Source organism: Pseudoalteromonas sp. NC201 (genome assembly GCF_002850255.1).
GTDB lineage: Bacteria > Pseudomonadota > Gammaproteobacteria > Enterobacterales > Alteromonadaceae > Pseudoalteromonas.
Genome location: NZ_CP022523.1, coordinates 346029 through 403699 on the forward strand (window position 1 = coordinate 346029; position 57671 = coordinate 403699).

Here is a 57671-nt window from a genome sequence, read left to right on the forward strand (position 1 = left end):
GCAAGCGTTGCGGAAAACAACAGTTTAGATAATCTATATTCAGCAGCGACAGAAATCATTAAAATTATTGCGCAAACGATTGCCAAAGAGCGCCAATCCGCACAAGGTTTTTTGGTTTCACTGAATCAAACACTGGAAGAGCTACATCGCTCTATTGTTGAAACAACGGCGCGTTCAAAATCAACATCTAAAGAACTACAGTCGTTAAACAATAAAATAGAACTAAAAATTCAAAACTTAAATCAGCAAACCCAAAACGCCAGCTCAATAACTGAGCTTAAAGCCTTGGTCGACAACGAGTTGAAACTACTGAGTGCTGATTTGATAGAGCGTGAAAAGCTCGAAAAAAATGAGCGTGAGGCGCTGCTTGACTCATTTGATGCAATTAATAATCGTATCAACACCTTAGAGTCCAAAGTTTCAAATTATAAAAAGCGACTCAGCGAACAAAAGTTCAAAAGCCTATTGGATAGCTTAACTAAGTTACCAAATAGAGCAGCTTTCGATGAGCGTCTAACCCATGAAATGCACCTATTTGAGATAAACGACTCAGATGTGACGCTGGTTGTTATCGACGTTGATCACTTTAAATCTATCAACGACCGTTATGGTCATAGTGCGGGCGACAAAACATTGCAAGTGATCGCACGAGCCCTTAAAAAGTCTATTAGGAAAAGCGATTTTATCGCACGCTACGGCGGTGAGGAATTTGTTTTGCTAATGCCAGGTATGCCGCTGACTCATGCGCAAAAACCGCTTGAAAAAGTAAGGCAAGTCATTAAATCTATACCATTCAAATTTAAAGAAAAAGAAGTCGAAATTACGATTTCTCTCGGTGCTACTCAGTTTGTCAAAGGGGACACTGCGTTGAGTGCTTTTGACCGAGCTGATGCAGCGCTTTATGAAGCGAAGAATAGCGGGCGAGATAGATTGTGTTTTAAGTAAATAGAGTTAACTTGGGTAAAGGCTGAGTTGCGAGACATTATACTCGTCCCCGCTTTGTTCAGTTATACCAATTCGCTGCGCATTACAAACAAGGAGTAAGCCTATGCAAGTAGAGCTAAACCCAACTGGGGTTCTTAACTTATTATCAAGATTGGAAGTCGATTTACTTCAGCAGTCAACCACAAGTGAGAGATATAGGCTTTTTAGAAATTGTGCATTGGCGGTATTGAATGTAGGTAGTCATACCGATTCCAGCTCTGAAATCTACGATAAATACGAAGATTTTGATATTCAGCTACTCGCACGCGAGCGAGGAATAAAAATTGCGTTAAGCAATCCCCCCGAGTCTGCTTTTGTCGATGGTCAAATAATTACCGGTATCCATGAGCACATATTTTCCGTGATCCGCGACATACTTTTTATTTGTCAAAAATATTACGGTGAAAATAAATCGCCGGTAGAAATTACCCATATGGTTTTTGACATGCTGCGTAACGCTGATGCGCTTGAAGTGAATAAAGACCCTAACATGATTGTCTGTTGGGGCGGCCATTCAATTAATGAAGTTGAATACAAATACACCAAGGAAGTGGGTTATCAACTCGGTCTTCGCGGCCTAAACATTTGTACTGGTTGTGGACCGGGTGCAATGAAAGGCCCGATGAAGGGGGCAACAATTGGCCATGCTAAGCAACGGATCTCGAATAACCGTTATTTAGGCCTTACCGAACCCAGTATTATAGCCGCTGAACCGCCTAACCCAATTGTTAATGAATTAGTGATTTTGCCTGATATTGAAAAGCGTCTTGAAGCTTTTATCCGTATTGCGCATGGCATCATTATTTTCCCAGGTGGTGCTGGAACAGCTGAAGAGCTGCTTTATTTACTGGGTATTTTGTTACATCCAGAAAATGAAAAGCAATGCTTACCTGTGATCTTAACTGGCCCTAAAGAGTCAGCGGCATATTTTGAAGAACTCAGTGCTTTCATTGAAAAAACACTTGGGAAAGAAGCTCTGTCTAAGTTTGAAATTATCGTAGACAATCCAGAGCTGGTAGCCAAAAAGCTCAAACAGTCGATGGCAACGGTGCGCGAGTATCGTAAGTCTGAAGGTGATGCCTATTACTTTAATTGGACATTAAAGATTGAAAATGATTTTCAGCACCCATTTGCACCAACGCATGAAAATATGTCGAGCTTAGACTTACACCTAGAGCAACCAAAACAATTACTGGCTGCTAACTTAAGACGTGCTTTTTCTGGTATTGTTGCCGGTAACGTGAAGGATGAAGGTATTACAGCAATTAAACAGCATGGTCCGTATGAATTAAGTGGTGATAAATCACTGATGGCCGATATGGATAAGCTGTTGGGTGCATTTGTAGCTCAGGGGCGAATGAAGCTACCTGGGAGCAAATATATACCGTGTTATAAAATTAAAGCTTAGAGTGAATGAATAATTTGTTGTTAATAGATGCGCTTAACCTTATCAGGCGCATCTATGCTGTTAATGAACCAAAAGGTACTAAAGAACAAGAGGCCCATATAAAGGCCTCTTGTCTTCGTGTAGAACAAGCGACTCGTAGCTTGTTACGCAAAACGGGGGCGACACACGCCGTTGCGGTCTTTGATGGTGATAAAAGTTGGCGTTATCACTTTTACCCAAAATATAAAATAAGCCGTCAACCTATGCCCGAATTTCTAAATCAGAACCTCGACAAGTTTTCACAAGCGTTCGCAAGTGTTGGTGTTAAATCATTTAATCCCGAACATGATGAAGCTGACGATGTGATAGCGACGCTTGCCTGTAAAGCCGCAGCTGTCAATGTTAACTGCACGATAGTATCGACTGATAAAGGCTTCTTACCCCTGATAAATGATGCTATCTCTGTGTACGACTACTTTAAAAAGTCGATAATTTCGCTCGAAGATATCAAAAGTCGATTTTCTGTCACCCAAAGCAAGCTCGAAATGTTTTGGGCGTTAAGTGGCGACAAGACGAACGATATTCCCGGTGTTGTTGGGGTTGGTATCAAGACGGCGCAAGAGCTACTCGCAAAGCATGACGATTTTGAAAGTATGCTAAAAGATGAGACAGTAAAGCCTGCTGCAAAAGCAAAATTAGAGGCTGGAGCAAGCGACTATGTTACCAGCCTTGCGCTAGTGACTCTAAGAAGAGATATTGAAATTGGCTTTAGTTTGAAGGATATACGAGTGGTTTGAAGGAACTTTTGATTGGCAATGTATTACATCGTCGCTAAGCGCTAGGCGAAAGTAGATGACTTTGATATATTGCATACAAGCGTATCTCAGTTTTTGCAGATACAAGGTTCGTTTTACCCATTCTTTATTGAGCAGTTAGATGATTAGGAAAATATTACAGTATATATTTCTTGGCCTTGCGGTTTACGTTACTGTGGTGTTTCTCGTGATCAATTATTATAAAGATGACCCGCAAGCGATGATTTGGCAGGACCGAGAAGCGTTTAACAATCGTTTCATTCGTAATCTCAGTCTTGAAAAGCCGACTGAGTTAGACACAGTATTGGATACCTTGGGCAGCCCAGATCTAACTTATGTAAAGAAAAAACAAGACAATACGATTGTACAAATTGTGTTTTATCGCACTCAGCTTGTAAAACCAGATGGTATTACTACGGAAGATGAATGCACCGGATTATTGTTTGAAAATGGCATATTAAAGCTTTGGGGACCAGGTGCTCGGGTCACATTTGATAAAGTGTGATGTCAATTAGATTAATCTTCCAACCAATTTGAAGGGTAAAATACCATATTAGCTTCGTTAACAACGCCTCATTTAGAACAACTAAATAGCAATGTTTTTGCCTTGCTAAGAAAGCTATTTTACCGTTTTAAAATAGACCGTTTACTTAATAAAATTGGTAAAGATAGATGGATGCAAGGATAGTTACTAGTAAAACGCTGTTCGCGATAGCCCAAGGTACACACAAAGTATTACGTCTTTATTATCACAAAGAGAAGTGGTCCTCTATTTACCCTACCCTAGTTAAACTTGCACAGCTTTACATGGACTGTTATGAGTCCTCGCCAAGTAGCATGCATGGGCAGCTTGGGCTGTATTCACAAAACTTGGGTTACAACACTAATCTGGTCATGAATCAAAATGTGTTGGTTTGTATGGCTTGTCATCACTTAAAGTTTTCTCGTGCAGTAACCGAAGAGCTATTGCTTGCAAGCTTTGCGGACTATTTATGCGTAGCGAGAGAAAGCGATCAACTCGCAGCAGGTAAAAAGTTAGACGCACAGCAAGATAAGCTTTGGAAAGTTCGCCATCAATTGGCTGTACAAATACTGAGTGATGGGCAAACACCTAACTTGCAATGTTTGCGAATTTTATCTCGCCTTTCAAACTATGACAGCAAGCTAGTGGCTCCTACCCCTCAGCGCTTCAATGACCATGCTTCTTTGATTGTTGCAATTGCTCACCGAGTAGCAAGCTTAATAACGCCAACACACAAGCAAAATTGCGTGGCTTTAGACAGAGCGATTAAGCTTCTTTATTGCAAACTCAGTTATGCTTTTGCATTAAAAGTGCTGAGTGCAATTGCAGGGGCATTTGTTAATCATCCTGCGGGGTTGCTGTGCGAGATTAAAGGCGAAGAGGGCTTTTTGGTGATACAAAGCAACAGTGAAAAAATAATTGCTGTTGTTGAACATGGGCAAACCAAAAAGCTGGCGAAGGCCAACCGTAAATTCCAGTTTCACTGTGGTTTGACTGCAACCACAGATGCAAAGTTACTTTACAATATTTGGGACCGAGCTGCTGAACCAGCAGTACTTCCTTTTGGTTCTGAACATTTACATCTACTAGAAACAGTAAAAGCCTTATCTCACAGTCAATTTCAAAGTATTCGTGCACTTGAAAAGCTGATTTGCGAGTTCGATTCAGTGTCAAGTGCATTGCAGATCGCAGCAAAGCAGTATAACCGTGAAAATCTAAAAGCCGCATCGGTTAGGCACTCTCTCGCCATGGTAGGACTTGATGCTGCTGGATTACTGGCGCAGCGAGTGTTGCTTGAGCAGATCATAGCCAATCATAAGCTTCCTTTCACAGAAGATATCGTGCACAAATATGGCGTAATTAGTCAAATTATCGCCTTATATGTTGGTGAAAGTTATGGTGAGCAATTTGAGCGTTTATTGTCGCCATTTGCAGCGGTTATTGTATTTTTAGTGACTAAACAAGGGGTAGAGATCCAACATGCCACTGCACTCCACTCTCGTGAGTATTCGGAAGAACTAGTATCAATTGCCAACCTATTTGGGATCCGAGCGATAGCAAAAGATAAATACCTAGACTTTAATCTGCAGTACTTTGAAAAAAGTATTCTTCATAAGGCAATGCTAGATAGCGAAACGTTAAAAAAGTCTCAGACCAATGCGCAGTGTAAACTGTTCATTTTTATTAAACTTATTGCACTTAAAGTGATATCACCCACCTTCGTGTTAACTGCATGGCAAAAACAATTAGTCGATGACGTATTAGCTGAAAGTCGTTTTGTTACCGCACAAAAGTTTGATGTAGCGCTACTAGAGGCCGGATTTTACTCATCTATTGCCTGATATTTATTCTATAAATACTATCAATAACAAGCATAAATCATATGTATGTCATTTTTTCATTCCATACTGGAATAAGACCAAATTAATTGCTATAAAACGCGGCTTAAACAAGCGAACGTACACCTTTGTTAATTTCTACTAAACTTAGTCTGCAATTCTTCTTGGGTGTATTCCAACTTTTGATAAAGGAAAAAACATGGCACAGCAAACCATCACAGTTATCCGTGGCGACGGCATTGGCCCTAGCATCATCGATTCAGCAATCGAGATCTTAAAAGCCGTAGGTTGCGACTATGAATACGAGTACGTAGACGCAGGTTTGGCTGCTTTAGAAAAAACAGGTGAATTACTTCCAGCAGCAACGCTAGAAGCAATTGAGCGTAACAAAATCACGCTAAAGGGCCCACTAACTACACCTGTTGGCGAAGGTTTCACTTCAATCAACGTGACATTGCGTAAGCATTTTGGCCTTTACGCAAACGTTCGTCCAGTTAAGTCATTTGAAGGTACTAAAGCACGTTACGATGATATTGATATCATTACCGTACGTGAAAACACGCAAGGTATGTACTCAGGTCTTGGTCAAGTTGTTTCTGAAGATGGTAATGAAGCGGAAGCAATGTCAAAGATCACTCGCGAAGGTGCTGAAAAGATCGTAACTTTCGCATATGAGTTAGCACAGCGTGAAGGTCGTAAGAAAGTAACTGCGGTTCACAAAGCGAACATCCTAAAATCAACTTCAGGTCTATTCCTTAAAGTTGCTCGTGAAGTTGGTGAGCGTTACCCTGAAATTGAATCAGCAGAAATGATCGTTGATGCGACTTGTATGAAACTAGTAATGACACCTGAAGAGTTTGATGTGATCGTCACAACAAACCTATTCGGTGACATCCTTTCTGATCTTTGTGCAGGTCTTGTCGGTGGTCTTGGTATGGCACCAGGTGCAAACATTGGTACTGATGCTGCAATCTTTGAAGCAGTTCACGGTAGCGCACCTGATATCGCAGGCAAAAACCTTGCAAACCCAACTTCTGTTATTTTAGCTTCAATTCAAATGCTTGAGTATTTAGGCGAAGCTGATAAAGCGGAAAAAATCCGCAGTGCAGTAGCTGACGTTATCAAGAGCGGTGACCGTACTACGCGCGATCTTGGTGGTAGCCACGGCACTACCGATTTCACACAGGCGGTAATTGAGCGTCTTTAATTCTTAACGCTCAATTTAATCCTTGGGTGGTGCGTTAGCACCACCTTCTTCTTAATCCCACTAGCATTCCACCGATTAACGCAAACCATCCGATACTGCCGCCAGACGATCCGCTATCACCAGAGTCCGTCGGCGTTGTTGTTGGGGTCGTCACTGTGATCTCAACAGTGCCTTTCGCGCTTTGATCTGCACCATCCGATAGCGTTAACACGACATTATATGTACCCGCTTGAGCGTAACTATGCGTTGTAGTCAAACCAGAACCTTGCGTACCATCACCGAAATCCCAACTAGCTTGATAGTTACCATCACCACCAGCAGCAGTTGCGACAAAGCTTGCCTGTAAGTTAGATGTGGTCGCTGTGGCTTCAATGCTTAGTGGTACTACGACAGTCACTGAGGTTGATTTAGTTACCGCCTCACCTTCGGCATCTTTCACATTAAGCGTTACCGTGTACGTGCCGCTTAGCTCATAGATATGTTCAACTGAGTTAGATGATGCTGTTGCTCCATCACCAAAGTTCCAGTCAAGTTCATAAGGCGCTTTGCCACCAATGATTTCAGCATTGAAGACAAAGCCTTGCCCTACTGAGGTCGCTTTGATATCACCGACTGTAAGCGGGATTGGCTCGACGTTGCCTACGCTGACATTTGAACTCAACGCTGAACTGCTCCCGTCAGCTTTGGTTCGTGTGAACATTACCGTATAGTTGCCAATATCTTGATAGCTATGAGCAGGTGAAAGCGCGTTACTTGTTTGACCATCGCCAAAGTTCCACAAAAAGCTATCTGATTCGTTTAATGCTAAGCCTTTGACATTAAACTTAACGGTGTTTTGCGATTGTACTTGAGTGATTTTAGGGTCGCTGAGGTAAATTATACCGACTTGCGCACTACTTGCATCTTCCTCTATGGTATTCAATCTAAGTTGAACACCAAAACCCGGCAAACTAACACCTGACTCCTTTTGGATTGGGAAGGTGTAATCCTGAGTATCATCAAACGTACTGATTGGCGTGAGATGTTGATCGCCAAGACCTGCTTTCTGCGTATCCAAACGAAGCGTCGCATCTTTGACCTGAATAATACTCGTTGCGGGTGTGGTGTCGTCGGCTTTGAAAATAGGGTTTTGATCTTGGTCGATGACTAACATATCTCCAGAGCCGGGGTGTAGCGAAGTCGAGTTATTACTCTCTTCATTGTTGCTGTACCACATCAGCACACCAGAATTATAACCAGACAAAGACAAACCAGCATCTAACCCTCTAAATGAGCGTAAATGGGCGTAGTAAGCGTTACCTGATTTAGCTCTATAGCCAGAAATCTTACGAAATCCACTGTAGACTAAGTCGTTAGTTGGCTCTGCGGTATTTGTATAAATTTGCGAACCATCCGCTGTCACCTTAATGTTGTCTAGTAATACACCTTTAAGCGTTTCAAAATCGTCAGTTTGATAAACGAATGTCACGGTGACAGTTTGTCCTCGGTACGCTGAGATATCAAAATCTAGCGTAATTGGGTTAGCCCCAAAAGAAGATGACTCGCCATCCATGTAGTGAGTGACATTGGCATAATTTGGATGGTTTGATTTTGTTGTATTTCCTGCTATTGGCTGCCCATTTACCGCCACTTGGAAAATATCGTAGTTAAGCTCGATACTATAATTTGCAAGCATGGATAATGAAATTTGGCTTGCGTTAGGTAAGCTTAAGGTAAAACTTGCTTGGTTATTGAGTTTGTCGTCTTGTCCGGAGTAATAGTGGTAATTCCCATCCAGAGGCGTAATGAATTCCTCTAGTTGTGCAGGCAAATTGATCTTTATTTGATTCGTAGTACCATTGTTTACGCCAATATCCGTGAGCGTTACCGTTTGTTCTGTACTCAAATCATCAAATGTGTACTCTGTTTGGTTTAACCAATTTCCTGCATAATTTTGTTGTAAAAACTCAAGGCTTTTAGGGGAGAACTGGGTGGGCTGCGAGCCACTTAATTGGCCTAAGTAACTGCCTGAAGACATGACTGACCACAGCGCAACGGGTTCGCCTATGTCATTGGAATTTAAATCATATTCGTCGGGTAACCCAAGGTCATGACCAAACTCATGAACAACCACACCGATTGCAGCATCAATAGGATTAATGGTGTAATTATAAATCTTGTAGTTGGTATCTGGAATTGCCTTAGGTTGGTTGTTTTCATCAAATACGAAGAAGCGATGTGACCAAATTGCGTCAGTATCTAATACGCCGCCACCTGCTTCTTGACCAATACTTGAATGAAATAACATGACATGGTCAATAATGCCGTCAGGTTCAAGGCGGTTGCCATCACCATCTATGTCGTTCAAATCTGTTTTATCGTACTCAGATAAGTCGATATTAAATTGGGTCACAGCTTTGCTTACTGCTTCGAACACCAACTCTTCCGGTCTTAAGTCTCGGGTATCGCCTTCTTGTTCGCCATAGTAGGCTGCATTTTGAGCGGCTCTTACCCAACCAAATGCATTGCCAGATACCTTGAAGCTGCCGCCTGAGGCCGCTTGATAAAACTGGGTAGCGGATTGCAACGATTCATTGTTAGGGCCGTTATAGCCGCTATCTGAGTACAGTAGTGATTGGTAGTGAGACGCGGGATAGCTCGAGTAGTACATATCTGTATCACCCGGGTTTAGTCGGTTCTGGTCGTTAGGTAAGTCGGGAAAATCGACCAGAATAGCAAGGATTTTAGCTTCATTAAGTGTTTGCGCCGTGCCCACCGCAAATTGTTTACCTAACTTAGTATTGCCAAGGTGCACATTTTTAATTGCATAAGGTGTTTTTATTTGGCTGGCAATAGGCTTTGTTTTGGTGAATTGCTCAAGCGCAATTTTCCGCTCGTATTCACTCAGCGTGCGGCCGAGCTTTTTCTCCTGCCAATAGATAACTTGATCTTTATAGAGCACCTGCGCTGACGCTGCATTTGATAGCAGTGTGGCCGATACCAATACGCTTAGTTTAAAAATATTCATCTAAGATTCCCTAGTACAATTGAGCTTTAAGTTTAGCATTTTTATCGTTTTGTTCCCGTATAAGTTCTACTAAATAAAAAATCCAATTGGTGGTGAATTTTAAATTGAAATGTAATATTTCAACAATTGAAAGGTGGAAAGGTGGAATTTATATCTAATACTGTGTAGGCTAACTTTGACATCAACTTAAAGGCAAAATAATGACAAATTTCTTTCAACTAATCGTTCTCGTGGTGGTACTGGTCTCTTCATAGAGTTCAGCGGGGAGCTATTACTTGAAAGAAATACTCAAACCCCGCAACCAGCGGGGTTTTTTTTTGATTTTATAAATATAACAGGCACGCACAGTCAACGAGGAATGAGGTAATGGCAGAGCAATACAACGGCTCCGAGCTAGTAGTAAAAGCATTGAGCGCATTAAAAGTAAAATACATATTTGGCTATCCCGGCGGATCGGTTCTTGATCTATATGATGCGTTGTTTCAGCAATCAGATATTGAGCATATCTTGGTTAGACATGAGCAAGCAGCAACCCACATGGCAGACGGTTATGCCAGAGCAACAGGAGACGTCGGTGTTGTCCTTGCGACCAGTGGCCCAGGCGCCACTAACTGCGTTACAGGGATCGCGACTGCTTATATGGACTCAATCCCCATGGTTGTACTGTCAGGGCAAGTACCTTCAAACCTAATCGGCGATGATGCGTTTCAAGAGACGGATATTGTTGGTTGTTCTCGCCCTATCGTTAAACACAGTTTTAACTGCCGCGACGCGACAAAAATCCCAGAAGTATTAGCTAAGGCATTTTATCTAGCAAACTCTGGTAGACCGGGACCGGTTGTGGTTGAGCTGCCAAAAGATATTTTGAATCCTGCGCTTAAATTCGATTATCAGATGCCTGAACAAATTGATATGCGTACTTACAACCCGAGTGTAAAGGGGCATTCCAAGCAGATCCGCAAAGCAGTTGAAGCCATTATTGAAGCGAAGCGTTTGGTTATCTATTCTGGCGGCGGCATTATTCTTTCGAATACCTCGGAAAAACTGACTGAGTTGGTTGAGAAACTAAACGCGCCTATCACCAATACCTTAATGGGTCTTGGCGGGATCAGTGGCACACATCCTAACTTTATTGGCATGTTAGGTATGCACGGTAGTCTTGAAGCGAATAAGGCGATGGCGAATGCCGATGTTATCTTAGCGTTAGGTGCGCGTTTTGATGACCGTGTAACCAATAACGTTAAGAAGTTTTGTCCGGATGCCAAAATTGTTCACGTTGATGTGGATCCAACTTCAATTTCTAAGACCATTCAAGCGCATATCCCAGTTGTGGGCTGCTTAGATACGGTAATGGAGCAATTGCTACGCGGTATCGAAAAAAGCGAGAAGCGCATTGACCGAGCCGCACAAGAAGATTGGTGGCAAGCAATTACCACATGGCGTGCTCAGAAATGCTTGTCGTTTACTGCGGGTGTAGAAAAAATCAAACCACAAACGGTTATCGAAAAGCTATACCAAATGACCAGTGGTGACGCGTATGTTTGCTCAGACGTAGGACAACACCAGATGTTTGCAGCGCAGTACTATCCGTTCAAATCACCTCGTCAATGGATTAATTCAGGCGGCCTTGGCACCATGGGATTTGGTTTACCCGCTGCGATGGGCGTAAAAATGGCATTTTCGCAAAGTGAAGTATTGTGCGTAACTGGGGATGGCTCTATCCAAATGAATATTCAGGAACTTTCAACCTGTTTGCAATACGGCCTTGCTGTCAAGGTCATCTCGTTAAACAACCGCTCGCTTGGTATGGTACGCCAATGGCAAGACATGATGTATGAGGGGCGTCACGCAAGCTCTTATATGGAATCACTACCTGATTTTGTTGCGCTTGCCGAGAGTTATGGTCATATCGGTATTCGGGTTGATAAGCCTGAGCAACTTGATGCGGCGCTGGAAAAAGCAATGTCGATTAAAGACCGACTTGTATTTTTAGATATTTTGGTCGATGAGTCTGAACATGTGTATCCAATGCAAATTAAGCAAGGTGCGATAGACGAGATGTGGTTGAAAAAAGGAGTAAAAGTATAATGAGAAGAATACTATCGATTTTATTAGAGAATGAACCTGGCTCTCTTTCTCGTATTGTGGGTTTATTTTCTCAACGTGCGTACAACATTGACAGCTTAACAGTGGGTACAACCGCAGACAAAACGCTATCTCGTATTACCATCACGACCCAAGGCGATGACCGCATTGTTGAACAAATCACCAAGCAAGTTAATAAGTTGGTGGATGTGCTTAAGGTTATTGATCTAACCGATATGCAGCACATTGAAAGAGAGCTGCTACTGGTAAAAGTCTATGCCAGAGACGAAGTAACACGAGCAGCTATCAATCGTGTTGCCGAGGTGTTCCAAGCCAGCATTATAGATATGGGCAAACAAAGCTATATATTACAGATGGTAAGCTCAGCCGACCGTCTTGAGTCTTTCTTGGATCTATTACGTCACGAAAGCGACATTATTGAACTTGTGCGCTCTGGCGCGGTAGGTATTGGCCGTGGTGACAAAGCGCTGAAAGGTTAAAACTACTTATCTTTTAGCTGTCACTGTTATCTTTTTGCGCGGGTGTGCACGTTGTATTACGTACAACCCGCTGCAGTTATTTTGCATGGCAGCTTCGATTTACTCTCATTAGGTTACTGGCTATAATCTCGGTTTTATCAAGTTAGATTATGCACATGGAACTCGAACGCTTCTGGCAGCTTGTCACCGCCCCCGATCATTCAAACGATAATGACTATTTAAAAACGCGTTTATCACCGCTAAGTTCAGAAGAAATTGCTCAGTTCGATGCATTATACACCAAAGAACTAAGAGCACTGTGGCATTGGGATAACTGGAAAGTGGCCTACGTGATTGCAGGCTGTAATAGCGAATATGACTTCTTAGATTTTTGTAATTGGATCATCAGTCGCGGCCCTGAAGCGGTAAGCGTACTCACTGCGGAACCAGACGAATTAGCTAATAAGTTTGCTATTCCGAATAAAGATGACCTGCCCTACCCGTTTATTGACGAATTAGATTTAGTTGCAGGGTTGCTTTTTGAAGAAAAAAATCAAGACGAACTCCCGTATCACAGTGTTGTGAACTTTCCGCCACAAGGTAAAAAGTTTAAAAATAAACCAAAACAGTTAAAGGCTGAATTACCTCAACTTTTTGGCCAATATTGGCTTGGATAAGGTTTAGTTTATTGTTTTATATGGTGGGTTTTGGTTGTTCTAGAATTAGATGCTGAAACTCATTATTACCATCGCAAAATGTCACTGCTCCAGACGCTTATCAATCCTTCTCGCCAACAAAAAAACTTAAGAACACAACCTCTTGTTAAGTCGTAAGCAGTGGAATACTATGTTTATTCCCTATATCGAAAACAAAAAGAATAATGATGAAAGCCCCCTCTATTTTAAAATACTTCCCTAGTTTGGCGTTAGTGATAGCTTGTCAAAGTATGGCTGTGCAGCAAAAGTTATTGGCCGATGATGGTAAAGCAGAAGATCAGTTTGGTTATAGCGTAGCGATAGACGGCACAACTGCATTAGTTGGTGCCCACAAAGTTGATACTAATACGAGTCAGGATATTGGTGCAGCTTACCTATACACGCTAGGTGCGTTTGGCTGGCAGCAACAAGCAAAGCTCATCGCGCAGCCTGCCAATGCTGGCGACACGCTTGGCGGCAACGTTGCGCTCAAGAATAATATTGCCATGCTTGGTGCGATAAATCGGGACGATAAAGGAGAAAATGCCGGTGCGGTGTTTGCTTTTGAGCGCACAGAAAATAGCTGGTTACAAAAACAAATTTTAACCGCCAACGATGCAAAAGCGGGTGATGCCTTTGGACAAAGCATTGCCCTCACCGAGCAATTTTTAGTGATCGGCGCACCACATAGCGATGCGCCACACAAAGACTCAGGTTCAGCGTATGTATACGTGAGAGAAAACAATAGCTGGCATTTTCAGTCAAAGTTGACGGCAAGGGATGGGGCTGATGGGGACTTATTCGGAATTAGCGTAGCAATAGATGGCGATACCATTTTAGTCGGCGCAGATTTGAATGATGAAAAAGCAGAAAAAGCTGGTGCAGTTTATGTTTATCAATTCGATGGTAAAAAGTGGAATTCGCAAGCAAAACTGATGGCAAATGATGGTGGGAACACCGATATTTTTGGTGTTCGCGTGGCTATTTTTGGAGATACAGCCCTTATTTCTGCCAGAAGAGATGATATCGACGGTATAGGTAAAGATGCCGGCTCTGCTTATCTGTTTGAGAGAACAAATGATAAATGGACACAAACTCAAAAATTAGTGGCTCCGGATGCCAAAGCGGATGATAGATTTGCACGCGGTGTTGCGTTAAGTAAGAACATGGCGTTTATCACCGCCATGCACCATGATGAAAAAGGTAATAACGCGGGGGCACTTTATCTATACAAAAAACAACAAGGCCAATGGCAATATGCGTCTAAGGTATTTGCCAATGATGCCGCGCCAGAAGATAGGTTTGGTTGGAATATTGCGGCTTCTAATAACACTGCCATCATCGCAGCTCCTCACCGCGATGACAAAGGAGAAGGCTCAGGTGCCGCCTATATTCTGGATTTGGTGGAATAATAGCGATTGGTAATGTCTGAGCTTGGTTCGTTAAGCTCAGACTTTGGCTGTCAGAGTGAGATTGATAGGCCCTTATTTAACAGTTGACTTGGTGCCATTTTGAATCGTTCAAGCAACAAGAAAGGCTTTAAAGAAGACATTCGGTATCGGTTAAATAAACGACGCCCGTTTTTTACGCGTTGTTTGACCGATAGAGAACTTATTTCATGTGTTTATTATATATTTGACCTTATCAGCGCTAACTTTCGTTTGCGACACGTATTAGCTAAAAACGTCAAAGTACACGTTCTAGCTATCTGAAGTTCATATTACTTCGTCTTGCTAGTACTGCCCTTTTATACGAACCATTTCATTCGCATACACTGACTCGCCATTATATTCAGTGAGAAATTCATCAGACACTTCGAATCCGTATGCCTTGTATAACTCCTTTGCAGGCTCATTTGTCTTGGCGACAAAAAGGTTCGCCTTGCCGCATATTTGTGACAAAAGGAATTCAAGCATTTTTCTTCCGATTCCGTTTCCTCTAGCACTAGGGCAAACAAATAGTGCCCTAATCTCTGACCCAAATATTGCTCCAAACCCAAGAATATTCCCATCATCAAAAACGTATATCTTTGATTCCTTTAGTGCAGATAGTCTCTTTTCATCATCTTCTAGAGGTAAGAGCTTAAATGTCTTCTGCTCAAAACGAAGCTCATCCAGCTTAGATTTTGAATAGATCTCCAAAACTCTTGGATAATCGTTCTCGCTGAACTCTCGAATATTCATAGGGTGCTAGCTCTTATCAATTTTAAATATATCCATTGTACGTTGTAGCGTATCGCTGTTTAGTTTCATATCTTTAAACAATTCATTTAACGCTTTCGATGTATCTAATTCATGGTTTGCAGCGTCAAGTACAGCAGCGGTATTTTGTGATATATCGGCGGCCACTTCAGACTGTTCGCAAGCTGCTGTGGCAACCGAAGTCGTGAGTTTTTCAACATGCGAACTGTGTTCGTTTACTCTGAGCGATACTTTACGCGTTTCTTCTACTTCGTTCATGGTATTTTGTGTGAGCAGTGTGTTTTCTCTGATTGATTTCACAACGCTTTGGCTTATCTCTGACAGGCTAAGTAACAGCGTGGAAATTTGCTCTGAAGATTGTTTACTGTTGTTTGCAAGTCCTCGCACTTCGTCGGCTACAACAGCAAAGCCGCGGCCATGCTCGCCTGCACGGGCTGCTTCAATTGCGGCATTGAGTGCTAGCAGGTTAGTTTGTTCGGCAACACTGCGAATTGAATCCAAGATAGTGTTTATTTCAGATACCTGTTTTTCCATACTCGCGGCCATCTCGTCGACGGCGTTCATACTCGTCGAGAGGGTTTTCATAGTGTCTAAGTTCTTTTGGTTGTCTGCAAGTAACTGTTGTGATTCGATGTTAAGTTGGTCGCTGGCATCCAGTGTATCTTGCGCGAGTTTTGCGATTTCTTGGCTGGTTGCGGCCATTTCTTCTATTGCAACCGCAATAGAAGATGCCATGCCTTGGGTTTTTTGTGCATCCTCATTGACGTTAGAGGCTGCTAAATGCATTTTTTCGCCTAGTTTCGTACCTACCTGAACGGACTTAGCTAAGCCAACCATTAGGTCTTTAAACGCATAAATCGTATTGTAAATTGATTCGGAGATTTGCCCAAGCTCATCGCGCGTGTTTAAGCGCATATCTAAAGTTAAGTCGCCCTCTTCAGCTACGCGTTTTAATATACTCGTTAATTGTGAAAGCTCCGAGCGTAACGAGCGAATCAGATGAAAGTTGACGAGCGCGATAAAGCTGAGGACGACGACAAAAAGCACAAACATTAAGATACTTTCAAATGCGATATCTGATTTGTGCTTTTGGCTATCTTTAATTGTCATTTCCCACACTGAATCGAGTTTGGTCTTGAACTTACCTATTAGACTTGTCGCCGCAGAAAACCACTCGGCACTTGAAGGTAAGCGACTAAAGTCAACTTGCCCTTGGCTTTCAAGAGTATCAAGAATTTGATTGAATGCTTTTGCCTCGCTTGAAGATAAAATAGTTTGTACGTTGCTTTGGCCTGTACCTTCGAGTGCGGTTTCTATTTGATGTAATGACATCTCTAGCTGTTGGCGATAGTACTTGATATCGTCTTTGAGGGTGTCTGACATTGCTTTTTTCGCAAGCACACCATTCACTTTGCCACGGATCTGTCCAAGGCGCTCTTTACTTTGGGCAATAAGGAAAGCAATAGAAAGTTCAGAAGACAAGGTTCTATCTGATACGTAGGCTTGAATTTTTGCTGCTGTGTTTAATGAAACTTGATTAAGTTTGCTGTAGTAAGCAAAGGCATTACTGCCATTTTTCCTGTCGACCTCACCTCTTACGCGGTTCTTATTGGCTTCCACTTCAAAAATATAAGGTAACCATTTTTGCACATTTTTATCTTTAAGAAACAGTGAAGAGTGAATACTCTTAAGCGTTGATATTGTTTGGTCGGCAATTTCACGTTGCGCGTCGACCTTTCGTTTGTTATCACTACTTGGATTACCAAGGAACCCAGCCGTTAAGCCGCGCTCTACCGCATGATGATGCGCTACTTTCTCAATGGCGTCGAGCAAAACGACATAGTTGATATTTTGATCGGCCGCATTGTACTGTCTCCAGTTATTCAAAACGTTTTTGCCAACTAAAAATAGTAAAAATGCAAGCAGTGAGAAAGAACTTATCATCGTGAGCTGCATAATCGAGAATCTTTTCAAAATACCCATTCGTCTCTCCGTAGCGCGAGCGTAGATTATTGTTTAATCAAGGTAACTATAGTCCAACAAAATTAAGGTGAGATATTTTGTAACGAACATCGTGACGGATTTAACGTTTCGAGGCTGGAAGGATAGGTGAATGTTACTTGAAGTAATTTTTCTGAAAGCAAATGGTAATGAAGTGTTGCTACCTTCTTGTTGCTGATAATGGTATTGGCGTCAAAATTAAATAGAGGAATGTATGAAAGGATTTATCAAACTAATGTTAGTGAGCCTTGCGCTTATCTCTTTGAAGTCATATGCGGTTGTATTTACGTGTAAAGGTATCTTGTACGACCTTTATTCAAATGGTAATAATAGCTACGAAGTTAGGTTTAAGCGTGAGTCCGGAGTTGACCTTGAGCCTGTTATCATTTATCCAGAACAGCACTACCTTCTGGCTCCGGTTTTAGATGCCATCCGCGAAGGTGAAAAATACCGCACTGTATATCGCTTAGTCATTGAAAATAGAGATAGTGCTGATACTCGATGCCACGATGGTGAGAGTGAAAACGCCTTAATCGGTCTTACAAAAGTCATTGATTAAAAAAACAAAAGGCGCCGACGGCGCCTTTAGAAACTAACCTGTAATGATCCTTAACATTCTACGAAGTGGCTCTGCCGCCCCCCATAAAAGTTGATCACCAACAGTAAATGCACTGATATACTTTTCACCCATAGTGAGCTTTCTTATCCTGCCTATCGGAATATTCAGTGTGCCGGTAACATTAACCGGAGTTAGCTCTTTTGCGGTAATATCACGCTCATTAGGAATGACGCGCACCCATTCATTATGTGCAGCGAGAATCGCTTCTATTTCTTCGACACTTCGATTTTCACGTAACTTGATGGTGAGCGCTTGTGAATGACAGCGCATCGCGCCAATTCGTACACACAATCCGTCAATAGGAATGGGCTGCTTTGACGAGCCAAGGATTTTGTTTGCTTCTACTTGTGCTTTCCACTCTTCTTTACTTTGCCCAGACGGCATTGGAACGTCAATCCATGGAATTAAGCTGCCGGCTAACGGCACACCAAATTGATCTTGTGGTAAAGATTCATCTTTGATTTTTTCTGCCACTAGCTTATCGATTTCTAAGATGGCTGAACTTGGGTCGTTGAGTTGTGCTTTAACCGAGCTGTGGATCTCACCCATTTGAGTGATGAGTTCACGCATATTTCTTGCGCCTGCACCTGATGCCGCTTGATAGGTCATTGGGCTCACCCACTCTATTAAGTCTTGCTCGAATAAACCACCAAGCGCTAGTAGCATAAGAGAAACCGTGCAGTTACCACCAACAAAGGTTTTTACACCTTGCTCAAGACCTTGTTGGATGACATCTTTGTTGACCGGATCAAGCACAATAATACTGTCTTTTTCCATTCTCAGTGCTGAAGCTGCATCTATCCAATAGCCTTCCCAGCCCTGTTCACGCAATGAAGGATATACAGATTTGGTGTAATCTCCGCCTTGGCAAGAGATGATAATATCCATTTCGCTAAGCGATAGAATTTCGCTTGCATCTTTTAGCGGCTTTGGCTCTCCACCGCCTTTCACAACGGGGCCAAGTTGGCCCGCTTGCGAGGTAGTAAAGAAGTGTGCATCAATGACCTCAAAGTCATTTTCTTGTTGCATACGCTCCATCAGCACGGAGCCAACCATTCCACGCCAGCCGACGAGTCCTACTTTTTTCATGTTATGTGCCTTAATTCTTGATTATACGGATCATTGCGTGAGTCGTATGTCTAGATGGCTACCATAGCAAAAGAATACGCAGTGGACTAGCTAGAAATCAGGATTTTAAAAAATAAAAAACCCCGCATGGCGGGGTTTGGATACAACATGTAAAGGTTGTCCTAATTTAACGCATTTGCGTCAACAAGAACTCGGTACGAAACGAGCTATGGTTTTGTTTTTAAAGCTCTTAAATAATGTTACTAGTTAAATATGACAAGTATATTAACAAGCTAGTAACTTACTGAAGTATTTAGATATATTTTTATATATAGACCAACTATACACAAAGTTACAGAACTTAGTCTATGAAATAACGAATAACAAATAAAAAAATTTAGAAAGATTGATAAAGATCAAAAAAGCCAAGGCGGGCCTTGGCTTTGGTTTAAGCTTAGTTGTTCCTTAGAACTCGTAGCTGTAGCTCAGGCTAACTGAGGTGCCAACATCTTTTTGTCTTACTACCACGTCAGATTGAGTTACTTCTTGATCTTCATTTAGCAAGTTCTTGACTTTAAATTTAACTTTAGAGTTAAAGTCTGGATACCAAGTATATACTAGGTCAAGCGAATGAAATGGTTGCTCATAAGCATCATCTCTACCACCAATCCCAGAAGCCAAAATACGCTCTCCAAAGACGTTATACACTAATGAACCACTGTGTTGACCATCAGCCGAATCATAGTTTAATTGCATATTAACTACGTACTCTGAGTGACCCGTCATACGCTTTGTTGGATTGGTTAAGTTACCTGCACGAGCAGGATCTATCGATACTTCAGAATCACTTAAGGTGATGTTACCTGACGTAAAGAAGCCGCTCGCAAGACTCGATAAGTCATATAACCACTCGGCTTCGATACCGTATACTTCGCCTTCCTCACCATTTACGAAGGTTGCTGTATAGTCTTCATCACCAACCCGTAAGATGGTTTCTATTGGTGCCGTGATGTCTTTATAGAATGCCGCAACTGAGAAGTTGTCGCCATTATCCATATAGTACTCAAAGCGCGCGTCATAGTTTTTCAGGTCGCTACTCTTTAGGCCAGCTACACCGAAGGTGCGGATATCGGTTAGTGGATCATAGTAGGCAACCGGTACTAACTCACGTAAGTCAGGGCGTACTGTGGTTTCACCATAACCAAAACGTACTTGATAGTTACCGTCTGAAAGATACGTTAGCGATAGTGCGTTAAAGAAGTTATCTTCGTTAACTGTACCGGCTAAAATACGCTCTTCATCGTAAATCGTTTCCATCGTTATGCGGTCGAAGATCAGACTCGATGTTGCAAGTGACACTTGTTTAAAGTCTTCGTAACGAATACCACCACTAATACGCCAGGTATTGTCGAAGAAGATATCAAATTCACCATAGCCCGCATCAATCTTTTGAGCTGCGATATAATCGTCCGCCGCTGGTGCCTGAGGTTCGTTGAAGGTCAACAAGAAAGTGTTGTTGTTCAAAAACTCATCGTCAAGATAACCCGATAATCCATAGATCTCAGACTCATCAAAGTTTACTGGGATGGATATACCACTTTTGTTGTTTACAACGAAGTTACTGGTATTGTAAACACGCGCTCTGTCCATAAAGTCATAACCACCTTTGAGGGTAATTTCTATGCCCTCGAAGGTTAACGGTAAGGTGACATTGCCGCTGTAAGACTTTACGTTGTCTTCCATGTCGGTAAAGGCGTACGTTATACGGTTATCATCACCGGTAACGATGGAGTTTTTATAAGAACCGTCTTCGTTATAGTTATCAATAAACTTAAAGTCGATTTCTGTTGGAATATCGGTTTGCGCTTTTGACTCTGTATACTGCCAGTCAAAGCCTACCCCCCAGTAATCGAGGAACGTGTGTTGACCAATCACTTGGTCGATATCCAACGTGCGTTCTTCGTAATCAAACTGATGTGAACGCTGTGCCGCGCCCGTTCCCGCAATTGTTCTAACGGTACTGCCGTTAGGGCTTTGTAACACAGAAAACTCTGATTCGGTTTCGTTATCTTCTAGATAAATCTTAGAATAAGTAATGCTATGCTGATCTAAGCGGTAACCGATATTGAATACACCATTTAGGCGTTCAGTTTCAGTCGTTACTTTAGATTCTTTAAGTGTCACATAACAGGAATTGGCTGTGTCTTCTGCGGTTTCTAGTTTTGAAGTACAGTTTTCAGCTAATGTGTCGTCAATAACACCTGTTGTGCGGTCGCTATAATTCCAATCGTTGTCATAGGAACCCGCAAGCATAAAGCCTACCGTGCCGCCTAACCAATCTTCTTGGAAACTATTGCCAATGTTGGCTTTTACATCAAAGTTTGGATCTAGGGACTCTTCTTTGACTTGAATATCGCGAGGAAGTGATGACACAAAACCTTTGATCACGTCAATTGCTTGATCCGCACGTGTTAGCCTGTCTTTATCTTTGAAACCGTTTTTGTCTACAACTTCGCCGATGTCAAAGTTACCACGATATCTTACAACAGCATCTTGTAGTACTTGAGGTATACCTTCCGTGGTACCGCTGTAGGTAAAGCCTTTATCAGAATTAAAGTTTTGGCCAATACCTACCTCAATACCTGCGGTGAACTCCGATGGTACAGACTTAGTACGGATATCGATGTTACCACCACCGAATGCAGCAGGCATTGATGGAGAATAAGCTTTTTGTACCGCTAGACTTTCAATAATGCTTGCTGGAAAAATATCGAGTGGAATAACGTTTCTAGTTAAGTCCGGGCTCGGTACTGCGGCACCATTCAGGCGAGCACTTGAGTAACGCTCACCTAGGCCACGAACATAGATAAACTTGCCGTCAACTAACGTGAGACCGGTAACACGACGTAGCGCGGATGCTGCATCACTATCACCTGTTCTAGATAGCTGCTCTGCGCCTAAGATATCCGCAACGAAGGCTTGGTTTTTACGTTCTTCAATTACCGCCGCAGCACTACCTTGCAAACGAGTACCTACCGCAACAACTTCTTCGATTGCCTGTTCTTCTTCTGCAACGCTTGGTAGAGAAGTTGCGACTGTGAGTGCCGTACTGATGGCTAAAGCAACTTTTTTAAATTTCATTTGAGTATCCATATGCAATCCTGCCAAAAATCATAAAAAAGGCGCAATGACTGCGCCTTAATTGTAATAACTAAGGTCATTACGGATAATTAGTCAGCGTTTGAAGCCTCAATTGCTTTCTTAACCCACTGATACCATTCAGAAGATGTATCTTTATCAGATACCGCACCAATGTAATCAACGGTCGTGAAGAAGTTGTCATTTAGGCTGCTTAGGTCGTTTGCTTCAACAGTGATAGCGGTAGAGCTTGAATTTGTTGAGAAGCCGTCAGCTGCAATTACGTCAGCTGCACCGTTTAGAATTTGGTTAGAGCCTGCGTTAACAAACCAGTCTTCTTTACCTTCACCTGCAGGTAATGGGTCAGAACCATTTTTAAAGTTTGCAGCACAAGCAAGTACAGAGCTTACATAGTTAAGCGTATCAGCTTCAGCGTTTGCAGCAGCCTTATCATCTTTAAATTCTAAACATTCAGTGCCATTCGCAGCTGATGATTTAACTACTAATGCGTTGTAATACATACCACGGATTGCATCGTCAAACTTCATACCTTGTGATTCGTCATCATCACGAATTGAGTTACCATCAGTCGTTAACACAGTTACGTTTGCAAAATTAAGCGTAGATGCTGGTGCTTGGCTGTAATCAGGGCCTGCTGCTTTTTCACCATCGGTTTCAAAACCATTGTTACCCATGAAGCCTTCTGTGCCCGCAGGAATTAGTACCGCGTCGCCGTTGTCATCAGCATAAGTAACGTCACGCTTAGTTTGAATTGTACCGTGCTTAACAAGGATAAACTGGCCTTTACCTTGCCATCCTGCATCAACGTCAACAGCATCATCTTGAGTATCCGTTACTACGATATTTTTGATGTTTGCAGCACCACCGAAGAATTCGATACCATCGTCAAAACCTTGGTGAATGTGAAGGAATTCGAAGCTTGAACCAGAACCCACAGCATTCAGTGTTAGTGAATTTAAGTCGTCCCCAGGGCCGCCATCACGAGGACCAGAACCTGCATACCAAATGTGCGCATATTTGATTTGACCGCTGCTATCTGCGTTGTTTTTACCGCCATAGTAGCTTGTTACACCTTCAGAATCTGCATTACATAGGTCGCCATCACGCTCTGCATCGGTACATTCGTTTGTGATACCAAAACCGTTAACCATGATACCACCCCAGTCAGCAAACTGTGGACCGATACCTGCTAGGTTAAATGCGTCAAATTCTGCTGCTGAAGTGAAACGAATTGGCTCGGCTGCAGTACCAACTGCGTTGATCTTCGCGCCACGCGCGATACGAACCACTGACTCACCAGAAGTGAATGCCATTACAGCACCTGGCTCTACAGTTAGTGTTGGACCGTTCGCCTCGATTGTACAACCTGTTGATGTGTTACAATCTTGACCGATTAAAAGTGCACCTTTGAATACGTGAGCGCCGCCATTCTCAAGCTTTTTGAATGTAACATCACCTTGTACTTCTAGCGATTTAGAAGCAAAGTCAGTGCCGTATACACAGTGTGGTGCTTGGAACGTACCTTGAACTTCAGTGCTTCCTACAGCGCGAGTTGTACAAGGGTTAGTTGTGCCAGTATCGCCACCTGTATCACCGCCTGAATCGCCATTGTTTGTTGTATTGTTTGAATTGTTAGTGCTGTTATCGTTTACAGTAGGTGTAACTTCGATGTCACCACCACAACCAGTAAGTGCCATAGCAGCGACGATTGCAGAGACTCTGAAGAGGTTTTTTAGTTCCATTGCTAACTCCAATAGTAGACTTTTAAAAAATTATTTTTTTACTGTGTTTAAATGATGTGACTAAATTAATGGGGTTTTATTACACGAAGATTACACAAAATGATTGTAATTAAATCTTCATAATAAAAATTGGAACTTATTAAAAATAAAAAAAACCGCCCGAAGGCGGCTTTGGTGTTGCGATTATAAAATATTATAATAAAGCTTGTTTTAATGTTTCAGCATGAACTTTTTCCCGCTTCACATATTTAATCCATTGCTTAGCGAGGTTTGCTGATTTTTTGTGCTTTTCAGCTTGTTCGAAGGCCAATATAGAAGCATCAAAGTTTTGCAGGTTAAACTGTGCCATTCCAAGTGCGACATAGGCGTTAGACTCAAACGTTAAATCGCCTTTATTGAGAGCAAGTCGGGCGTGATCTGCGGCTTCATCATATTGTTCAAGATTTAAGTAGATCTCTGCAAGTCTCTGATCTAAATTGCCATGTTCAACTTTTTTAGTTGCTGCTAGGAAGAAAGGTAGTGACTTTTTATCTTCTCTTGCTTGAACGAATGCTTCTGCGATAAAAGTTAGGTTTTTGGCGCTGTCTTCAACGACACCTGCTTTTATTCCGTTATCGAGTGCTTCCGCTGCTTTAAAAGGCAAGGCGTTCATTAAATAGACTTGAGCAAGTTGCATATAATCAGATTTCGATTTTATAAAGCCCCTTTGCTTTGCAGTTTCAAATGTTGCAAGCTGTTTTTTCTCGGCACCTATTTCACCGTACATGCCGCCAAGCTGGATCCAGTATTGTGGTTTGTCATAGAGGGTAACCATTTTCTCTAAAACATCTGCTACTTTTTTTGGCTGATTTAATGAGTAATATATCGCTCGCTGAAGAACTAACCAGTTTTCTTTTGGTAGTTCACCGTCGGATTCAACTAAATCAATCGCAGTATTTATATTGCTTATCGCATCATTATATTTTTTTAGTTGATATTGTGCTTGCGCTTTTAAAATATAAAAGTTGCTTTTTGGGGCCTGGGTATTAGCTTCTTTCCACTGATCAAGGAATGATAATGTACTTTCAAAATCATTGTTTGCCATGGCCAATTGAGCCAAGCTAAATGTCGTAGAAAGACGCAGGGACTCAGGAATAGATTCTTCCGCAATAACTGCTTTGAAAGATTCGATGGCCTTGTCGAGCTTGTTTTCGTTGTAATAAATAAAGCCATAGAAGTTATACATCATTGCCACTTCGTAGCTATTCATACTCGAAACGCGTTCTTTCACCGAATCTAATGCGGCGAGGCCTTCTGCAACTTGCCCGTCGTCTGCAAGTTTTTGCGCGCGGGCCAGTTGACTATACACTTTTTCGCGTAGCGCGGGCACACGCTTGGTTTTAGTTTCTGAGTCAGCATAAGCCGTTGCCAAATTAACATTTGGTATGACTGAAATGAGACTCGGCGCTATTAAACCTGTGCTAAATAACGCACTTACTAACGTAATTTTTTTAAACATTTTCATAATCGCAATCCTTAATGGCAGTTAGCCATTAATTTGAAATGAAATCTTATTTTGAACACCCGCAACTTCAACCGGTTCACCGTTTACTACGCGAGGTTTGTATTTAAATTTCAATGCCGCATCAAGCGCTGCTTGGTCAAAGATTGATTCCGGTTCGGCGCTTACTACAACAGGGTTTCTCACAGTGCCTTGTTTAGTTACAATGAACTCAACAATCACATACCCCTCAATTCCGCGTGATAAAGCACGTCTTGGATATACCGGCGCAACTTTAACGATTGGCAGATATTCACCATCACTGGACTCAAGTGCTAAACCACTCGCCAAATCTACGTCAGCGTCCACATTGGCACTAAAATCAAAGTTGCCGCCTGTTGCGTCAAGATTGTTGTTCTGGGTTTGTGGTGCATCCATTGGTGGAGGCGGCTCTTTAGGTGTTGGTGGCTTTTGTGGCTTACGCTCTTTTTTCTCCACCGTCTCTTCTTTTTTAAGACGGACGAAATCTAGTACTTGTCCTTTTACAGGATCTGTCATTGCTCCTTCCCCTCCTTGGATAAGCGCTTGCATACCCAAGAAAAGGAAAAAGGTAACTATGCCTGCAATTACTAAAGCAATTAAGTAACGCATGGTATGTTCCTATGACTCCTGTGCTGCAATCGAAACATCAAATGCGCCAGCTGCGCGTGATGCATCCATTACTTTAATTAGCGTGTCAGTAGTTGCCTTTTTATCAGCCTGAATAACCACACTACCCTGCGGATTCTCCGCTTTAAGACGCTCAATATTTGCTTGAACTGCACGGATGTCTACTTGGCGTTTGTTAATCCAAATTTCACCAGTATCTGAAATTGCAACCAGGATATTGGCTCTTTGCTTTTTAACTGCAGTGGCCGCTTCTGGGCGGTTAACATCAATACCCGCTTCTTTAACGAAAGAGGCCGTTACAATAAAGAAGATAAGCATGATAAATACAACGTCCAGCATTGGCGTCATGTTGATTTCTTCTGCTTCTTCTTCTTGGAATACTTTTGCAAGTGGTGCTCTCATAATTCTTTCCTCACACGACCGCTTAATGGTCTAGTAGCATTTTATCTTCTAACAACTCAACTTCACGCTTGGCTTTACGCTGAAGGTAGGTCGATGCAAATACACCCGAAAGCGCGCCAACCATGCCTGCCATTGTCGGGATAGTTGCTTTTGATACCCCAGATGCCATAGAGCGTGCACTGCCTGATCCGGTGATCGCCATTACATCAAATACTTCAATCATGCCAGTTACCGTGCCTAGGAGTCCTAGTAAAGGACACAGTGCCACCATGACATTGATATATGGTAAGTTGGCGTTGAGTTTGATCCCCACGCGAGAGATAGTTGCTTGTCTTATCTGCTCTGCGTTCCAACTGTTACGCTCATTTCGCGAGTTCCAAGCTTGTAGGACTTCGTTTTTGTAGCCTCTGTATTTACCGAACACAAACATGAAGCGCTCGAGAATAAGTAGCCACATGGCGAAGGTTACGAAGCCGATGACCAGGAGAACCTGGCCACCTGTATCAAGGAATTCACGTAAAGCGTTAATTGCATCAAGCAATAAAACCACGATTACGCTCCTTTCTCGCTACGCTCAGCAATGATCCCCGCGCTCTGCTCTTGAAGAATAAGGAGCAAGTTACGAGAACGTGTGTTTAGTAGTGTGTAAAGGAATACGGTTGGGATAGCGACAACCAGACCAAGTACGGTGGTTACGAGGGCCTGAGAAATACCACCAGCCATGAGTTTAGGGTCGCCCGTACCAAACAAGGTGATTGCTTGGAAGGTGTTGATCATACCGGTCACTGTACCGAGTAGACCAAGTAGAGGTGCTACGACTGAAATAATTTTGATTAAAGTCAGGTTACGAGTGATCTTTGGCATCTCACGAAGGATTGCTTCGCTTAGTTTGAGCTCTAGCGTGTCATAAGCCACATCTGGATATTGCTCTTTCACTTTCATCACACGACCTAATGGGTTGTCGTCACGGGCAACACTATCTTTAAGCTGACGGTTGATTTTAGAACCCATCAACATGAGTGATACAAAACGCTCAATTGCAATAAGTAGTGCCAGTAAACCAACACCTAGGATCACATAACCTACCGCGCCACCTTGGTGTACTTGTTCTTCGGTATTTGGCGCTTGTACTAGTAGACCGAGAATTGAGCCGCCTGTTGGGTCAAGGGCAAAATCGACAGAACCGGTCTTCGCATTTTGTAATTCACCCGCTGTTGAGGTGAAACGAGACGCTGGCTGACGAGTCAGTTCAGAAAGCGTTTGTGTATCATTGTTGTAAGTCAGGTATTTACCATCAGCGATTAAGTTAAACGCACCGACGCGAAGCACTTCTTTGTTTTGCTTGGTACCACCGGCTACGATAACTTCGGTATTAAAGCGCGACACTTTACCTTGTTCCGTCATTTCACGTTGCATCTCAAACCAGACTTTTTCAATGTCTTCGATTGATGCTAGACGCGATGTTGAGCCCATCTTTTTCGCAAGCTCAGTCATGTAATCATCACGACCTTTAATTTCAGCTGATACAACTGACGTTGCGAACTTATTTGAACTGTCGCCAGCTACTTGTTGAAGCACACCGAATAGCTCTTTTAATGTACCCATACGTTTGCTAAGCGTGTCACTTAGGTTGGCCAGTTTTATTTCGTTTTCTTCGAAATTGGTTTCTAGACGCTCTGATTTAGCCAACGCTTGGTTACGTTCACCCGTTAACGCATTCAACATTTGGATTTGGTTGTTTTGCTGCGCTTTGAACTCGGCTTCACGTTGTTTGTTTTGGGCTGTTTGTGCCGTTTGCCCTTGCTCTAAGGTTTTTAGTAGTGAATCTAAATCTAATGCTTGTTCAGCATGCGCAGATGCGGTTAACGCAAGTGTTGTTGCGAAAATAGCGTGTTTAGTGAATTTTTGTACGAATTTCATAGTGGTCTCACCTATTACTCTGCAGCCTGAACTGGAAGCGTTAACATGTCAGGTGCTAACTGCTTACGTGCGATGCGAATGCCTTTATTGATTTGGCTGATATTGGTATCTGGTAATGCGTCAAAAGTATTACTGTCTTTGTTCCAAAAACCAGCTTGGCTGCCATCTTTTGTGACATAAAGCAGCTCAAGACGACCAATTCGTAGGAAATCTACTTCACGTTCTTGTCCATTCACGTCAAGTAATGAGGTGTAAGCTTCGATAGTACGTCCGTAGTCAACTTCGACTTGGTAAGCCTCAAGTACGCGGCGGAACTTTTCGCTTGATGAAATATCAGCACGCTCCATCAAGTTAGTTAACTGAGTAATACGCTCAGCACGCTCTTTAGGAAGGAAAGGCACATCTAATTCAACAAACTGTTTCAGACCTGTGATCATGCGCATCATGAGAGGTGTGATTTGACGCTCGATCACCGAAACCTGATCCATAGAGGTGTTAATGGCTGCCATTTCTTCAAGTTGGTTTTTGATTTGTTTTTCTAATTGAGCGTTGTAAACAGATAGGCCGTCGATTTCTTTGTTCAACGTCTTGAACTTTTGCAAACGAGACTGCATATCGTCTGCAATACCATCGATTTTCCCTTGAGACTTTAATGCAGATTCATTGATAGCTGCACTTTTGTCCATCGCTTGATTTAATTCTGTTGCTCCGGCAGAGGCCGTTGCTAGCATACCTGCTATAAGCAAGTGGTTAACGCACTTCATCGCATACACCTTATAAATTATTGCTAGTTGCTAAAAAACTGGGTGCAGTCTAATTACGAAAAATGACAACCATGTTGCGCAACTAATACATAAATGTGACAGCTGTCATTGAAATTACATTAATCAATTAACTTATTGTTTTTAAGGAAATTTTGTTAGTTAATGAGATGTTGCAGGTGTTTTGTGTCATAAAAGGATCACAAAAAAGCCGCTTTTGTTAAGCGGCTTTTAAGCTCTAGTGAGATGGCGTTAGACTCTAAACTTGAGCACCATTTGTTCTAATTCGTCGAACTGTAGTTTCAATGACTTACACTCTTCAAGGGTTGCGGTTAGGTTATTGCTGCCTTGCAGGCTGAGGTCACTAATATGATGAATGTCGCTATCTAATGTTTGGATAACGGTGTTTTGCTGGTGGGTGGCGCTGGCAACTGCATGGTTAACGCCGTCTATGGCATCAATCGAATTGCTCACTTCTTGCATTTTAGTACCTGAAGCATTGGCTCTATCGGCGCTTCTTGCTGAGTCTTCTAAACTCGCTTTCATTACGGCCACAGCTGAAGCAGAACCTTGTTGTAGTTGTGCAATAGTGCTTTCGATTTCTTGCGTTGACTCTTGCGTGCGCTGTGCTAATTGCCTTACTTCATCGGCAACGACGGCGAATCCACGTCCGGCCTCACCTGCCCTAGCCGCTTCAATGGCAGCATTTAACGCCAGTAAATTGGTCTGCTCGCTAACACCTTTGATCACTTCAAGCACTTGCCCTATGCTGCCTGAGAGTTTATCCAATCCATCCAGCGTGTCTTGTGCCTGAGACATTTTTTGTGTCAGTGAAGCAATTTCTTCGATATTTTGAGTGAGTGAATGTTGGCTTTCAACAGAAAGCTTGTTGGCGTTACTGGCAAGTTCTGAAGCATGGGTTGCATTGTTTGAGATCTCTTGTGCACTTGAAGAAAGCTCGTTGATCGCTGTCGCGACGCTATCGGTGCGCTTTGACTGATCTGTATACATAGATAAGGTATCTTGCGTTTGCGCAACCAAACTATTTACGACGTTTTCAAGTGTTACTGTAGTATTTTTTACCTGCGTAATAGAAGCATGAATTTTATCGATAAATTGGTTGAAATAATCGGATAACTCGCCAAATTCATCTTGATTTTCTACGATTAACCTACGAGTAAGGTCACCTTCACCTTGGGCGATGTCTTTGATGGCTGCATTGAGATTATACATCGGGCGCATCAGATACTTGAGCAATAGTTGTAGCATCACCACAATCGCAATCACGCCAAGTAGCATATAGATAGCCGCCATATTTCTAAAAGAAGATACGGACGAATAGGCAATTTCTTTATTAATGACAACGCCAAGATACCAGTCGACATTTTTAATGCCTTTCATTTTTACAAATGAAACGAGCTTTTCTGTGCCATCAATTTCAAGCTCCGTGAAATCCCGATTTAATGACAGGCGTTTACCAAACAGCTCTGACATCGGCTTGTCATTCAGTTTAGTATCTGGATGACTGAGTATTTTACCGCTTTCATCAAGTAAGAAACCGTAACCAAACCCTAAGAAGTCAATTTCATTGATAATTTCTGTGATGGTTGACATGTCGATGTCCCCCCCTGCCACACCTGCGAAACGGCCTCCTTGTTTTACAGGTACAACGGCTGAGATAGTGAATTCGTTGGTGGTAACGTCGATATAAGGTGCGGTAAATGCGGTATCTTGTTTTTGCTCAGCGAGCTTGTACCAAGGGCGGCTAGTCGCATCAAAATCAGCAGGAAGTTGGATACTTGGATCGTCCAACACAAATGTTCCATCTGGCGTGCCAATAAAAACGTTTTTGAAATCCCCCGCAGTGTCTGCGGTTTTTAACCGTCTTCTTATCTGTTCAGTGGAGTCATCAGCTCTATGTCCATCAGCAATCGAGACCACGATTTCAAGTCTGTCATTGAGCCAATTGGCGATATTCTGTGAAACCGAGCTTGAAATCTCTTGTAAAACCAAGGTAAGTCGAGCTTGAGTTTGGTCTCGCATAACAAGAAAGTTGTTTACGGTAAATAAGCCGAGCACAATTACTAACACAAGGGAGGCTGCTACGGTTACTTTGGTGGTGAACTTTAGCGCTTTAAACATCATGATCCTGTTGAACTTGTTCTTTTCTTCAGCCAAACAATACACTTGTTGGCCGATTATTATTAATAGATTTAGGAATTGGATTCCTTTGTAACTATTTTTATCAAAAACTCAAAGGTTTGTCTTTGATTATCGGCAGGAAATGAGAGAGGTTTAGAGTGAATGTTAAATAAAGGTGAGACTTCGCTCACCTTGCGTTACAGTAACGACGCTTGATAATGTCGCCAAGCAGTATCTAATTTAACACCTGCTGATTGCTCAAAGTATTGCCAGTCCCACTTTATGTCGTCATGTGGGTCCAATTGAGCATTGATCTCCTGAAGTAGGTCTCGGTTACTTTGCTTCGATAACCAATCGATAAAGAATGCTGTATTTTTATAGCCGTCTTTATAGTTGCCACCAGGCTTTTGGGTATCATCAGGAATATACCCAGCTTTTAGTCTAACAACATCTGCTATTCCCTCAATGATTGGCCCTATTTCCTTGTAGTTATGATCATCTAGCTGATAAGCATGGGCAATTTCATGATAGAGAATACCGATAAGTTCGTCGACTGATTCTGTTTCACTGTGCGATGTAGAAAAGTTTTCCATGTAGTTTGCGCTGATATGGATTGTTGCGCCGTTAAAATCGCCCTCTTTATATGCAACCCCTTTTAGGTCTTCAAAGACGATATGGAGGGTTGGTAGCTTAGGCGCGCTAGTCATATCTTTATAAAGTAATCTAGCCACGTTATAACTTATTTGCTCTATTACTTTGTTATCAATTTCTTGCCATGCGAAATGGTTAATTTTAGTCGTTTTGCTGAGCGAGACGGCTGGTAGAGGAAATTGACGCCATGCTAAGTCTGACTGAAACGCGATCGGTTTTAATCGCGCTGCGGCATTATCGATGTCATTTGCAAGTGCGAACGGCGCACTTGCAAATGTGGTCATAGCCGCAAGAAATATTCCTGCTTTAACCATTACTTATACTCCGACAATGAAGGCGGTCTCTGCGTCTTGGATTGACCCCATGCTTTATTCGGCTTGCTAGACATTTGATACTCCAATGTACCACCATTCATAATGTCGTTATGTGTGATGTAGCTGCGCTTAAGCGGTTTTCCATTTAATTTAATGGACTTGATATATTTGTTTTTGTCACTGAAACCTTTCGCAACGGTTCTAAATGCTTTGCCGTTTGCAAGTTTCAAGGTAACTTCTGGCACTTGAGGCGCACCAATCGCGTAGCTTAGGTCGCCTGGCGCAACAGGATAAAAGCCCATCGCTGAAAATATATACCAAGCAGACATCTGACCTACATCGTCATTTCCTGCAAGGCCATCCGGTTTGTCTGAGCTCAAGGTATCCATGATCTGACGAATACGCTCTTGGGTTCTCCACGGTTTACCCGCGTAGTTATATAGATAGGCAATATGATGGCTAGGCTCATTACCATGGGCATAGTTACCAATCAGGCCTGCAATATCTTCGTGCTCTTTGATCATCTCTTCAGAAAGGTGGGTATCAAACAGTGCATCTAGACGCGCTTCAAATGCATCATCACCACCCATTAATTCAATCAGGCCAGCTACATCATGCGGTACATAGAAGCTATATTGCTTCGCGTTACCTTCGGTGTATGGGCCCATGTATTTTGCTTCAAAAGGGTCAAATTCGGGATCCCAGTTTCCTTTTGAATCTAACCCTTGCATGTAACCGGTTTCTTTATTGAACACATTTTTATAGCTCATCGCACGTTGGTAATAGTCTTTCGCTTTACTGGTATTGCCCATCGCTTCATACATTTTTGCGATGGCAAAATCATCGTAAGCATATTCAAGAGTGATAGAAATAGACTCAGGAAGTACGTCCATTGGTACATAGCCAAATTTCTTGTATTCAGGGATGGCATCGTACACTGGGTTGTTAGCCGTGTTTTCAATTGCTTCTACTGCTAAATCAATATCGTAATCTCTGATCCCTTTTAGATATGCATCAGCAATGACTGAAACCGCATGATAACCAATCATGGTCCATGTCTCGTGGGCATGGAACGACCAAATAGGTAACATTTTTTCATAGCTTTGCTGATAATGTACCAGCATAGATTGGATCATGCCGGATACGCGGTCTGGGTCGATATAAGTGAGCAATGGATGTAATGCACGATAGGTATCCCACAACGAGAATAAGGTATAGTGCTCGAAACCTTTGCCGTCATGAATTTCACCGTCAACGCCTCGATACTGTCCATTGACATCTTGGTAGATATTAGGCGCTTGTAGCGCATGGTAGAGCGCAGTGTAGAACTGACGTTTTTGCGCTTTGGTGCCTTCCACGTCGACTTTATCTAAATAATTTGCCCACTGAGACTTGGCATTTTCGCGAACGTTATCAAAATCCCAACTTGGTACTTCAGTTTTAAGATTCTCTAATGCGTTTTTGCGGCTAACTGCAGAAAGTCCGACTTTCACCAACAGTGGCGTTTCGTCTAAATTATCAAAGCTTGCAACAAACTTAACGGCTTTACCTGCTGTCATTTTTACTGCGGTATTCTCAATCGTAGAGTGTTTGCTGTCTTTTCCTAAGCAATTCATACAACGATAACGGTTGTTGTCTAGATTATAAAACTGATAGTCAGCGATAGGTTTTGAGAACTCGATGGCAAAATACATTTGGCGGTTACGCGCCCAGCCATTAGTTGCGCGGTAAGCAACCAATGTGGTGTCGTTTATTTTGCGGATGTCGCTCCAAATCACTTTATTCTCAAAGTTATAGATTGCTGAGGTCAAATCAAGCAATACATGACCCTGTTTTGCTTTGTTGAAGCTGTATTTATGCATACCCACTCGCGTGGTTGCAGTGACTTCGGCTTTCACACCATAGTCGAGTAAGTCAACACCGTAATAGCCAGGTTCAGACCATTCTTGGTCGTGAGAAAAGCGCGAGCGATATCCTATGTCTGGATTTTCAGCGGTACCAGCATCGAGTTTTACTTCGCCTGTCATTGGCATGATCAGCAGGTCGCCAAGATCTGAGTGACCAGTACCAGAGAAATGCGTGTGGGAGAAACCAACAATAGTATGGTCGTCATAGTGATAACCAGCGCAGCGCTTGTAGATTTCTGGTTGAGGGGAAACACCGCGCATGGGGTTATCTGTATCTGGGCTTAATTGCACCATACCAAATGGCACGACTGCGCCAGGGAAGGTGTGGCCATCACCGCCAGTACCAATGAAGGTATCGACCCACTGTGTATTTGATTCAGTGGCGTGAACTGTTGCGCATAACAACACACTTTGTGTGATTGCCAACGCCCAAGTTTTAGCTCGCATTACTCTCTCCTAGTTTTTGTTTTGAATTGGAGCGTTCCAATTTTGTTTTATAATACCCTTTATGAATACGTATTCAATACTCTGCGACGAAAAAATTATGCAATAAAAAAGGCGAGCTATGCTCGCCTTGTAAACTTTCGTTAACTTAATTCAGTTTTGCTTGCCACTTTTGCGACAGCTTAACCACGTTTAATCCGTACCATGCGATGTAGACATAACAAAGCAATGGCACAATAAAGCTGATCTGAATATGGAATTTATCCGCAACCACACCTTGAATGAGCGGCACAATAGCACCACCGACAATGGCTAAACACAGCCAGCCAGAACCTTTACTGGTTAGTGAGCTCAGGCCTTCAATTGCCATTGAGAAGATTGTCGGAAACATAATGGAGTTAAACAAGCCAATCGCGAGTACGGCAATCATCGCAATGTTGCCACTGGTACTCATGGTCAATGCCAGTAATAAAATAATAACGACAGCGTTGAAAGCCACTGCTTTTGAAGGTGCAATAGTCTTTAAGGCAGCAGAGCCGATAAAGCGCCCTACCATAGCACCACCCCAGTAGTACCCGATAAGTTTTGCTGCAGCGTGCTCTTCAAGTCCTGCGATTTCAGGTTCTGCAAAGTAATTTACAAGGAAACTCCCAATCGCAACTTCTGCACCGACATAGCAGAAAATAGCTACTACACCCATTACTAAGTGTGGGGCTTCAATTAGGTTATGGTGTTTCGCTTTACAATCGACGGCTTCAGTATGCTCAGCAATAATGGGTAACTTTAAAAACGCGAATACAACGGCGATTGTTAGTAGCGCAGCTGCCAAAATAAGATAAGGTACCTTTACCCCCTCTGCGCTTGCCGCAGCTTCAACGGTTAGCGTACCGGCTGAACCAAACAATAAAAAGCCACCCACGATAGGACCAATAGTGGTACCCAGTGAATTAAGCGCTTGCGCAAGGTTTAAACGACTTGACGCAGTGCGAGGATGCCCGAGTGCTGCTACATAAGGATTCGCTGATACTTGCAAAACAGTGATGCCAGATGCAAGCACAAAAAGCGCTGAGAGAAAAATCCAATATTCGTGAACAACAACGGCGGGATAAAACATGATGCAGCCAATGGATGCCACGATTAAGCCCGTTAGTACGCCATTTTTATAGCCAAAGCGTTTAACTAAATACCCAGCAGGTAAAGAAATAATAAAGTAGGCACTAAAAAAGCAAAACTGGATCAGCATTGCTTCGGTGTAGTTAAGGTCAAATACGCCTTTTAGACGTGGGATGAGGACATCGTTTAAAACGGTTATAAATCCCCAAAGGAAAAAAAGCGTTGTCATTGCAATAAGCGGAAGTCGATAATTATTATTCTCGGTATTCCCGCTTGTGACGAAGGTTTGATTTGTATTTATTTCGCTCACAAGTGATACTCCAATCTGTTTTCACCTTGATTCTACACACTGTTACATGAAAATCACAAATGTTTTGTTGGATCGTTCCATGTTTTATCTGCTAAAGTAACGGAAATGTTCAGCAGTAGGTTAAAAGTTAGATGAATTTTAGAACAACGCAATTTTTAGAAGCACACATTAAAAAGACGCTCAGCTTTTACGCACCAAATTGCGTGGATGAACGTGGTGGCTTTAATCACTTCTTCAAGGATAATGGCGAGATTTATGATGCGAACACGCGTCACTTAGTATCAAGTACCCGTTTTGTCTTTAACTATGCTATGGCTTATGACTATTTTAAAGAGCCAGCTGACTTAGATAAGGTTAAGCATGGTATCGAATATTTAGAAACTGTCCATAGGCAGGAAAATGGCGGCTATGCGTGGTTGCTTGAAGGCGAAAATGTTGTAGATGGCACTAACCATTGTTACGGGCTCGCCTTTGTTTTATTGGCTCATGCCTGTGCGTTGAAGGTTGGGTTATCAGACAGCAAGTCTGCAATTGAGCGAGTATGGCAGCTGTTAGAAGAGAAATACTTTGAGCCTGATTTTGGACTCTATAAAGACGAATTCGATGCAGACTTTAATCAGGCAGATAAGTACCGAGGTCAAAATGCCAATATGCATACCTGCGAAGCGCTAATAGCTTGCTTTGAAGCAACGCAGGATGAAAAGTTTTTACAGCGTGCATATATGCTTGCCGACAATATGGTAAATCGTCAAGCCGCTAAGGCAGAAGGGCTGATTTGGGAGCACTATGATAGTCAATGGCAAGTCGACCTTGAGTATAACAAAGGCGATCCCAAACACTTATTCAGGCCTTGGGGATTTCAGCCCGGTCATCAAACTGAGTGGTCAAAATTATTATTGTTGATTAACCGCTACATGCCAAAGTCATGGCTTGTGGAAAAAGCCGCGCACTTGTTTGATGAGTCATTAAAAGCTGCTTGGGATAGTGAATTTGGCGGAATTTGCTACGGCTTTGCGCCGGATAAGTCGATTTGTGATGATGATAAGTACTTTTGGGTTCAGGCTGAGTCATTCGCTGCGGCTGCGCTACTAGCACTTGAAACCGGTGATGAAAAATATTGGCAGTGGTACGACAGAATTTGGCAATATGCTTGGGATAACTTCGTCGACCATGAATACGGTGCTTGGTATCGTATTTTGAATAACAAGAACGAAAAGTACAGCGATGAAAAAAGCCCGGCGGGCAAGACCGATTATCACACTATGGGCGCGTGTTACGAAGTCCTGCGTTCAATGAAGTTAAAAGGCGAATAACATGGCACTTGTTTGTTTTGGTGAGGCGTTGATTGATTTTTTATCGGATGGCAAAACACCAGAATCATTTACTAAATATGCAGGCGGCGCGCCTGCAAACGTGGCAGTAGCTGCGGCAAAGCAAGGCGTTGATGCGTATTTTTGCGGCATGTTAGGCAATGACATGTTCGGCCAGTTTTTAGCTGAAGAGCTACAGGCTAATGGCGTAAATACCCGGTACCTTGAGTATACAGATAAAGCCAAAACGGCATTGGCATTTGTCTCTTTAGATAAACAAGGTGAAAGAAGCTTTAGTTTTTATCGGCCACCAGCGGCGGATTTGTTGTTCAGGCAAACACATTTTTCTGAGGATATGTTTACAGAGCATTCTGTATTACATATATGCAGTAACAGTCTTACTGAAGAGAATATCTATAAAACCACGGTTTATGCGCTTGAGCGTGCACGAGCAAACAACATGCTTGTTAGTTTTGATATGAACCTGAGGTTGAACCTATGGAGTTCGACAGCGCATATTCTTGATAGAATTTGGCATTGTATCGCGCTAAGTGATGTCGTTAAACTCTCACGCGAAGAATTGGAATACCTGAACGCGAATAGTCATGTGGGTAAAACCGAAGCGCAAACCATAGCCGCAATTATGGATAAGCAAACTCAATTGTTATTAATAACCGACGGCGCAAACCCCGTTGAGATTTATCTACAAAATGATAGTGCTAAAGTCGCTGCGCCAAATGTTGTCGCGGTGGATACCACGGCTGCGGGAGATGCGTTTGTCGGGGGGTTACTTGCTGAGATCATTCGAAAGTTTAAACCTACCCGAGATACTGAGTTTGCCATCACACTAAATGAAGCAAAAGGCTTAGTCGCATATGCTGCAAAATGTGGTGCGTTCGCCGTTCAACACTACGGTGCATTTGCCGCTTTGCCGTCTAAAGGTGATATTGGCGAATAGTAGTCTTTTTTCTAGGATATATGCATGCTCTACCGCAAAACATTTATCCTAGTCCCTGTTTTTTACTCGCAGTCTTTGTGGGGCCACTCTACTATATGCGCTTCAAAATCAGATTCTAAATCTACTTCCAGTTCTGAGGTCGCCTTACCAAAAATACTGATCCCCGCATCTATCATGGCTTGTTTGGAACCATTATTTCTAAGAGGATGCCAGCTTGCCAGTCCCCTGCCCTCATGAAGTCGTCGATAACTACAACTGTTTGGCATAAAAAAGATATCTTTGAGGTTTTCTTTGGTTAGCTGTACGCAAGACGGAACTAGAACTTGCCTTTCGCTGTAGCGGCTACAACCACAGCTATTTTTATCGTTATATTGGCAAACAACATCAGTGTAGAGTAACTCTTCACCTTCGCGTAAAAAGTCGGTGCTTTCAAATGATTCATCTTCCTCATCGCTGTCGATAAAAGAGTGTAAACAGCATTTGCCACAGCCATCACAAATCGCTTCCCACTCATCTCTAGTCATTTCTTCGAGTGTTTTTTCTTGCCAAAAGCTCATTACTTTGCCCCTTCATTACGCTTTTTTGCATCATATTTGATTTGTGATGTTGGAATCGATCACATCAAACAAGCGGCGCATTCTATAGGATAGTTGAACGTAATTCAAAATTGGCGAACTATTTATGGCTGACTATGATTAAAGTACTATTTTTATTTCATAATCTTTGGCGAGAGCGCTATTTGTCTGCGATTATGGAACGTAGCGAGGGTGGTTGATTGAGGCAAAGGTACGTCTTTTTATTGTTTGTACTCCTGTTGTCTCTGTGTAGTCAAGTGGTAGCTGCTGGCAAAGAGACGTTGCAACTAGAGTACGTGGCTTCAAATGCTAAAATTGTCGACGTCATAAATAACTCAAGTATCCATTGGCAAACTACCGATGATAAAGTGTTGAACTTAGGTTATTCCAACCTAAGTTACTGGGTACGTACGTCGTTAAATATTGACGAAAAAGAAGGGCCTTATTTACTTGAGATTGCCTATCCGGTGCTGGATCAACTTGATGTTTACATGCTACAAGAAGGCAATATATTTGTTCATCAGCAATTAGGAGACAAACAACCTTTCGTTGACCGCCCTTTTGCGCATGAACATTTTATTATACCACTCCCAAACGGCACGCATGGTAAGGTAGCACTATACATTAAAGTACGCTCATCCAGTGCGCTGCAACTTCCCGTGGTACTTTGGACAAACCATGACTTTTTGATAAACGACCAAGTTTTTCGTATCGTGATGGGGATCTACTTTGGTTTGATGGGGATAATGGCAGCTTATAATGTGCTCCTCTATTTTACCATTCGCGAATCCACATTATTTTACTATGTTTTATACGTTATTTGTTTAGCGCTATTTTCTGCTTGTTTGTCAGGTTTTGCCTTTCGATATCTTTGGCCAAATAGTCTTTGGTGGAACGATCAAGCAATCTTGTTCTTTCTTATCAGTTCGGTGTTAACCGGCACTTACTTTGTTATGACATTGCTCGAGATTGGTATTTCGGACAAGTGGCTTTATCTAGGTTGTCGCTTAATTTTGGGATTAGGGCTGGTACTCTTATTTTCTTCTGTGTTTTTTGACTATGCAGTGATGATAAAACTTACCATAGCGTATGCCGTATCAGCTTGTATCTGGGGCGTATTCTGCCGTATTTTACGTTTGGCTGGGAAAAGCCGCTTAGCGACATACTATTCGATTGCTTGGAGCTCAGTGCTCATTGGCGGGATCATTCTTGCGCTAAATAAATTAGATTTAATCAGCCAAACTTGGTTTACCGAAAATGCGCTATTAATAGGTACTGCCATTGAGGTGGCCTGTTTATCGATAGCAATAGGTGAAAAACTCAATACCGAGAAAAACAAGCGTTTTCAAGCGCAATTAACGGCATTCAATGAAATCCAAAAAGTAAACTCTCAATTAGAGAAGACTGTCGCCATCCGAACTCAAGCGCTACAGGAAGCTAACGATAGACTGGAGCTTGCGAGTCGCACCGATGCGCTTACTGGTGTTGCCAATAGGCGAGCGCTAGACGAAGCCTTGCATAGTGAATGCTTAAGAGCAAAGCGTTTTGAACACGCTCTTAGTGTTATTATGATCGATATCGATTTTTTTAAGCAGGTTAACGATACCTATGGTCACGAAGCGGGAGACGATTGTCTGATTCACATCGGACGTATACTTTCCAATTGTGCTACGAGAGCGGGAGACTTTGTCGCACGGTATGGCGGCGAAGAGTTTTGTATTGTACTTGCACAAACCGATAGCTCGCAGGCTTTTGACCTTGCAGAGAAGATCAGAATGACATGTGAGACTAGCCCATTGATAAGCGAAAGCTATTGTATAGAGATGACATTAAGTGCAGGATTACATACTCAGACTAAGCCACCATACAGCGGTAAAGAATTGCTTGCCTCGGCAGATCAGGCACTTTATTTTGCTAAGCGTAATGGTCGTAATCAAGTGGCAATCTCAGGTGAGCTGTAAATTTGGTATTCGGCTGTAAATGAATTAGCTAAGTCACCATAGAAAAGGATATAAAATGAAGACACTTTACAGAATCGCTATTTTATTGGCGCTCCTCATTGGGGCAATAGCTGCTTATAGCTATAGCAGCCACACTGGGATGTTCATTTTTGTGATATTGGGTGTGGCACTTGAAATTGCATTTTGGCTTAAGTTAATACCGCGACGAAATAATAAAACGTGAGCGCGAAAACATACTGTTGTATATCAACTAAAAGCAGGCACTTTAGTTAACGGAAGCTTGATCTCCATGTTCAATCCGCCTAATAGACTATTAAAGGATTCAATTTGTCCACAGTGAGCTTCTACCACTTTTTTGCACATCGCAAGGCCCATCCCTTTGGATTTTCCCGAATTGGTCCTTGCAGATTGTGATTTGTAAAGCGGGTCAAATAGCTGTTGGTGTGCCTCATAGGATAGCGGAGTGCCTGAGTCTTCAATGCGAATGATTAGATTGCTGTCGACGCTAAAGAAACTCATCTTTACTTGGACCTTATCTCCTCCATGCTTAATCGCATTACCTAAGATCTCAAGGACGCAGTTAGTTATCGCATCTAGATCGATGGTTATCTTTTCTGTACCAGATATTTGATAGTTAACTTCTAATTGCTCCTTATTATCCTTAAATAAACCAGCGGCCTGAGTATGTACTTGATTTACCAGCTTGCAGATCGTGAAGTCTCTTAGATTAAGCATAGTTGCTAACTTTTCATTGTCAGTGACCAGCATCAATTGATTAATAAAGTGATTTAACTCGTCAATTTTATCCATGAGCTTGCCGTAGCTTTCCTGAACATTCTCTACAATATTGTATTGTAGAGATTCAACTTGTACCTTCATCACCGTTAGGGGGGTGCGCAGCTCATGGGAGAGATCGGTAAATAAACGTTGTTCTTTCTTTTCTAACGCCTGCTGATTTTGACGGTTGAACTGCTTTTCTGTTTGTACTGTATTCGAGAGTGCATTCACCTGAGTTTGTAGCGTTGATAGCAGATTATTTTGGGCTGACTTATTTTGTTGCGCAAGTGCCAGCGTAAATAACATGACCTCAATTAAGTAGCCAAATTTAATCGCGCTTGATATATGATGAACGTTGATAAAACCCGCATACATTGTCCCACCGATAGCGATGAAATTTACAAAAATGACATGGTTTAGCAGGCTGAGGGAAAAAGTTACAGAACCAGGAGCACTCTGTTTCAAAGACCAATAGCTGGTATAAAGAAATAGCGGGATGATACTCAAGCTTAATACTAGATTGTAGTGAACCGATTTTGAATAGATTGCCACTGGGATAAGTAGTAGGTAAGCCGCTAAAAATCCATTATATAAAAGATGTAAGGTTTCGTTTCGATGCTTTAATTGCAGAAATTGCTTGACGAAAAGAAGGTGAAACACTGGTACAAAAGTCATCAAACAAGCTGAAAATAAGGTGGCAAATTTGCCTTGTGAAGGCCAAAAATATTGAAATGTGAACCCTGACATATCCAACACAATAAGCAAAAACAATAGCGTCCAAAGACAATAGTAAGCGTTGGTCGCATTGGCATTAAAGTAGAAGTTAACCAATACAATAACAAACACGGCTGCTATGATCCCGCTTAGTGCAGCATTGGTCACCGTACTGGTAAGAACATTACTGTTTAGCTCATTATCATTTATTAACCTAAGGTCAGCGGGGGCATTCGCAAAAGTCTGATAGCGGACAATAAGACTTGCCCCTGCTAAGTGTTCTTTTGATATTGGTAGATATAATTGCGGTGCTTCTACTTCCCTAATATTAAACGCGGTATTCAGGGTGTGCTGCGTTAAAAATGAGACCTCGCCGTTGTTAATCAAAGCAACACTTAGCCAAGGCAATCTGGCAAAGCCAAATGCGATGTAATTTCTGTCCTCGGATATAAGCATATTTGGGGTGATCAACGCCCACTGATAAGGCTCATTCTTTAGCTCAGGCACTTGGCTTGAAAGTACCTCTGCAATAGATTGGCTTTCGCGCTCATTTATGCCAAGCGTTGAAGATAATTGCGTAGCATCGACTTCTCCAAAGTGGATTGTTAATGGTTCACTTACTCTATGCTCGGCACTAGGCGTAAAGTCAACTGCACCAGCCGCCATAGAAAAAAGCATAAAAATTAACGAGAAAAGTCTTAACATAGTGATATAAGGCACAATAATTATAGCTAAATCCTACTTTTAAATAGTGAAGCAAATGTGGATCAAATTTGGAGAAGTAAACAAATGTAAATGCAATCACATAACTAATAATCAGTAAAAACAGCATATTACTACTATTAGTTACCACTGTTTCAAAAAATGCGATGAGAAAATGAGCATACGTGTCGAGTTACATAAAACTGAAATATAACTGTAACAATTGGGTGGTTAAATGCGCGGCTGAAATAAAAGTGTAATGAATGAACATTACTTACTCTAAGAGCGAAACTATGGTTAATCAATCTCAGACTTCAGCATCAGCTAAACTTTTTAACTGGCTGTCAATCGTATTACTTGTTTACTTAGTCTTAGTCGCAGTTGGCACTGTGAGTGGCGGTTTTAAGTTGGCCTCAGGTGGAAGTGAAGGGGCGAAGGAAATCTTCGCATTCGCAACCAATCCAATCGTCGCCCTACTCTTAGGGGCTTTGGCAACTGCATTGGTGCAGTCCTCATCAACGGTGACTTCTGTTATTGTTGGCCTCGTTGCTGGTGGATTACCTATTAGTATCGCAATTCCTATGGTAATGGGCGCAAATATTGGTACTACTATTACCAACACGCTCGTTTCTATCGGCCACATTCGTAGTAAAGAAGAGTTTAGAAGAGCGTTTGCCGCATCCACCGTACATGACTTCTTTAATTTATTAGCCGTTGCTATTTTCCTGCCTTTGGAAATCATGTTTGGCATGTTAGAGAAACTTGCGTCAGGACTTGCCCATGTATTTGTTGGTGATGCTGACTTATCGTTAAAAAGTTACAACTTTATCAAACCACTAGTGAAACCAGCGGTTAGCGTGGTAAAAGATGGTGTTAGCTTTTTAGATTCTACAGCTGCAGGTATTGCCATGGTTGTTATCGGTATCATGATGATCCTGTTCGCTGTGACTTACTTAGGTAAATTACTCAAAAAGGCGTTAGTAGGTAAAGCGAAAGAATTATTACACAGTGCGATAGGCAGAGGCCCTGTTGTAGGTATAAGCTCAGGCGCGGTAGTTACGGTGATGGTACAATCGTCGTCGACAACAACAAGCTTGATGATCCCACTCGCTGGCAGCGGCGTATTTACCACTCGTCAGATATATCCGTTCACTCTAGGTGCAAATATCGGCACTACAATTACCGCTTTGTTAGCGGCAACATCTATCACTGGTCCTGCAGCAGAAGTCGCATTAACGATTGCACTTGTACATGTAATGTTTAACGTTTTTGCGGTAGCACTTATTTACGGTTTACCACTACTGAGAGAAATCCCGCTTCGTCTAGCTGAGAAGTTAGCGGAGATTGGTGCGCAGAATAAACCAGCAGCTTTGGCTTACGTATTAGGTTCATTCTTTGTGTTTCCGGGAATCATTATGCTCGCAGTACGATAAATAAAACGAACAAAGAATGCATTTAAAGCTCGGTATTGCCGAGCTTTGACTTTTTTAGCCTTTGGTTGATAAGTCATAATTCTGTAATCTAGCTTTGAGACAATTAACATTGTCTTGTAAATAACGAAAGAAAGTAATGAGTAGCAAACCTGGTATTTTTAGTTTTAATGCAGCACAGATCACAAGTTCTATGAGGGGACAGTACCGTGCTGTTCAACCCTATGAGAAACTTAGTCTGCAACCAGGTGAGCAAGGACTTTCTTTGGTGATAGAGTTGCCAATGGATGCGCGTATTGATGACCGAGTTAACGTTGTACTAACAAAGCACGGCGAGCGAAATGCGAAGTGCGAGGTCTCTTTGGTGGTTGATCCGGAGTCGTATCTCACTAAGATTGTCGAAATTAAAGTAAAGCAATCGCTTGATGCTGGTCCTTATTTTATGCAATTGAACTTGGTAGGACTCCACGACTACCTAAAAAACGCGGCTGAGTTTGATATCATTTTGAATGAGCGAATTATCGTAAGCGAACCAGCATCTGAAGCGGTTACAACTCAGACTACTGGCTTCAAACGTATTTTTAACTCGGCTGTCAGCGCTGTATTATCCGTTTTTTAGCGACTATGTTGGTAATGAAATCTTACCCATAGAAAAAGGCAGCGCATCGCTACCACCTGATACGGTTTCATTCGCAAGTAGCGCAAATAAAGCGGCCTCTTTGGCATCAGGGTTGATACCCAGTTGTGAGAAATCCTTGATTAAAACACGGTTATTCAAATGGCTTTCAATTCGCGCCATTAAAAACACATTATGAATTCCACCTCCGCTAACATATAGCTCTAATTCAGTTGTACCAAGCTCGTTCACCGCATTTGCGACAGCGATAGCTGTGAATTCGGTCAGTGTCGTGATGATATCTTCATGATTATAATCTTTTCCATCCAGCGCATGATGCACGAAGGCTTGATTAAATAACTCTTGTCCAGTTGATTTTGGAAGTTGCTTATCAAAGAATTCGTGTGACAGTAATGCTTCGAGAAAAGGCAATTGAATTTTTCCACTTGACGCAATCTCACCATTTTCATCGAATGGTAGCCCTAATACGTGGCGACAATATTGGTCTACTAATGTGTTTCCTGGACCGATGTCACTACTCATACTCTGCGCTAGTGCACAATTTTTTGGTAAATAAGTAAGGTTTGAAATACCGCCAATATTGAGCAAAACCCTATCGAGACTTGTGTCCGAATATAACAAATAGTCACCATATTGCACGAGAGGGGCTCCTTCATATCCTTTGGCTATATGCTTTTGTCTAAAGTCTGCGATGGTGATGATGTTCGTTTTTGCCGCAATAATATCGCCGTCAACGATCTGCAATGTGCTATTTAATTTTTCAACGTCTGCAAAAGATTGTTTTGGACAATGGTAAAGTGTTTGTCCATGACTCGCTATTAAATCAACAGTGTCGGCTGCGACTTGCCATTCTTTCAAGGCATTATTGATTAGACTTGCGTACAACTCGCCGAGCCACGCATTTAATTGACATAACGTTTTAAGATTTACTTGAGACTTAGACGCATGCTCACTGAGAAGCTGCTTTTGCGAAGGGTTGTATTCTATTGTGGTAAATTGTTCGACCGTTAGCTCTGTACTTTTCCCTGCACCTTCAATTTTACATAACGCAATATCTAATCCATCCAATGACGTACCGCTCATTAGTCCGAGTATATATTTGGTCTTTTTTTCCGCGATCGTGGCGAGTTTAATAATATCTGTTTTCATTTATAATGCGCGCTCCATAATCAATGCTTTTGCCTTTTCATACTTTACGCCGGATAAACTGCCAAATCCTTCAAGTTGTCTGAATTTATATTTAGTAAAATAGGGGCAATTTAAGCCTAGTAAAAACAACGCTTTGAGGTGAGTAGAAAAAATAACGCCGCGTTGCGATGCAAATTGCGAAGCGTCTCTTAAAGTATTTCGTGTTGTTTCAATATCTAGTTCGTGGCTCTCTTGTGCGTTGACGATCAGTTGCTTACCGCAGCAGACTCCGCAATGGCCACATTGCTCTGGTGCGTGCATATCGCCGAAGTAGCTGGCGAGCGCTTTGTGATAGCATGAAGTCAGTTGGAAAAATTTGAGTAAATGCCTTAGCCGTGCAAGTTCGCCTTGCTCTTTAATTTGTGATTGCTGGTAGAAAGACTCAACCAGTTCATTAATGTTAACTTGTTGGATAGGCTTTGAATAAACCGACGTATATTTAGCGACTTTTACGTCAATCAGTTGTTGGTTTTGCAAATACTCAACGACTTCTTGGGCTTTAGCCTGTGGGATGTTTTGCTCGCTTAATGCTTGATGTGAAAGTAATCCCCATTTCTTTTTGAATTCAAAACACGAGAATAGCTGAGTCAAAAACAGTTGCCGCTCAGGCGAGTACTTGGCTAATATTTTATCTTTGTCTTGGGTGAATGCGATGCTTAGCTCCGCAAAATAGCTGTAGTTTACTTGTAAGTATCCTTGCAGTTCGAGCTGGACAATAAGTGTTTTTAGCACCAATTGATTAATATTGGTTTTATAGGCAAGATCGTATTCATTGAGGTGATAATCTGTAGCTGGATCACCGAAAAGTTCATCAAAAAGCAGCGTTAATGACTCTCGCTCTAATGCACTGGCGTAAACGAAGTTCTCTAATGTCGCAATTTTTTCATTATTAATTAAAGCAACGCAATGTGCATTCTCGCCATCTCTGCCTGCCCTACCTACTTCTTGGCTATATCCCTCAATAGATTTTGGCATATCATAATGTAGTACCCAGCGAACATCGGGTTTGTCTACACCCATACCAAATGCAATGGTAGCTACAACGATAAGATTAGCTTTCGCTAGAAAGTCAGCTTGAATTTGGGCCTTTTTCTCGCTCTGCAATGATGCATGAAAAGCTTCTGCAGGAAAGCCGCAAGCCGTTATCATTTTTGCTACTTCTTCTGCTTGCTTTTGCTGCGTGACATAAACGATACCAGCGCCTTTTGCCTTTTTTAAAAAGGCGAGTAAATATTCGTCTTTTTGAGATTCGCTAATATGCGCCGCACTTAAGAATAGATTCTTCCGGTAAAAGCCCGTTCTAATGATATTTTGATCGGATACATCGAATTTACCCGCCATATCGCGTGCAACTTTATTTGTTGCTGTCGCGGTGAGTAATAGCACTTGGTTGATACCAAGTTCATGGCGATATTTGGCCACTTTTAGGTAATCTGGCCTGAAATTATGTCCCCACTCAGAAATACAATGCGCCTCATCAATGACAAGAAAAGAGATATTGCTTTGTGATAACAAGGTACGTGCTTTTTGGCTATTAAGCCGCTCTACTGATATAAAGAGGACTTTAAGTGCATTGTCTCGCACCGCATTTTCTATGCGCAACGTTTCCTCTTTGCTTTGAGTACTGTCAAGACAAGCAGTCGCAACTCCTTTACTTTGTAGGTAATCTCGTTGCTCGTGCATTAGTGCTAATAGTGGTGAAACGACTAAGCACATCCCTTGCTTCAATATTGCTGGTAACTGATAACACAACGACTTGCCTGCACCAGTTGCAAAAATAGCGATTGCACTTTGGCCTTGAAGTATAGATTCAATGACTTCCGATTGCCCCGGGCGAAGTGTCGTATGTCCAAATGTACTTTGTAGTGTTTGAAAGAGTTGCTGCTGTTGAGTCATCCTGAATCTTTTCTATATTTTTCTGAGATATTCGCTATTGTGCCATTTAAATTGGTGATTGCTTCATTAACGCGCTCAATGTCACTACGCTTAAATGCATGACGTCCAAGCATAAAATGTATAGCGTTATCGTTAACTACATAAGGGTGTAGCTGAATGCTTTGGTAGCCTAGCTTGTTGATATAGTAGTAGCCTGCGTCCTCATCTTCAATCAGAAAATCGACGCGGTTTTTAGCCACCATTTCTATTCGCCGGTCTAAGCTCGCGATTTCAAACAAACGCCTGTCGTACCAATCGATTTTTTTTATTTGTTTCACTTCCTCACCGTAGTAGGCTCCAGGATTGGCCGTGAATGTATAGCCTGCAGAAAACAACTCGATTAAGTTGCTATCGAGATCTATTTCCTTGTTAGCGAACAAGCGCATTTTTTCACGCCGATATGGCGAGGAGAAGTAAGCGATTTTTGCTCTATCGACGCTAAAACTTGCGGATGGCAGGACATCAATTAAGCCCTTTTCAAGCTCAGTGATCCCACGAGCCGATGAAGGAAGCTGAATGAACTCGATACAAAACCCGGCGCGTTCAAAAACTGCTCTCGTGATATCTACGTCTATGCCGTAAGGACGAGTGCCATACATAACAAAAGGCGGCCAGCTAGAGCCAATGCCGATTTTTAGGGATGACTTATTCGCGCAGTCGGACGCGTAGCTTTTTGGAAAAACTAAAACGAATAATAAAACGGATAGACGAATAAGCACTGCCAGAACTTATGACTCTTTTATGAAGTTCATTATGTCATTATGAAAGACCAAGCAGAAAAAGAAAGAAGAAATTGGTGATAAAAGTCAGATAATGGGTAACTTTATGTTTATGTGAATAAAAAATGAGCTTGACTGGCAAGCTCATTAATTGGGGATGGTTAGATTAGTTAGTTACTGCCTTCCATACATCAGCGGTTCCAGGTTCTTCACCTTGAGTCCACCATTTTGCTTCAAAGACATTGCCGTTATGAATTACTCGGTCGCCACCGACATATACTGTAGAGCGATCCCAAGTCGGGTATTGGGCGCCACCGTCTTTAATCGTAACATTAAATGTTGTATCAACAGCGTTCACCCCGTCTGATACGGTAACAGTTACTGGGACGGTTGTGTCGGCAGTGACATTTGCAGCAGTAATAGTCGCTGAGCTACCATTTGCTACTACGCTCAGCTCGGCTGGTGCACTCCAGCTATAGCTAAGCGCTGCGCCTTCAGGGTCAGTTGCTGACACATTGACAGTAGCCGAGGCCCCTTCATTAACCGAAATATCTGAAACCGGTGTAACGACAGGCGCTGCATTTGCACCTTCTGGGTTTACAACAACAACGATTGTTTTGGTTGTTGATAACGCGCCGTCATCGACCGTTACAGTCAAGTCGTAGCTTGTCTGTTGATTGACTGAAGGAGCGGTTACAGCGACAGCTGCGGTGTTGTTAGCAGATAAAGCCAAACCAGGCGCAGCAACCCATGAATAGGTTAATGGATCATTGTCTAAATCGCTTGCTTGCGCATCGACATTCACAACCTGACCTGAGGTCACATTGATTGGTCCAGAAACTCCGATAGAAGGGGCACGATTAGGGATCTCACCTGCTGTAAGGCCATCATACATTGCATTTAGAATGTCGCCATTATCAGCGTCAATTTCCCAACCAAATAAACCAGCCAGTTGATGAGTGTTTGCATACTGACCTTTTGCGATAACGCTGCGTGGGCTATCATAAGTGATGAGTTTACCGTTACTTCTGTTCCAAACATATGCTGCTTGTGCTTGCTCATCGTAGCCTACTTCATAACCATTAACACCTGAGCCACCTTGGCCTACAGCGTTTGCTGCAATAGCCTTGTAATCCATAATGCCAGGCTCCCAAACGCCTTCACTTGTAGAACCAGTCAACGGGCCATTGCCCGGCGCCGTCATCGGATTACCTGGGATTGTGGCATTTGCATCTAGCACTCCTTCCCAGCCGCGGCCGTACATTGCAACGCCCATAACGAGCTTAGAGGGCTGCACACCTTGTTGAAGTAACAATTGAATTGCATGGTCGCCAGTATATGCCGGGCCTTTACGTGGCACTCCATTGTCGTCAACGCCTGTACCGTTACATTCGTCTGTGCTGAGATGAGAGCCACAGTAGATACCGGTTTGATGACCCGTTTCATTGTTCCAAGCGCCATAGAAGTCATAGGTCATCGCAAAGATATAATCCATATACTGCTGAGCAGCTTGGTAATCTACATCTTCAATCTTGTCATAACCTGCACCTATTGCAGAAGTGAGTTCATATTGGCGTCCGGTTTCAGCTTCTAACTCATCTAGCATTGCACGCAGCTCTTGCATTAGCGCCACATAGGCTGGACCGTCGTTAATTGGGTCGCCTAAGTCTGGGTTTGGACCATCACCACCCGGGAATTCCCAGTCGATATCTACACCGTCATAAAACTTCCACGTTTTAAGGAATTGTTTTACAGACGCGACGAAAGTGTCGCGGTTTGCTTTATTTGTAAAGCCATGGAATGGATCAGATAGCGTCCAACCACCCACTGAAGGCAGAATTTTAAGGTCTGGATAACGTTGTTTTAGCGCCATTAATTGAGAATATACACCGCGAATAGGATCTTTTGCATCCACCCCTGGCATAGACTTTTGCACTGCAGCCCAAGGGTCGTGAATGACGACTTCATAATCTTGAGAGTCAGCACATGCAGTTTGAAGCGCTCTCCAACTATTGCCATTTTCGATGGATTTTAGCGACTCGTTAGGTCCGCAAATCGGAATAAAGCCATATAAAATGTGCGATAGGTTATGAGCGGGGATCTTAGTTACGTCGTAATTACGGCCATATATGCCCCATTCAACGAAATATGCACCCGTCACACGGCCTGGTATTGTACCGTTATTACGGTTGTTCGGATCTACATTCATAGGAAGTGGCGCTAGATGTGCACCGTCAGTGTCGGCAATGACGATTTCTTTCCCTGCGCTTCTTGCACATACAGTACCTTCACACAGTTCTAAATAAAGCTGATGGCGACCCGATTTAGTGTAGGGGAATTGTACTACTCCGCTTTTAGTACCAGCTGCAAGCGTACCTTGGTTTACGAGTAGATCATCAAAATATACTTTATAGTTATCACCGCCAGAGCCACTCCAAGCATTCCATTTGATGCTAATATCGACAACATCTTTGGCTTTTACCAATTGCTTGTAAGAGCCAAGCCCATCGACGTTAACTTCAACGAACGAATACTGTTGTGGCTGCCAATCTAATGTTGGTGTAGAAGGGGCTGCAAGTGCCCCGCCACTCAGTAAGGCAAGTCCTATATAGCTGGTTATTTTATTAAGTTTCATATCTTCAACCTTATTGTAGTTACATGTTGTACCCAATTAATTTGGGTTTTCTTTAAATTGCTTTCCAAACATCGGATGCGCCGGGCTCTTCTCCCTGCGTCCACCACTTGGCTTCATACACTTTCTGTTGATGCGTTACTCTGTCGCCTGCGACATAGGTAGTTGTACTATTCCAAGCTGGGTATTGGTTATTGGTGCTATCTTGAACGGTAATTGAGAAACTTACGGTCGTGCTTGCTTTGCCATCGGTGACATTAAGTTCAGCCTGAAAGGTTTGATCAGCCGTCACTTCAGGTGTTGAGATGGAAATCGTGTCACCTTCGCCACTAAAGCTAAGCGGTGCAGGAATACTCCAAATGAATGTCAGTGGGTCATTTTGGTCGTCAAACGCATGAGCATGCACTGTCGCTTGGCTATTTTCTGCGATGCTTTGGTTAGAAATTGGATTCACCGTAGGAGCGGTGTTGTCACCCCCTTTTACAACGCTAAGATTGCTGGTGTAAGCGGCATGTGGCAAAAATACTTCGTTTGCTAATAAGGCGTTTGCATCAAACGCAATTGAACCATCCGGTTGCTTAACACCAATGTTGACCTTATTTCCGTAATTGCTATTAAGATAAAGAGCCAACTCAGCTTGCCATGTTGATGCATTAGTGGAGGTTACATTCAAGTTATGGCTAATTAATTCATTCCCAGATTGGTCAAACGTCCTAAACCACACGCTATCACCGGCTTTAGCATCTTGCCCTTGCTTTAAGAAATAGCCGCTGCTCACCCATTCTGGTGGCGTGCCTGTTGAGGTTATTGTGATATCAGAGCAATTGTAAAATCCCTCTCCTGCGACATCAAACCGCTGCCAACGGGTATATAAAACTGCATCGCCCTCACGGCCTTGCGGTATATCTATTTCCATTTTATAGAAGCGTTTACCTTCTGGATCCACAACGAAATCAATATTGCCAAATTCATTAATAAGCTCTAAATCATTCCAAGTCAGAGGAGATGTATCGCCATCGTAGTTTGGCTTTGACAGGAAAAACTGCCAAAAACTGGGATTATGAGGTGTTGTCGCCCTAAAGCTAATGGCAAGTTTATTTTGAGCGTTTGGCTCTACAACTGTACGCTGCCAGTGTGGTGAGACAACACTCATGCCACTTTTGTTTGGGTCACCAGCTGAGCAAAGCGTACCATTGGGGATATTCGCTTTTACTGCCTCTAGGTTATTGTAGTCAGCGGTATTGGTCGAAAATTCATGCTCTTGCACAAACTGAAAATGGCCTGAGTCTAGAAAAGCTGCTCGACACGCTAAATTTGGGATATTTGAGCCATCATCCGGCCACCAATAACCTCCTTGCGCTTGGCAGATCGCTTGTCTTGCTTTGGGAAAGTCCATAAAACCATGAGCTGAAACTGCGCTTGAAAGCAAAACTGAGGTTGCGCCCAAAAGACCAAGCGCATATTTACGGTGTAAACTATTCATGCTTATTCGCCTTTTATAAAGGGGAGCAAAGCTCCCCATTTATTATTTACAAGTTGCAAACCTTGGTATAGTCGCTGCTGACTGATGGTTGCTTATTGCTCCACCATTTCGCTTCATATACCGCGTTTCCTTCAACAATTAAATCACCTTGAGCTGCATGTGTGCCCTGTGGCAAGTTCGGGTAAACCACAATTTGACTGATAGGTGTACCTTTACAGCTAGTTACCGGATCTGTAGGCCCTGTACCAGGTGTTGCGATTGGTAGGTCGGTATATTCGCTGGTAAATGCATAGCGATTACCGTCTTTCTCAACCACAAAGTTAACAGGACCAGAAATCGGCATGTAGTACATGACTTGGGCATTGATGGTTTCGCCAGGAGCAAAAGACTTAGGCGTTCCACCCCACTCGTTCACAAGCGTGATTGAGAATCGATGGAATTCGTTTTCGAAGCCGCCAATATTATTTCCAGCAGCATTTGAGCCATTTACGTCAACTGCCATGCCAAGTTTTTCTTGCGCATTCCAGTTAGATTTGAAAATGGCCGAAGTCGCAACAGGAACATCAAATGAAATTTTCGCGCCACTCAAATCTATCGCTGAGTTATTGGTAAAGGCAAAAGTTGGTGCTATTGGATAGTTAGCATCTCCAGCTGGAAAATCTTTGGCAACAAACGTAACATCAACTGCTGAAGCTGGTTTTACGAAGGTTTTATTTCCTTGTTTAACCGAGTATGGTGTGCCACTTTGGTTAAACTTGTTGTAGGCTAAGCTTGTTAGCGATGAACCCATGAAATATTCATTCTTGCTCACATCATAATCGAAATCGCCTGCAAGCTCCCAGAACATGATACCGCCTAGTTCTTGGTTGATGACATAGTCGACTTTGGCGGCCATTGACTCTTCATCTTCTATGGATAGGAACACATTCTTAGTGGCATTCCAAAGCCAAGGAGCAACCGCTACCGAATCATAATGGCGGGCATAGGTACCGCTGATCTGATGCGCTGGGTTGTTAACTGGGTCTAGTCCATAATCACCTAGGTAACTACCTAATACGCCATTTTGAAGGTTTTTAACATGCCAAAGCGGGTTAGAACCTGCTGGTACTTCTAGGCCAACATCGTTCTTGTCATGCCATAAGTTATCTATGCCTACGGCACCATTACCGCATTTATTCTTTTCACCGCTGCCAGTTCCTGGAGGACAATCTGCCTGGTTAGGTAATGCAGCCTGCCCCCAAAGGCCATTTGTACCGCCTGTTACATCTCTAAAACCGCGAGTATAATAAGGAATACCAATGTTGATGCGTCCTGCGGAGACCGAGCCTCTGAAGTATTTGACCGCCCAATCGGTATTGAGGTAACCAATTCCTTCAAACTCTTTGGTGCCATATACATTCCATTGTTTAAGCTCTGAATCTTCGCCAGTGTCGAATAGCGATGCGTTATGACCAACGTGCTGGTTCCACGCTCCGTGTAAGTCATAAGACATGATATTGACGTAATCTAGATACTTGGTGACCTGGAATGTCTCCATACCACGTAGAAGGTAACCAGAAGATGGTGATGCAATCGTCAATAGATAGTGTGTATTGTCTTGTTGGCCAGCTTGGTCTAATGCTTCTCTTAGCTTTTTCATCAACACTTGATAAGAAGCATTCAATGCTGCTCGACGCGGGTTTGATATCGCAAAATCATCCGGGTGACCAGAGTCATTCATAGAAGATGGATATTCATAGTCGATATCGACACCATCAAAGTTGTATTTACGGATAAATTCAACTGAACTTGCTACAAACGCATCAATACCAGCGTGATTCACGCTGCCATCTGCATTGGTCGTCATCGTATAGAAGCCACCGCTGGCAACTCGCTTACCTGTTTCGTCAAAGTAGCCACCAGTTTCTGCCCAACCGCCGACTGAGATCAAGGTTTTAACATCAGGATGCTGTTTCTTAAATTTGTTCAGCAAGTTAAAGTGACCGGTATAAGGAAGAGACGGATCCATCTCTGCACCAGCAACCCCAGGCCAAGTCATGTTCGTCGCTGCATTGTTAGGAGCTGTTGGATTGCCTATTGACACCTTGTTATTGGCATCAACGTGCGCGAAAGCGTAATTGATGTGGGTGATCTTATCCCAAGGAATATCATCAACTAGATAGCTCGGTTGACCATTCTTACCCGTTCTCCAACTAGTAAAGTAACCGATGACGCGTCTAGGGTGATCAGTGCCCATTTTCTCGCGGCCATTCTCGTCGTAAATATCACAGTAGTTAGGCGATGTGTTAGGGGTCTGATATAGGCCATGTGGAACACAGTTGTTTACAACTGGTGGTGTTTCAACCACATTTGCGTTGAGTATGCTCTCTGCTGTCGCACCGGTATTGTCTTCAACAATAAGTTTTAAAGTTACGGCGCCCAGTTGCGTTGGTGTCCAAGTATGCTGAGCTGGTGCTGTTGCACTTTCAAATGCGACTTGGTCGTTAATAAGCAGTGTTAGTTTTGCTATTGAGCCGTCGGGATCTGAACCATCAAGAACGATGTCTACAGGCTGATTAATAACCAGATTATTACCTCCGCCTAACGAAAGGTTTGCTGTAGGTAACTGATTTCCAGCCGTATTAACGATGATATTTGTTGTTAACGTGTTGGACTCTGCTTGCTTGTCATCTGTCGCAACTACTGAAATTGCGTGTGTTCCAGCGGTTGCTGACCAGTTAAATGAAAAATTATCACCTGTCGCTGTGGTATCAATACCAACTGACGTGCCATCTACAAAAAACTCTACCTGCGCTACTTGGCCATCACTATCTGTTGCATTTACAGAAATGGCAACGCTGTCATTTTCTTTAAAAGCGCTGCCATCAGCTGGCAGTAAGCTCTGTACTGTGGGTGGTGTGTTTGTGACAACGCTGTCACAGTCCCCCAATTTTTTCCAATCATCCCACTGACCCGAATGGGTAACCGGATCAGCCTGAGTCCACCATTTCGCTTCAAAAGCTTGTTGCGATTTTTGTACTTGAGCACCACCATTGTATGCCGAATTTTGTGACCATTCAGGTAAGCCATCACAATTATAAGCATATGAGTTAGCGCAGAAAATGGCTCCGAGGATCGAAGCCATTTGCGATAATTTAAGGGTCTTTACATGTTGTTTCATAGTTTGGTTCTCCAACCATTTATTGTATTTGGTTAACAATAACAACATAAACCTAACACATAAATTCAATATGGCAACAACATTTTTCTCTAGCTGATGACGTTAACGTAAGCGTAAATTGGAGCTTGCTTTTCATCAAAATGTAACACTAAACAATTGATTAATATGCTTAGTTTTAGTTTGTGGATACATATAAATAAAACTGTAATTATTTAATATTAAGCGATAGTTGCTAGCCACATCTCTAAATTTATTACAGTTACCAGTTTGTTTCTTATGCATATATTAAAAAGTTATTAATCAGGTTTAAGGGTAATATTAGACTTAAGGCGTATTTTAACGGTTTCTTGTCGTGGCTTCCTTTTTGAACTAAGTTTAAATTAATTCATTTAGGAGATTGAACTTTGGAATTTGCTGAGCTATCAACGACTTCAAATGAAGCGATACGAGTGCTTTGTCTCGATGATGAGACGAATGTGATACGGTCATTAAATCGCTTATTTCGTCAAAATGGAATACACGCAGAGCTCTGTAGTGATCCACAGTCGGCCTTGGCGCTTGTCCGAGACTCCTCCTTTGAAGTTGTTATTAGTGATATGCGGATGCCTGAAATGGATGGCGCCACATTTTTGCATGAAGTAAAGCGTATTTGCCCAGATACACAACGGATATTACTCACAGGATACTCTGATCTTGCTTCAACAATTAAAGCCATTAATGAAAGTGGGATCCATGCATATATTCAAAAGCCTTGGGATAACGATATACTCGTACATACTGTGAGAGAATGTTCAGAGAAATACAGGTTAAAAAGCGTCAATAAGAGACTAAATGAAGAGATAGTACAAAAAAATGCGCAACTCACAGAGTTAAATGAAAACCTTGAAGGACTTGTACAAAAACGCACTGTGCAGATCCGCAAAGTGTTAAGTCAACTAGAGCAAGCTAATCAAAAAGAACGTAAAGAACATCGGGCTACCGTCGAGTTACTTTATAATTTTCTGAATGCAAATCCATTTATCGATGGTAAAAAAGCGAAGAGCATAGCCAAATTATGTAAAATTATAGCTAAGAAACTAGAACTCTCTAGTGAATTAGCTGAAACGGCTATGATGTCAGGGTATTTAGCAGAAGTAGGTTTACTTGCTATGGACCCAGAAATTTATAAATCGCCACCCAGAAAACTAAGCGAAGCCCAAAAGAAAATTTATTATACGCATCCTTCCATTGCACAGCTTATGTTGATGCCAGCGCAGCACTTATCTGACGTATCCGAGGCGATTTATCATCAGTTTGAAAAATTTAATGGCCAAGGGATCCCAAAAGGTCTTAAAGGTAAAGAAATTCCTTTAGGCTCACAGATACTTGCAGTCGCCCGAGATTATTATGACAATTTATACTGCGCTAACGGTTCTGATAAAGAGAAAGCCGATTTAGCGTTAGATCTTATCCGAACCTATAGAGGGAATTTCTACTCCCCAGAAGTCGTTGATATTTTAGAGACAGCAGTGAGTAACAACGAGCTAGGCCAAGAGCAAGTCGGTTCGGTTGATATATTGACAACTGA

The 57671-nt window shown here is 42.4% G+C and carries 41 protein-coding genes (2 of these 41 cut by a window edge); 17 read left to right on the plus strand and 24 right to left on the minus strand.

Annotated elements, in window-relative coordinates:
* From PNC201_RS19480 to PNC201_RS19505, 6 genes are all read left to right on the plus strand, one after another.
* Nucleotides 1–945, plus strand: partial view of a GGDEF domain-containing protein gene (locus PNC201_RS19480; RefSeq protein WP_102058101.1) — the 3' portion only. The gene continues 588 nt to the left of window position 1, outside the view; only the last 945 of its 1533 coding nucleotides appear in the window; its start codon lies off the left edge, out of view; its stop codon occupies nt 943–945.
* A gap of 103 nt (nt 946–1048) precedes the next feature.
* On the plus strand, nt 1049–2392 hold the full coding sequence (gene ppnN, locus PNC201_RS19485; protein WP_102058102.1) for a nucleotide 5'-monophosphate nucleosidase PpnN: 1344 nt from the start codon (nt 1049–1051) through the stop codon (nt 2390–2392).
* 5 nt (nt 2393–2397) lie between these two features.
* On the plus strand, nt 2398–3168 hold the full coding sequence (xni, locus tag PNC201_RS19490) for a flap endonuclease Xni (RefSeq protein ID WP_102058103.1): 771 nt from the start codon (nt 2398–2400) through the stop codon (nt 3166–3168).
* A gap of 139 nt (nt 3169–3307) precedes the next feature.
* Entirely contained in the window at nt 3308–3691 is a 384-nt protein-coding gene (locus PNC201_RS19495) for a DUF3192 domain-containing protein (RefSeq protein ID WP_010377120.1), read from the plus strand.
* Nucleotides 3692–3858: 167 nt separating this feature from the next.
* Complete coding sequence (locus PNC201_RS19500) at nt 3859–5550, plus strand: hypothetical protein (RefSeq protein WP_102058104.1); 1692 nt, start codon at nt 3859–3861, stop codon at nt 5548–5550.
* 196 nt (nt 5551–5746) lie between these two features.
* On the plus strand, nt 5747–6754 hold the full coding sequence (locus PNC201_RS19505) for an isocitrate dehydrogenase (RefSeq protein ID WP_010377116.1): 1008 nt from the start codon (nt 5747–5749) through the stop codon (nt 6752–6754).
* Nucleotides 6755–6788: 34 nt separating this feature from the next.
* Here PNC201_RS19505 and PNC201_RS19510 read toward each other — a convergent pair whose 3' ends face one another.
* Nucleotides 6789–9761 carry an immune inhibitor A domain-containing protein gene (locus PNC201_RS19510; protein ID WP_102058105.1) on the minus strand — a complete coding sequence of 991 codons (2973 nt, stop codon included), beginning with the start codon at nt 9759–9761 and terminating at the stop codon, nt 6789–6791.
* Nucleotides 9762–10127: 366 nt separating this feature from the next.
* Between PNC201_RS19510 and PNC201_RS19515 the strand changes: the two genes are divergently transcribed.
* The 4 genes from PNC201_RS19515 to PNC201_RS19530 all read left to right on the plus strand — a co-directional run bounded on the left by PNC201_RS19515 (nt 10128) and on the right by PNC201_RS19530 (nt 14432).
* Nucleotides 10128–11849, plus strand: a complete 1722-nt coding sequence (locus PNC201_RS19515; RefSeq protein WP_102058106.1) for an acetolactate synthase 3 large subunit — start codon at nt 10128–10130, stop codon at nt 11847–11849.
* Entirely contained in the window at nt 11849–12346 is a 498-nt protein-coding gene (gene ilvN, locus PNC201_RS19520; RefSeq protein ID WP_010377111.1) for an acetolactate synthase small subunit, read from the plus strand. The genes PNC201_RS19515 and ilvN overlap by 1 nt, the downstream gene beginning before the upstream one ends.
* A gap of 155 nt (nt 12347–12501) precedes the next feature.
* A complete protein-coding gene (locus tag PNC201_RS19525) occupies nt 12502–13002 on the plus strand; it encodes a DUF4240 domain-containing protein (protein WP_010605492.1) in 501 nt (166 codons plus the stop codon).
* A gap of 203 nt (nt 13003–13205) precedes the next feature.
* A complete protein-coding gene (locus tag PNC201_RS19530; protein ID WP_233525292.1) occupies nt 13206–14432 on the plus strand; it encodes an FG-GAP repeat protein in 1227 nt (408 codons plus the stop codon).
* Between the two features lie 321 nt (nt 14433–14753).
* Here the strand turns inward: PNC201_RS19530 and PNC201_RS19535 are convergent, their stop codons facing one another.
* Together PNC201_RS19535 and PNC201_RS19540 are read right to left on the minus strand one after the other, a co-directional pair.
* Nucleotides 14754–15203 (minus strand): GNAT family N-acetyltransferase, encoded by a 450-nt coding sequence (locus PNC201_RS19535; RefSeq protein WP_102058108.1) that lies wholly within the window; start codon nt 15201–15203, stop codon nt 14754–14756.
* Nucleotides 15204–15209: 6 nt separating this feature from the next.
* Nucleotides 15210–17204: a methyl-accepting chemotaxis protein gene (locus PNC201_RS19540; protein WP_102058109.1), complete on the minus strand. Its 1995-nt coding sequence runs from the start codon at nt 17202–17204 to the stop codon at nt 15210–15212.
* Between the two features lie 232 nt (nt 17205–17436).
* Between PNC201_RS19540 and PNC201_RS19545 the strand changes: the two genes are divergently transcribed.
* Nucleotides 17437–17781: a hypothetical protein gene (locus tag PNC201_RS19545; RefSeq protein WP_102058110.1), complete on the plus strand. Its 345-nt coding sequence runs from the start codon at nt 17437–17439 to the stop codon at nt 17779–17781.
* Nucleotides 17782–17814: 33 nt separating this feature from the next.
* Here PNC201_RS19545 and asd read toward each other — a convergent pair whose 3' ends face one another.
* The 13 genes from asd to PNC201_RS19610 form a co-directional block, all read right to left on the minus strand.
* On the minus strand, nt 17815–18930 hold the full coding sequence (gene asd, locus PNC201_RS19550) for an aspartate-semialdehyde dehydrogenase (protein ID WP_102058111.1): 1116 nt from the start codon (nt 18928–18930) through the stop codon (nt 17815–17817).
* A gap of 444 nt (nt 18931–19374) precedes the next feature.
* The gene (locus tag PNC201_RS19555) at nt 19375–22062 is read right to left on the minus strand and encodes a TonB-dependent receptor domain-containing protein (protein WP_102058112.1); all 2688 of its coding nucleotides are present in this window, start codon (nt 22060–22062) and stop codon (nt 19375–19377) included.
* Nucleotides 22063–22139: 77 nt separating this feature from the next.
* Nucleotides 22140–23810, minus strand: a complete 1671-nt coding sequence (locus PNC201_RS19560; RefSeq protein WP_102058113.1) for a hypothetical protein — start codon at nt 23808–23810, stop codon at nt 22140–22142.
* Nucleotides 23811–24003: 193 nt separating this feature from the next.
* The gene (locus tag PNC201_RS19565) at nt 24004–25314 is read right to left on the minus strand and encodes a tetratricopeptide repeat protein (RefSeq protein ID WP_102058114.1); all 1311 of its coding nucleotides are present in this window, start codon (nt 25312–25314) and stop codon (nt 24004–24006) included.
* Between the two features lie 21 nt (nt 25315–25335).
* Nucleotides 25336–25941, minus strand: coding sequence for an energy transducer TonB (locus PNC201_RS19570; RefSeq protein ID WP_010605501.1), 606 nt, complete (start codon nt 25939–25941; stop codon nt 25336–25338).
* A gap of 9 nt (nt 25942–25950) precedes the next feature.
* Nucleotides 25951–26361 carry an ExbD/TolR family protein gene (locus PNC201_RS19575; protein WP_010378708.1) on the minus strand — a complete coding sequence of 137 codons (411 nt, stop codon included), beginning with the start codon at nt 26359–26361 and terminating at the stop codon, nt 25951–25953.
* 22 nt (nt 26362–26383) lie between these two features.
* Nucleotides 26384–26911, minus strand: a complete 528-nt coding sequence (locus PNC201_RS19580; RefSeq protein ID WP_010378705.1) for a MotA/TolQ/ExbB proton channel family protein — start codon at nt 26909–26911, stop codon at nt 26384–26386.
* Nucleotides 26912–26913: 2 nt separating this feature from the next.
* Nucleotides 26914–28281 carry a MotA/TolQ/ExbB proton channel family protein gene (locus PNC201_RS19585; RefSeq protein WP_102058115.1) on the minus strand — a complete coding sequence of 456 codons (1368 nt, stop codon included), beginning with the start codon at nt 28279–28281 and terminating at the stop codon, nt 26914–26916.
* A 14-nt stretch (nt 28282–28295) separates the two neighbouring features.
* Complete coding sequence (locus PNC201_RS19590) at nt 28296–29045, minus strand: DUF3450 domain-containing protein (RefSeq protein ID WP_102058116.1); 750 nt, start codon at nt 29043–29045, stop codon at nt 28296–28298.
* Between the two features lie 249 nt (nt 29046–29294).
* Nucleotides 29295–31184 carry a methyl-accepting chemotaxis protein gene (locus PNC201_RS19595; RefSeq protein WP_102058117.1) on the minus strand — a complete coding sequence of 630 codons (1890 nt, stop codon included), beginning with the start codon at nt 31182–31184 and terminating at the stop codon, nt 29295–29297.
* 197 nt (nt 31185–31381) lie between these two features.
* On the minus strand, nt 31382–32149 hold the full coding sequence (locus PNC201_RS19600) for a basic secretory protein-like protein (protein ID WP_102058118.1): 768 nt from the start codon (nt 32147–32149) through the stop codon (nt 31382–31384).
* On the minus strand, nt 32149–34503 hold the full coding sequence (locus PNC201_RS19605) for a GH92 family glycosyl hydrolase (RefSeq protein ID WP_102058119.1): 2355 nt from the start codon (nt 34501–34503) through the stop codon (nt 32149–32151). The genes PNC201_RS19600 and PNC201_RS19605 overlap by 1 nt, the downstream gene beginning before the upstream one ends.
* Nucleotides 34504–34648: 145 nt before the next feature.
* On the minus strand, nt 34649–35923 hold the full coding sequence (locus PNC201_RS19610; protein ID WP_010605507.1) for a sugar MFS transporter: 1275 nt from the start codon (nt 35921–35923) through the stop codon (nt 34649–34651).
* A gap of 131 nt (nt 35924–36054) precedes the next feature.
* Between PNC201_RS19610 and PNC201_RS19615 the strand changes: the two genes are divergently transcribed.
* The gene (locus tag PNC201_RS19615; RefSeq protein WP_102058120.1) at nt 36055–37236 is read left to right on the plus strand and encodes an AGE family epimerase/isomerase; all 1182 of its coding nucleotides are present in this window, start codon (nt 36055–36057) and stop codon (nt 37234–37236) included.
* A gap of 1 nt (nt 37237) precedes the next feature.
* Entirely contained in the window at nt 37238–38191 is a 954-nt protein-coding gene (locus tag PNC201_RS19620; protein WP_102058121.1) for a carbohydrate kinase family protein, read from the plus strand.
* 62 nt (nt 38192–38253) lie between these two features.
* Here PNC201_RS19620 and PNC201_RS19625 read toward each other — a convergent pair whose 3' ends face one another.
* The gene (locus PNC201_RS19625; RefSeq protein WP_102058122.1) at nt 38254–38748 is read right to left on the minus strand and encodes a YcgN family cysteine cluster protein; all 495 of its coding nucleotides are present in this window, start codon (nt 38746–38748) and stop codon (nt 38254–38256) included.
* 242 nt (nt 38749–38990) lie between these two features.
* Between PNC201_RS19625 and PNC201_RS19630 the strand changes: the two genes are divergently transcribed.
* On the plus strand, nt 38991–40727 hold the full coding sequence (locus tag PNC201_RS19630) for a sensor domain-containing diguanylate cyclase (protein ID WP_102058123.1): 1737 nt from the start codon (nt 38991–38993) through the stop codon (nt 40725–40727).
* A gap of 246 nt (nt 40728–40973) precedes the next feature.
* Here the strand turns inward: PNC201_RS19630 and PNC201_RS19635 are convergent, their stop codons facing one another.
* Entirely contained in the window at nt 40974–42884 is a 1911-nt protein-coding gene (locus PNC201_RS19635; protein WP_233525293.1) for a sensor histidine kinase, read from the minus strand.
* Nucleotides 42885–43213: 329 nt separating this feature from the next.
* Here PNC201_RS19635 and PNC201_RS19640 point away from each other — a divergent pair, with 329 nt between their 5' ends.
* Both PNC201_RS19640 and PNC201_RS19645 read left to right on the plus strand, forming a co-directional pair.
* The gene (locus PNC201_RS19640) at nt 43214–44353 is read left to right on the plus strand and encodes a Na/Pi symporter (RefSeq protein ID WP_102058125.1); all 1140 of its coding nucleotides are present in this window, start codon (nt 43214–43216) and stop codon (nt 44351–44353) included.
* Between the two features lie 136 nt (nt 44354–44489).
* Nucleotides 44490–44969, plus strand: a complete 480-nt coding sequence (locus PNC201_RS19645) for a hypothetical protein (protein WP_102058126.1) — start codon at nt 44490–44492, stop codon at nt 44967–44969.
* A 3-nt stretch (nt 44970–44972) separates the two neighbouring features.
* On the opposite strand, the gene PNC201_RS19650 is transcribed toward PNC201_RS19645, so the two are convergent.
* The 6 genes from PNC201_RS19650 to PNC201_RS19675 form a co-directional block, all read right to left on the minus strand.
* A complete protein-coding gene (locus tag PNC201_RS19650; protein WP_102058127.1) occupies nt 44973–46136 on the minus strand; it encodes an anhydro-N-acetylmuramic acid kinase in 1164 nt (387 codons plus the stop codon).
* Nucleotides 46137–48071, minus strand: coding sequence for a RecQ family ATP-dependent DNA helicase (locus tag PNC201_RS19655; protein WP_102058128.1), 1935 nt, complete (start codon nt 48069–48071; stop codon nt 46137–46139). It lies immediately after the preceding gene.
* Entirely contained in the window at nt 48068–48829 is a 762-nt protein-coding gene (locus PNC201_RS19660; protein WP_102058129.1) for a substrate-binding periplasmic protein, read from the minus strand. Before PNC201_RS19660 ends, PNC201_RS19655 begins: the two co-directional genes overlap by 4 nt.
* 166 nt (nt 48830–48995) lie before the next feature.
* The gene (locus PNC201_RS19665) at nt 48996–51464 is read right to left on the minus strand and encodes a glycosyl hydrolase family 18 protein (RefSeq protein ID WP_102058130.1); all 2469 of its coding nucleotides are present in this window, start codon (nt 51462–51464) and stop codon (nt 48996–48998) included.
* 52 nt (nt 51465–51516) lie between these two features.
* Entirely contained in the window at nt 51517–52944 is a 1428-nt protein-coding gene (locus tag PNC201_RS19670) for a lytic polysaccharide monooxygenase (protein WP_095726509.1), read from the minus strand.
* A 46-nt stretch (nt 52945–52990) separates the two neighbouring features.
* Nucleotides 52991–56104 (minus strand): glycosyl hydrolase family 18 protein, encoded by a 3114-nt coding sequence (locus PNC201_RS19675; protein WP_102058131.1) that lies wholly within the window; start codon nt 56102–56104, stop codon nt 52991–52993.
* 404 nt (nt 56105–56508) lie between these two features.
* On the opposite strand from PNC201_RS19675, the gene PNC201_RS19680 reads away from it, so the two are divergent.
* A protein-coding gene (locus tag PNC201_RS19680) for an HD domain-containing phosphohydrolase (RefSeq protein WP_102058132.1) crosses the window boundary here: on the plus strand, nt 56509–57671 show its 5' portion. The gene runs 160 nt beyond the window's last position; 1163 of the gene's 1323 nt are visible here — the first part of the coding sequence; the start codon lies at nt 56509–56511; its stop codon lies beyond the right edge, outside the window.

Bases quoted from the DNA above. Each gene is read 5' to 3' on its own strand.
- PNC201_RS19590 (WP_102058116.1), bottom strand. From the start codon at position 29,045: ATGAAGTGCGTTAACCACTTGCTTATAGCAGGTATGCTAGCAACGGCC.
- ppnN (WP_102058102.1), top strand. From the start codon at position 1,049: ATGCAAGTAGAGCTAAACCCAACTGGGGTTCTTAACTTATTATCAAGA.
- xni (WP_102058103.1), top strand. From the start codon at position 2,398: ATGAATAATTTGTTGTTAATAGATGCGCTTAACCTTATCAGGCGCATC.
- PNC201_RS19565 (WP_102058114.1), bottom strand. From the start codon at position 25,314: ATGAAAATGTTTAAAAAAATTACGTTAGTAAGTGCGTTATTTAGCACA.
- PNC201_RS19665 (WP_102058130.1), bottom strand. From the start codon at position 51,464: ATGAAACTTAATAAAATAACCAGCTATATAGGACTTGCCTTACTGAGT.
- PNC201_RS19625 (WP_102058122.1), bottom strand. From the start codon at position 38,748: ATGAGCTTTTGGCAAGAAAAAACACTCGAAGAAATGACTAGAGATGAG.
- PNC201_RS19535 (WP_102058108.1), bottom strand. From the start codon at position 15,203: ATGAATATTCGAGAGTTCAGCGAGAACGATTATCCAAGAGTTTTGGAG.
- PNC201_RS19670 (WP_095726509.1), bottom strand. From the start codon at position 52,944: ATGAATAGTTTACACCGTAAATATGCGCTTGGTCTTTTGGGCGCAACC.
- PNC201_RS19600 (WP_102058118.1), bottom strand. From the start codon at position 32,149: ATGGTTAAAGCAGGAATATTTCTTGCGGCTATGACCACATTTGCAAGT.
- PNC201_RS19555 (WP_102058112.1), bottom strand. From the start codon at position 22,062: ATGGATACTCAAATGAAATTTAAAAAAGTTGCTTTAGCCATCAGTACG.
- PNC201_RS19655 (WP_102058128.1), bottom strand. From the start codon at position 48,071: ATGACTCAACAGCAGCAACTCTTTCAAACACTACAAAGTACATTTGGA.
- PNC201_RS19540 (WP_102058109.1), bottom strand. From the start codon at position 17,204: ATGGGTATTTTGAAAAGATTCTCGATTATGCAGCTCACGATGATAAGT.
- PNC201_RS19505 (WP_010377116.1), top strand. From the start codon at position 5,747: ATGGCACAGCAAACCATCACAGTTATCCGTGGCGACGGCATTGGCCCT.
- PNC201_RS19545 (WP_102058110.1), top strand. From the start codon at position 17,437: ATGAAAGGATTTATCAAACTAATGTTAGTGAGCCTTGCGCTTATCTCT.
- PNC201_RS19605 (WP_102058119.1), bottom strand. From the start codon at position 34,503: ATGCGAGCTAAAACTTGGGCGTTGGCAATCACACAAAGTGTGTTGTTA.
- PNC201_RS19615 (WP_102058120.1), top strand. From the start codon at position 36,055: ATGAATTTTAGAACAACGCAATTTTTAGAAGCACACATTAAAAAGACG.
- PNC201_RS19500 (WP_102058104.1), top strand. From the start codon at position 3,859: ATGGATGCAAGGATAGTTACTAGTAAAACGCTGTTCGCGATAGCCCAA.
- PNC201_RS19560 (WP_102058113.1), bottom strand. From the start codon at position 23,810: ATGGAACTAAAAAACCTCTTCAGAGTCTCTGCAATCGTCGCTGCTATG.
- PNC201_RS19585 (WP_102058115.1), bottom strand. From the start codon at position 28,281: ATGAAATTCGTACAAAAATTCACTAAACACGCTATTTTCGCAACAACA.
- PNC201_RS19570 (WP_010605501.1), bottom strand. From the start codon at position 25,941: ATGCGTTACTTAATTGCTTTAGTAATTGCAGGCATAGTTACCTTTTTC.
- PNC201_RS19635 (WP_233525293.1), bottom strand. From the start codon at position 42,884: ATGGCGGCTGGTGCAGTTGACTTTACGCCTAGTGCCGAGCATAGAGTA.
- PNC201_RS19530 (WP_233525292.1), top strand. From the start codon at position 13,206: ATGATGAAAGCCCCCTCTATTTTAAAATACTTCCCTAGTTTGGCGTTA.
- PNC201_RS19640 (WP_102058125.1), top strand. From the start codon at position 43,214: ATGGTTAATCAATCTCAGACTTCAGCATCAGCTAAACTTTTTAACTGG.
- PNC201_RS19510 (WP_102058105.1), bottom strand. From the start codon at position 9,761: ATGAATATTTTTAAACTAAGCGTATTGGTATCGGCCACACTGCTATCA.
- PNC201_RS19575 (WP_010378708.1), bottom strand. From the start codon at position 26,361: ATGAGAGCACCACTTGCAAAAGTATTCCAAGAAGAAGAAGCAGAAGAA.
- PNC201_RS19650 (WP_102058127.1), bottom strand. From the start codon at position 46,136: ATGAAAACAGATATTATTAAACTCGCCACGATCGCGGAAAAAAAGACC.
- PNC201_RS19515 (WP_102058106.1), top strand. From the start codon at position 10,128: ATGGCAGAGCAATACAACGGCTCCGAGCTAGTAGTAAAAGCATTGAGC.
- PNC201_RS19620 (WP_102058121.1), top strand. From the start codon at position 37,238: ATGGCACTTGTTTGTTTTGGTGAGGCGTTGATTGATTTTTTATCGGAT.
- PNC201_RS19595 (WP_102058117.1), bottom strand. From the start codon at position 31,184: ATGTTTAAAGCGCTAAAGTTCACCACCAAAGTAACCGTAGCAGCCTCC.
- PNC201_RS19525 (WP_010605492.1), top strand. From the start codon at position 12,502: ATGGAACTCGAACGCTTCTGGCAGCTTGTCACCGCCCCCGATCATTCA.
- PNC201_RS19495 (WP_010377120.1), top strand. From the start codon at position 3,308: ATGATTAGGAAAATATTACAGTATATATTTCTTGGCCTTGCGGTTTAC.
- PNC201_RS19675 (WP_102058131.1), bottom strand. From the start codon at position 56,104: ATGAAACAACATGTAAAGACCCTTAAATTATCGCAAATGGCTTCGATC.
- asd (WP_102058111.1), bottom strand. From the start codon at position 18,930: ATGAAAAAAGTAGGACTCGTCGGCTGGCGTGGAATGGTTGGCTCCGTG.
- PNC201_RS19645 (WP_102058126.1), top strand. From the start codon at position 44,490: ATGAGTAGCAAACCTGGTATTTTTAGTTTTAATGCAGCACAGATCACA.
- ilvN (WP_010377111.1), top strand. From the start codon at position 11,849: ATGAGAAGAATACTATCGATTTTATTAGAGAATGAACCTGGCTCTCTT.